The organism is Haladaptatus sp. CMAA 1909, assembly GCF_043952005.1.
Lineage (GTDB): Archaea > Halobacteriota > Halobacteria > Halobacteriales > Haladaptataceae > Haladaptatus.
Genome location: NZ_JBIOAV010000001.1, coordinates 1 through 55552, shown reverse-complemented (window position 1 = coordinate 55552; position 55552 = coordinate 1). Strand labels below are relative to the sequence as shown.

55 protein-coding genes and 1 pseudogene are annotated in these 55552 nt (G+C 61.8%); 24 read left to right on the top strand and 32 right to left on the bottom strand.

Annotated elements, in window-relative coordinates:
• Positions 1-1491: 1491 nt before the first annotated feature.
• The 3 genes from ACGYLY_RS00280 (at position 1492) to ACGYLY_RS00270 (ending at position 5503) form a co-directional block, all read left to right on the top strand.
• A complete protein-coding gene (locus tag ACGYLY_RS00280; RefSeq protein ID WP_395283552.1) occupies positions 1492-1887 on the top strand; it encodes an SWIM zinc finger family protein in 396 nt (131 codons plus the stop codon).
• Between the two features lie 1605 nt (positions 1888-3492).
• Positions 3493-4272, top strand: coding sequence for a DUF2971 domain-containing protein (locus ACGYLY_RS00275; protein ID WP_395283551.1), 780 nt, complete (start codon positions 3493-3495; stop codon positions 4270-4272).
• 295 nt (positions 4273-4567) lie between these two features.
• Positions 4568-5503 carry a DMT family transporter gene (locus tag ACGYLY_RS00270; RefSeq protein WP_395283550.1) on the top strand — a complete coding sequence of 312 codons (936 nt, stop codon included), beginning with the start codon at positions 4568-4570 and terminating at the stop codon, positions 5501-5503.
• Between the two features lie 28 nt (positions 5504-5531).
• Here the strand turns inward: ACGYLY_RS00270 and purQ are convergent, their stop codons facing one another.
• Complete coding sequence (gene purQ / locus ACGYLY_RS00265) at positions 5532-6206, bottom strand: phosphoribosylformylglycinamidine synthase I (protein WP_395283549.1); 675 nt, start codon at positions 6204-6206, stop codon at positions 5532-5534.
• A complete protein-coding gene (gene purS, locus ACGYLY_RS00260) occupies positions 6203-6454 on the bottom strand; it encodes a phosphoribosylformylglycinamidine synthase subunit PurS (RefSeq protein ID WP_231185450.1) in 252 nt (83 codons plus the stop codon). The genes purQ and purS overlap by 4 nt, the downstream gene beginning before the upstream one ends.
• A 292-nt stretch (positions 6455-6746) precedes the next feature.
• Here purS and ACGYLY_RS00255 point away from each other — a divergent pair, with 292 nt between their 5' ends.
• Positions 6747-7700 (top strand): formyltetrahydrofolate deformylase, encoded by a 954-nt coding sequence (locus tag ACGYLY_RS00255; protein WP_395283548.1) that lies wholly within the window; start codon positions 6747-6749, stop codon positions 7698-7700.
• A 2-nt stretch (positions 7701-7702) separates the two neighbouring features.
• Here the strand turns inward: ACGYLY_RS00255 and ACGYLY_RS00250 are convergent, their stop codons facing one another.
• Together ACGYLY_RS00250 and ACGYLY_RS00245 are read right to left on the bottom strand one after the other, a co-directional pair.
• On the bottom strand, positions 7703-8344 hold the full coding sequence (locus tag ACGYLY_RS00250; protein ID WP_395283547.1) for a class I SAM-dependent methyltransferase: 642 nt from the start codon (positions 8342-8344) through the stop codon (positions 7703-7705).
• A gap of 106 nt (positions 8345-8450) precedes the next feature.
• On the bottom strand, positions 8451-9470 hold the full coding sequence (locus ACGYLY_RS00245) for a phosphoribosylaminoimidazolesuccinocarboxamide synthase (RefSeq protein WP_395283546.1): 1020 nt from the start codon (positions 9468-9470) through the stop codon (positions 8451-8453).
• Positions 9471-9615: 145 nt separating this feature from the next.
• Here ACGYLY_RS00245 and cofH point away from each other — a divergent pair, with 145 nt between their 5' ends.
• Complete coding sequence (gene cofH / locus ACGYLY_RS00240) at positions 9616-10968, top strand: 7,8-didemethyl-8-hydroxy-5-deazariboflavin synthase subunit CofH (RefSeq protein ID WP_395283545.1); 1353 nt, start codon at positions 9616-9618, stop codon at positions 10966-10968.
• Positions 10969-10989: 21 nt separating this feature from the next.
• Here cofH and ACGYLY_RS00235 read toward each other — a convergent pair whose 3' ends face one another.
• The 3 genes and pseudogenes from ACGYLY_RS00235 to cofG form a co-directional block, all read right to left on the bottom strand.
• Positions 10990-12555 (bottom strand): GAF domain-containing sensor histidine kinase, encoded by a 1566-nt coding sequence (locus tag ACGYLY_RS00235; RefSeq protein ID WP_395283544.1) that lies wholly within the window; start codon positions 12553-12555, stop codon positions 10990-10992.
• A pseudogene (locus tag ACGYLY_RS00230) lies at positions 12480-13220 on the bottom strand (PAS domain-containing protein); the annotation flags it as partial. The gene ACGYLY_RS00235 and the pseudogene ACGYLY_RS00230, both read right to left, overlap by 76 nt.
• 67 nt (positions 13221-13287) lie before the next feature.
• Positions 13288-14376 (bottom strand): 7,8-didemethyl-8-hydroxy-5-deazariboflavin synthase subunit CofG, encoded by a 1089-nt coding sequence (gene cofG / locus ACGYLY_RS00225; protein WP_395283543.1) that lies wholly within the window; start codon positions 14374-14376, stop codon positions 13288-13290.
• Between the two features lie 113 nt (positions 14377-14489).
• Here cofG and ACGYLY_RS00220 point away from each other — a divergent pair, with 113 nt between their 5' ends.
• Positions 14490-15134 (top strand): S26 family signal peptidase, encoded by a 645-nt coding sequence (locus tag ACGYLY_RS00220; RefSeq protein ID WP_395283542.1) that lies wholly within the window; start codon positions 14490-14492, stop codon positions 15132-15134.
• Positions 15135-15156: 22 nt separating this feature from the next.
• Here the strand turns inward: ACGYLY_RS00220 and cofC are convergent, their stop codons facing one another.
• From cofC to ACGYLY_RS00200, 4 genes are all read right to left on the bottom strand, one after another.
• On the bottom strand, positions 15157-15762 hold the full coding sequence (gene cofC, locus ACGYLY_RS00215) for a 2-phospho-L-lactate guanylyltransferase (RefSeq protein WP_395283541.1): 606 nt from the start codon (positions 15760-15762) through the stop codon (positions 15157-15159).
• Positions 15763-15840: 78 nt separating this feature from the next.
• Complete coding sequence (locus tag ACGYLY_RS00210; RefSeq protein WP_395283540.1) at positions 15841-16638, bottom strand: hypothetical protein; 798 nt, start codon at positions 16636-16638, stop codon at positions 15841-15843.
• Positions 16616-17791, bottom strand: a complete 1176-nt coding sequence (locus tag ACGYLY_RS00205) for a tubulin/FtsZ family protein (RefSeq protein ID WP_395284179.1) — start codon at positions 17789-17791, stop codon at positions 16616-16618. Before ACGYLY_RS00205 ends, ACGYLY_RS00210 begins: the two co-directional genes overlap by 23 nt.
• 202 nt (positions 17792-17993) lie before the next feature.
• Complete coding sequence (locus ACGYLY_RS00200) at positions 17994-18890, bottom strand: complex I NDUFA9 subunit family protein (RefSeq protein WP_395283539.1); 897 nt, start codon at positions 18888-18890, stop codon at positions 17994-17996.
• A 113-nt stretch (positions 18891-19003) separates the two neighbouring features.
• On the opposite strand from ACGYLY_RS00200, the gene tmk reads away from it, so the two are divergent.
• Both tmk and ACGYLY_RS00190 read left to right on the top strand, forming a co-directional pair.
• Complete coding sequence (gene tmk, locus ACGYLY_RS00195) at positions 19004-19597, top strand: dTMP kinase (RefSeq protein WP_231185462.1); 594 nt, start codon at positions 19004-19006, stop codon at positions 19595-19597.
• 28 nt (positions 19598-19625) lie between these two features.
• Positions 19626-20078, top strand: a complete 453-nt coding sequence (locus tag ACGYLY_RS00190; protein WP_395283538.1) for a hypothetical protein — start codon at positions 19626-19628, stop codon at positions 20076-20078.
• On the opposite strand, the gene ACGYLY_RS00185 is transcribed toward ACGYLY_RS00190, so the two are convergent.
• Together ACGYLY_RS00185 and ACGYLY_RS00180 are read right to left on the bottom strand one after the other, a co-directional pair.
• Positions 19977-20318: a hypothetical protein gene (locus ACGYLY_RS00185; RefSeq protein WP_395283537.1), complete on the bottom strand. Its 342-nt coding sequence runs from the start codon at positions 20316-20318 to the stop codon at positions 19977-19979. The genes ACGYLY_RS00190 and ACGYLY_RS00185 overlap by 102 nt on opposite strands.
• Positions 20319-20388: 70 nt before the next feature.
• Complete coding sequence (locus tag ACGYLY_RS00180) at positions 20389-20757, bottom strand: DUF5802 family protein (protein WP_395283536.1); 369 nt, start codon at positions 20755-20757, stop codon at positions 20389-20391.
• Between the two features lie 151 nt (positions 20758-20908).
• On the opposite strand from ACGYLY_RS00180, the gene ACGYLY_RS00175 reads away from it, so the two are divergent.
• The 3 genes from ACGYLY_RS00175 (at position 20909) to ACGYLY_RS00165 (ending at position 23314) form a co-directional block, all read left to right on the top strand.
• Positions 20909-21541, top strand: coding sequence for a DUF1405 domain-containing protein (locus ACGYLY_RS00175; protein ID WP_395283535.1), 633 nt, complete (start codon positions 20909-20911; stop codon positions 21539-21541).
• A 108-nt stretch (positions 21542-21649) separates the two neighbouring features.
• Complete coding sequence (locus ACGYLY_RS00170; protein WP_395283534.1) at positions 21650-22480, top strand: hypothetical protein; 831 nt, start codon at positions 21650-21652, stop codon at positions 22478-22480.
• 114 nt (positions 22481-22594) lie between these two features.
• Positions 22595-23314, top strand: coding sequence for a metalloregulator ArsR/SmtB family transcription factor (locus ACGYLY_RS00165; protein WP_395283533.1), 720 nt, complete (start codon positions 22595-22597; stop codon positions 23312-23314).
• Here ACGYLY_RS00165 and ACGYLY_RS00160 read toward each other — a convergent pair.
• Positions 23311-23784 (bottom strand): hypothetical protein, encoded by a 474-nt coding sequence (locus ACGYLY_RS00160; protein WP_395283532.1) that lies wholly within the window; start codon positions 23782-23784, stop codon positions 23311-23313. The two genes, ACGYLY_RS00165 and ACGYLY_RS00160, sit on opposite strands and share 4 nt — an antisense overlap.
• A gap of 81 nt (positions 23785-23865) precedes the next feature.
• On the opposite strand from ACGYLY_RS00160, the gene gatD reads away from it, so the two are divergent.
• Both gatD and ACGYLY_RS00150 read left to right on the top strand, forming a co-directional pair.
• On the top strand, positions 23866-25107 hold the full coding sequence (gene gatD, locus ACGYLY_RS00155; protein ID WP_395283531.1) for a Glu-tRNA(Gln) amidotransferase subunit GatD: 1242 nt from the start codon (positions 23866-23868) through the stop codon (positions 25105-25107).
• Positions 25098-26012: a GNAT family N-acetyltransferase gene (locus ACGYLY_RS00150; protein WP_395283530.1), complete on the top strand. Its 915-nt coding sequence runs from the start codon at positions 25098-25100 to the stop codon at positions 26010-26012. Before gatD ends, ACGYLY_RS00150 begins: the two co-directional genes overlap by 10 nt.
• Positions 26013-26045: 33 nt before the next feature.
• On the opposite strand, the gene surE is transcribed toward ACGYLY_RS00150, so the two are convergent.
• The 4 genes from surE to ACGYLY_RS00130 all read right to left on the bottom strand — a co-directional run bounded on the left by surE (position 26046) and on the right by ACGYLY_RS00130 (position 29656).
• A complete protein-coding gene (gene surE / locus ACGYLY_RS00145) occupies positions 26046-26825 on the bottom strand; it encodes a 5'/3'-nucleotidase SurE (protein ID WP_395283529.1) in 780 nt (259 codons plus the stop codon).
• Positions 26826-26828: 3 nt separating this feature from the next.
• Positions 26829-27104 carry a ubiquitin-like small modifier protein 1 gene (locus tag ACGYLY_RS00140; RefSeq protein ID WP_395283528.1) on the bottom strand — a complete coding sequence of 92 codons (276 nt, stop codon included), beginning with the start codon at positions 27102-27104 and terminating at the stop codon, positions 26829-26831.
• Between the two features lie 186 nt (positions 27105-27290).
• Positions 27291-28472: a TrkA C-terminal domain-containing protein gene (locus ACGYLY_RS00135; RefSeq protein ID WP_395283527.1), complete on the bottom strand. Its 1182-nt coding sequence runs from the start codon at positions 28470-28472 to the stop codon at positions 27291-27293.
• Entirely contained in the window at positions 28472-29656 is a 1185-nt protein-coding gene (locus ACGYLY_RS00130; RefSeq protein WP_395283526.1) for a potassium channel family protein, read from the bottom strand. Before ACGYLY_RS00130 ends, ACGYLY_RS00135 begins: the two co-directional genes overlap by 1 nt.
• Before the next feature lie 163 nt (positions 29657-29819).
• Here ACGYLY_RS00130 and ACGYLY_RS00125 point away from each other — a divergent pair, with 163 nt between their 5' ends.
• Positions 29820-31001 carry an NAD-binding protein gene (locus tag ACGYLY_RS00125; RefSeq protein ID WP_395283525.1) on the top strand — a complete coding sequence of 394 codons (1182 nt, stop codon included), beginning with the start codon at positions 29820-29822 and terminating at the stop codon, positions 30999-31001.
• 39 nt (positions 31002-31040) lie between these two features.
• Here ACGYLY_RS00125 and ACGYLY_RS00120 read toward each other — a convergent pair whose 3' ends face one another.
• The 7 genes from ACGYLY_RS00120 to ACGYLY_RS00090 all read right to left on the bottom strand — a co-directional run bounded on the left by ACGYLY_RS00120 (position 31041) and on the right by ACGYLY_RS00090 (position 38833).
• The gene (locus tag ACGYLY_RS00120) at positions 31041-32525 is read right to left on the bottom strand and encodes an HPP family protein (RefSeq protein ID WP_395283524.1); all 1485 of its coding nucleotides are present in this window, start codon (positions 32523-32525) and stop codon (positions 31041-31043) included.
• Between the two features lie 56 nt (positions 32526-32581).
• On the bottom strand, positions 32582-34450 hold the full coding sequence (locus tag ACGYLY_RS00115) for a chloride channel protein (RefSeq protein WP_395283523.1): 1869 nt from the start codon (positions 34448-34450) through the stop codon (positions 32582-32584).
• Between the two features lie 165 nt (positions 34451-34615).
• Positions 34616-36508, bottom strand: a complete 1893-nt coding sequence (locus tag ACGYLY_RS00110; RefSeq protein WP_395283522.1) for a chloride channel protein — start codon at positions 36506-36508, stop codon at positions 34616-34618.
• A gap of 72 nt (positions 36509-36580) precedes the next feature.
• Complete coding sequence (locus ACGYLY_RS00105; protein WP_231185479.1) at positions 36581-37312, bottom strand: nucleoside phosphorylase; 732 nt, start codon at positions 37310-37312, stop codon at positions 36581-36583.
• Between the two features lie 141 nt (positions 37313-37453).
• A complete protein-coding gene (locus ACGYLY_RS00100; RefSeq protein WP_395283521.1) occupies positions 37454-37762 on the bottom strand; it encodes a helix-turn-helix domain-containing protein in 309 nt (102 codons plus the stop codon).
• Positions 37763-37803: 41 nt separating this feature from the next.
• Positions 37804-38268 carry a DUF5812 family protein gene (locus ACGYLY_RS00095; RefSeq protein WP_395283520.1) on the bottom strand — a complete coding sequence of 155 codons (465 nt, stop codon included), beginning with the start codon at positions 38266-38268 and terminating at the stop codon, positions 37804-37806.
• A gap of 46 nt (positions 38269-38314) precedes the next feature.
• Entirely contained in the window at positions 38315-38833 is a 519-nt protein-coding gene (locus ACGYLY_RS00090; RefSeq protein WP_395283519.1) for a hypothetical protein, read from the bottom strand.
• Positions 38834-38972: 139 nt separating this feature from the next.
• On the opposite strand from ACGYLY_RS00090, the gene ACGYLY_RS00085 reads away from it, so the two are divergent.
• Both ACGYLY_RS00085 and ACGYLY_RS00080 read left to right on the top strand, forming a co-directional pair.
• The gene (locus ACGYLY_RS00085) at positions 38973-39572 is read left to right on the top strand and encodes an NUDIX domain-containing protein (protein ID WP_395283518.1); all 600 of its coding nucleotides are present in this window, start codon (positions 38973-38975) and stop codon (positions 39570-39572) included.
• 144 nt (positions 39573-39716) lie between these two features.
• Complete coding sequence (locus ACGYLY_RS00080) at positions 39717-40172, top strand: GNAT family N-acetyltransferase (protein WP_395283517.1); 456 nt, start codon at positions 39717-39719, stop codon at positions 40170-40172.
• A gap of 140 nt (positions 40173-40312) precedes the next feature.
• On the opposite strand, the gene pdxS is transcribed toward ACGYLY_RS00080, so the two are convergent.
• Positions 40313-41221 (bottom strand): pyridoxal 5'-phosphate synthase lyase subunit PdxS, encoded by a 909-nt coding sequence (pdxS, locus tag ACGYLY_RS00075; protein WP_395283516.1) that lies wholly within the window; start codon positions 41219-41221, stop codon positions 40313-40315.
• Between the two features lie 107 nt (positions 41222-41328).
• Between pdxS and ACGYLY_RS00070 the strand changes: the two genes are divergently transcribed.
• The gene (locus ACGYLY_RS00070; protein WP_395283515.1) at positions 41329-42042 is read left to right on the top strand and encodes a DUF1405 domain-containing protein; all 714 of its coding nucleotides are present in this window, start codon (positions 41329-41331) and stop codon (positions 42040-42042) included.
• Between the two features lie 26 nt (positions 42043-42068).
• Here ACGYLY_RS00070 and ACGYLY_RS00065 read toward each other — a convergent pair whose 3' ends face one another.
• The 3 genes from ACGYLY_RS00065 to ACGYLY_RS00055 all read right to left on the bottom strand — a co-directional run bounded on the left by ACGYLY_RS00065 (position 42069) and on the right by ACGYLY_RS00055 (position 45597).
• Positions 42069-42962, bottom strand: coding sequence for a DUF6293 family protein (locus tag ACGYLY_RS00065; RefSeq protein ID WP_395283514.1), 894 nt, complete (start codon positions 42960-42962; stop codon positions 42069-42071).
• A 956-nt stretch (positions 42963-43918) separates the two neighbouring features.
• On the bottom strand, positions 43919-45388 hold the full coding sequence (locus ACGYLY_RS00060) for a sodium:solute symporter (RefSeq protein WP_395283513.1): 1470 nt from the start codon (positions 45386-45388) through the stop codon (positions 43919-43921).
• Positions 45385-45597 carry a DUF3311 domain-containing protein gene (locus ACGYLY_RS00055; protein WP_395283512.1) on the bottom strand — a complete coding sequence of 71 codons (213 nt, stop codon included), beginning with the start codon at positions 45595-45597 and terminating at the stop codon, positions 45385-45387. The genes ACGYLY_RS00060 and ACGYLY_RS00055 overlap by 4 nt, the downstream gene beginning before the upstream one ends.
• 268 nt (positions 45598-45865) lie before the next feature.
• Here ACGYLY_RS00055 and ACGYLY_RS00050 point away from each other — a divergent pair, with 268 nt between their 5' ends.
• Together ACGYLY_RS00050 and dnaG are read left to right on the top strand one after the other, a co-directional pair.
• Complete coding sequence (locus ACGYLY_RS00050) at positions 45866-46591, top strand: sugar phosphate isomerase/epimerase family protein (protein WP_395283511.1); 726 nt, start codon at positions 45866-45868, stop codon at positions 46589-46591.
• A gap of 181 nt (positions 46592-46772) precedes the next feature.
• Entirely contained in the window at positions 46773-48218 is a 1446-nt protein-coding gene (gene dnaG / locus ACGYLY_RS00045; RefSeq protein ID WP_395283510.1) for a DNA primase DnaG, read from the top strand.
• Here the strand turns inward: dnaG and ACGYLY_RS00040 are convergent, their stop codons facing one another.
• On the bottom strand, positions 48219-48632 hold the full coding sequence (locus ACGYLY_RS00040) for a GNAT family N-acetyltransferase (RefSeq protein WP_395283509.1): 414 nt from the start codon (positions 48630-48632) through the stop codon (positions 48219-48221).
• Positions 48629-49945, bottom strand: a complete 1317-nt coding sequence (locus tag ACGYLY_RS00035; protein WP_395283508.1) for a DUF92 domain-containing protein — start codon at positions 49943-49945, stop codon at positions 48629-48631. The genes ACGYLY_RS00040 and ACGYLY_RS00035 overlap by 4 nt, the downstream gene beginning before the upstream one ends.
• A gap of 87 nt (positions 49946-50032) precedes the next feature.
• On the opposite strand from ACGYLY_RS00035, the gene ACGYLY_RS00030 reads away from it, so the two are divergent.
• The gene (locus ACGYLY_RS00030; RefSeq protein WP_395283507.1) at positions 50033-50641 is read left to right on the top strand and encodes an undecaprenyl diphosphate synthase family protein; all 609 of its coding nucleotides are present in this window, start codon (positions 50033-50035) and stop codon (positions 50639-50641) included.
• A 126-nt stretch (positions 50642-50767) separates the two neighbouring features.
• A complete protein-coding gene (locus ACGYLY_RS00025) occupies positions 50768-52141 on the top strand; it encodes a hypothetical protein (RefSeq protein WP_395284178.1) in 1374 nt (457 codons plus the stop codon).
• Between the two features lie 6 nt (positions 52142-52147).
• On the opposite strand, the gene uppS is transcribed toward ACGYLY_RS00025, so the two are convergent.
• Positions 52148-53071: a polyprenyl diphosphate synthase gene (gene uppS / locus ACGYLY_RS00020; protein WP_395283506.1), complete on the bottom strand. Its 924-nt coding sequence runs from the start codon at positions 53069-53071 to the stop codon at positions 52148-52150.
• A gap of 126 nt (positions 53072-53197) precedes the next feature.
• On the opposite strand from uppS, the gene ACGYLY_RS00015 reads away from it, so the two are divergent.
• The 3 genes from ACGYLY_RS00015 (at position 53198) to hemA (ending at position 55323) form a co-directional block, all read left to right on the top strand.
• Complete coding sequence (locus tag ACGYLY_RS00015; RefSeq protein WP_231185499.1) at positions 53198-53392, top strand: cold-shock protein; 195 nt, start codon at positions 53198-53200, stop codon at positions 53390-53392.
• A 116-nt stretch (positions 53393-53508) separates the two neighbouring features.
• Positions 53509-53910 (top strand): DUF5778 family protein, encoded by a 402-nt coding sequence (locus tag ACGYLY_RS00010; RefSeq protein ID WP_395283505.1) that lies wholly within the window; start codon positions 53509-53511, stop codon positions 53908-53910.
• Between the two features lie 114 nt (positions 53911-54024).
• Positions 54025-55323, top strand: coding sequence for a glutamyl-tRNA reductase (gene hemA, locus ACGYLY_RS00005; RefSeq protein WP_395283504.1), 1299 nt, complete (start codon positions 54025-54027; stop codon positions 55321-55323).
• Positions 55324-55552: the final 229 nt, after the last annotated feature.

The window sequence follows — 55552 nt, the reverse complement described above, 5'->3', positions numbered from 1 at the left end:
TACTTATAAAGAGCGTATAAGTTGTGATTTTCCTCAATAAGGGATTCAAGCATTGCAGGCCCATTAGTTCGTAATTTCTGGGTTTTAGGTACTTGATCTATATCAAAAAAGACTTGTGCATGGACAACAGTTATATATGGAATCTACGCTACTAAAAACTGAGGCTGACGGGCAGAAATCTACGCTGGATACAACAACCGTGCGTTGCTCTTTCTGCTTCAAACGCCTTCACGAGCGAATATGAGTACAAAGAGTGACAACAACGGCCAGAAAGATGAATCGCCGCGAGACACAACACAATCGATCACAGTAATAGCTGAAAAGCTTAGTACACTACTCAATGCAGTTCAAAAAATCGTCCTTGCTGTAGCAAGCCTAATAGGCGTCTCACTTATCGTTCTATCACAATATTCATTGCTTCTCATGATTAGCGCTACAACCCTCATCCTCGTAATTACGCTGTTACTCTACCAGATTTCTCCTTAGTAGAACAACGAGGGTTCTGGCTGCATTCCAGAAACCTACGCTGGATACAACATAGGGAAATCTGGTGTAATAGGACTTCAACTTTGCTACTGGATATTGACATTTGGGAATGGGACTTATCGAGATCACCATCAAGCCCGAGATCACTCTAGAATGAAGGTGATAAAAGGATTGATTCACCTCGTGACAGCAAGGCGAGAGACACAGAAGGGGTGAGGCGTCTCGTTTCGCGTGACGTTACGTTGCGGTGAGGAACGCGAAACGAGAAACGAATCCCCTCAAGGAACTCGCCGCGCAGTGCTGTGCGGGAGCGGGAAATAGCCATGAATGCTTGATGTACAGTCAAGGTACATCGTAGACGATGGCTCTCTACCAGCTTCCTCGATACAAGTTCTATTGAAATTGGAGTAACGTCCCGTGTAATGACCCTATGGGATTGTAGGGGCGACCATCACCATCTATCCCCCGTATCCAGCTTAAGGAAGCGTACCGATGTACCTTCCACCGTAAAGGGGTTCAATGGAAATCTGCTACTAGTCGCGGCGAACACTCTATACACGGTATATTACTTAAAAAGGATTGTCCTTTTCAGTGTGAGCAAGATCGGCAAAAAGCTCCGTTCTCAAATGAAAATTTTCAAAATTCAGAAAACGCCACTACTATCAGTTAGCCATATATAGCAAATTTATGTTGTATGATGTGATCTCCACAACCACATCTCTCGCGGGCTATTGAAGTCCTCCGCCATAAACAGCGCGTAGAAAGCTTCTTATTCTAATTTTCGTATGGGGAACAGACCCTTTCACTAACTGTGGTCTGTGAAGATTTGTGTAGTGTTGTAGGAAAATCACGCGAAAGGTAACTTAACTGTCTATGGGTATTAAGTTATAGTGGTACATAGGGAAATACAGCGAGGTCGGGACGCGAGGCTCATTGAGGAAATGACTCTCGTGAAAAGGAACGTGTCTTCAGCACGTTCCCGATTTCGCTGTTCGGTGAAACAGCATGAGCACTTCAACCCCATCGCACGAAAGTGTGTCGTTCAACGGAGAATCGTTCGAGATAGCTACGGCGGATGAGAGTCATACCAACGTAGCTAATCAGAGCTACGGATCTGACGAGGCGAAGGACCACACGTACACTGTTACGCTCGATGAAGATGGAGCGGCTGAATGTACGTGCCCGCATTACACCTATCGTAGTGCCTTCTGCAAGCACATGGCTGCTGTAGAGAGCGCCATCGTAGTAAGCACCCTTGATGCCACTGATGACAATGAGAAGGAGATCAGTGGTCCACACGTCGGTCGAGACAAGTACGGTAACGTCGATCACCACTACTGGGAATGTGAGTCGTGTGGTGCAGAGGCAACTCGGGAGGAAGCCTTAGAGGACTGTTGCTGATGACAGACGTTCAATGTCCCGTATGCCGCTCCGAATCGGTATACGAGCGGCCTGATGGACGCTATGTCTGTCTGCATGCAGACTGTAAGGCAGTGTTCTATCGCGATGAGAGAGGGGTAGCAATCTACGGACCAGAACCGACTGACGACCAATAATCATCAACGGACATTACAACGAGAACAATGAAGCATACTCTAATCGCAGAAGAGGACGGGACGAGACTTGCATCGATAGAGAACATTGGCGACAATCCAGAAGTCGTGACAGAGCTTCAGTTTGCTCTTGAGCGACATCACCCTGAATATGATCATGTGGATCAAGGTGTGAGCGAAGACGAATAGAGCGGCAGACAGCCATTCACATCGGCTTATAGGGGCATATGGCCAAAGCTGGATAGGGCGTCGGCTTTCTAAGCTGAAGATTTGTGGGTTCGAATCCTGCTATGCCCGTTCCTTTTTCCAGCCCATGTCAGAAAATTTCACTGTCCGAATGAGCGCCACGGTTGTTTTATCACTATGACGTGATATCAAGATTGTCCGTAAGTGCATAAAACCAGCTACGGACGTAAAATGTCTGAGAAGACCCAAGTACGCCAAGGCGGATTACTCGTAGCCGCCACGACCCTCATCGTTAATGGTCATGTGGTCGGCTACGGTCTTCTCGCCTTGGCGTTACTAGAGTGGTATAGAACGTAGGTGGGGCAACACCTACGAACCACCTCACTATTGTATGAATCGCCATCGAGCATTGGCGCTCGACAATAACGTATAGATCGTTCCATTAGAAAAATCTTCGTCCTATAGCACTACTGTAGTAGAACATCACGGCCTATAGGTCGGTTTGGGCTTGCTGCAGTAAGCTTATACAGCCAATGAGTCTGTTGTAGCAGGATCAACGACACGAGATTGATCTCATTGACCTCTTTGACCTCATAGATCTCATTGTTGTCAAAGATTAGTGAATTTATTAATAGTAAGAGGACGTTTGTACAGATCTCCGTGAAAGCAAAAGGCGAGTAGCGGATAAGTGCATGAAAGAAGGACCAAAGACATTTGGCCCCTCTGTAGCACTCATCACAGCAGGTGGGAGTGTCCTTGCCAGCGGTCACACATCTGGTTGGATACTCATCACTGCTGGCTGTGTATGGGCATTACAGAAGCATGGGTGAGTAAACGCCTCCCAAAGCAACCTACTCACCCAAATCTTCCTCCTTTTATCGTATTGACGAACATCGAGCAACGACGCTCGACATCCAAAGAATAGGTTTGCCCATAAATCAATCTTTCCACGGAACGGCAGTGTAAGATACGAATAGGTCTATCCAAATCGCACTTAGACGCTCCTAAACCGAACTTAGAGCTTAATTGCGCTAATTAAGGCCATGAAACAGTATTCTTCCGCGGAAAGAATGTTCCTACCGCGGCAATTCATATTTACATGGTAGTTCATAAAGAAAGATGAGTCAGATAGAGAGATTACTCGTTAGTATCGGCTACTAACCAGTGACGAATTATATCTATATTATATACAATCTATGGTTCATATATGCTGAAATAATATTAAAAAATGAGTGAATTCTATATTTCCAACTACTAATTGGCTTGTATGGCTTGGTTTGAAGAAAAGGTTCCTGAAAGCGGAGAATGGAAACTCCTTCTAGAGACTGATTATGAGACACAAGAACCAAAGAATGTAGATAATGTATGGCGATATCGTAGCTTAGGAGAGTACATTACAATCCTTGATCGAGAAGCTCTTTGGTTCAGTCGAGCAGACAAACTTGGTGATCCATTCGAAGGCTCATTACCAGAGCAAAATATAGAAAAGAGGGAAGAAAATCATAGTAAACTCAGATCAGATCAGATGAAGTCATCTCATTTTCTGAACGTATATTTTACATATATAAATTGCTGGCATATGAACAGCGACGAGTCAAATACTATGTGGGAAACATATACTAATGATGCTGGTATTGCGATAGTCACAACTCTGCCAAGATTGAAAAACGCAATTAAAAGGCCTGAGGATAAAATGTCGTTTGGAAAAGTACAATATGTTGATTACAAAAATGACACAATAACACAAAATAATGCACCAGCACCGTTCTTTAATAAGCGGGAAGAGTTCAAAGATGAATCAGAATATAGATTTCTGTTTCAAAAATCATTTGTGAATTCTGAGGGGAAAAAGAAACCTCATGAAATTATTCCTCATCAGGGGAAAGGAGTACCAGTGAGCGTTGATGTTAATACTCTTGTAGAAAAGGTATTGCTTTCGCCAAATGCACCTGGTTGGCTTGAAAAGACAGTCAATTCTGTAACTGAAAAGTATGGATATGATTTCGAGATTAAACCATCTAACATGGTTGGCAATCCCGATTTCTGATTGATTAGTATTGACTACTAACTAAGAACCATTCGAGCGGTAGTGGGATAGTACGGAGACACATTACCCGATAGTTATATCCCACTGTACCAACAGATTAATCACAACCTCAGTAAGGAGAGTACCGACACTCATCTGATGCAGGATTACAATTCACGTCTTGCGGGAAGATGAGTGTCTAACTGCGGAATCAAGTGGTCTCGAAGCCCCTACTGTCGCTTTGACCGATTAAATGATGCGGCATTCGAGGGGGGTTTTCGAAACCTACTCCCCGCCTCGCACGAGACCTCGTATAGTGAGCCGGTATCGAAACCTTCTGTTGTTCATCGTCCTCGCCGCGTTCTGGGGGTCCGCGTTCATGGCCATTCGGGCCGGATTGGAGTTCATCCCCCCGGTTCTGTTCGCGGCGATTCGCTACGACGTGGCGGGCGTCCTGATGCTCGCCTACGCGGTGTACGCGACGGACCGCTGGCGTCCGCAAACGGGCGACGAGTGGAAACTCGTCCTCGTCGGCGGCGCGCTCATGATCGCGGCCTATCACGTGTTCCTGTTCATCGGCGAGCAGGAGACGCCGAGCGCCGCCGCCGCGGTCATCGTCAGCCTCAGTCCCATCCTCACGACCGGGTTCGCGCGGGTGTTCCTCCCCAGCGAGCGACTCACGCCCGCCGGAATCGCCGGTCTGCTCCTCGGGTTCGTCGGCGTCGCCGTCCTGAGTTTCGCCAACAACGGGTCGAGCGAATCGCTGGCGACGACCATCGTCCCGCAGTTCCTCGTGTTCCTCGCCGCGTTGTCGTTCGCGCTCGGGAGCGTTCTGACGCAACGAATCGAAGCCGACCTCCCCATCGAGACGATGGAAGCGTGGTCGATGCTCCTCGGCGCGGTCATGATGCACGTCATCAGCGTCGCCCGCCCGAGCGAGTCCATCTCGGCAATCGAGTGGACGCCGGAGGCCATCGCCGCCGTCGTCTACCTCTCCATCTTCGCCAGCGCCGTCGGGTTCCTCATCTACTTCGACCTGCTCGACCGCCTCGGTCCCGTCGAAATCAACCTCGTCTCCTACGTCGCGCCGGTGTTCGCCGCGATTACGGGGTGGTTTTTCCTACAGGAACCGGTGACGCCGCTGACCGTCGCCGGATTCTGTATCGTCTTCGCGGGTTTTTGCCTGCTGAAGCGGCAGGCGATTTCCCGCGAGCTACCGCGAATAACCGGCGTCTTCACGTCCGGGCGGTAGACGTCGAAAAGGAATCTCGAATCGAACTTCAGGCGAAGCCGTAGAGGACGCCCTCGCCGTCGGTGCCACCAATGTCGGGAAGCGTCGCGCGCTCGGGGTGAGGCATCATGACCGCGACCGAGTCCGAGTCGCCGACGATTCCGGCCACGTTCCCCTTCGACCCGTTCGGGTTCGTCCCGTCGGCCACGACGCCGTTCTCGTCGCAGTAGCGGAAGAGGATACGGTCGTCGACGTCGAGTTCGTCGTACTCCTCGTCCGTGATTTCGAACCGTCCTTCGCCGTGTGCGATGGGAACCTCGATGACCTGTCCCTCCTCGTAGGCGGCGGTCCACGGGGTGTCCGCGTTCTCGACCCGCAGGTAGACGCGTTCGCACTGGAAGCGTGCGCTCCGGTTGGTGGTGAACGCGCCGGGCGTCAGGCCCGACTCGCAGCCGATCTGTGCGCCGTTACAGACGCCGAGGACGGGAACGCCCGACTCCGCGGCGTCGCGCACCTGTGCCATGATCGGAGAGTTGGCGGCGATGGCTCCGGCACGAAGGTAATCGCCGTAGGAGAACCCGCCGGGAAGCATCACGCCGGTCGTCTCCTCGGGCAAGTCCTCCTCGTGCCAGACGAGTTCCGCGTCGATTCCGAGGTGGGACAGCGCGCGCACCGCGTCGCGGTCGCAATTGCTCCCGCCGAATTGGACGATGGCGACCGTCATCGCTCCTCGACCGCGACCGTGTAGTCGTGAATCGTCGGATTGGCGAGGAGACGTTCGGCCATCTCTCCCGCCCGCTCCTCCGCGTCCGAGGAGGTGTCGGCATCGAGGTCGATCTCGAAGACGTCCGCGGAGCGAAGCGAATCCAGTTCGAAGCCCAGTCGAGAGAGCGCACCTCGGGTCGTTTCGGCCTCGGGGTCGAGGACGCCCCGTTTCAACCGAACCGTCACCGTCGCGGTGTATGCAGTCATCGGTTGTCCGTGCGCGTTCGTGTTCAAAAGCTCTTTTGGAACGAATTCGTTGTACACATTCGTGTTGTTCGCGTCGGTGGGCGCTCTCTCGCGTTCGGCGGTCGAATCACCCGCCCTCGATCACGCTTCGTCTCCCGGTTCACGCGACGGTTGTCGTCGACACGTGTTCGGGTAGGCACACCCTGCTACGTGTCAACGTGAACGGGAAATTTTGCACCGTCACAAACGTTTTTGCCACCGAGACCCGATACTTTTCTTCCATGGCAGTACCCCGTAACCGGCAGGTGAAGCGATGAACCACCGAGAGCTGACCGAAATCACCGTCGTCGGGGACGACGACACCGGGCTCGTCGCCCGCGTCACGACCCTCCTCTTCGAACGCGGAATCAACATCGAGGACGTCGATCAGGCCGTCCGCGAGGGCGTCTTCCGCATGACGATTCACGTCGAGACGAGCGAGATGTCCGTGAGCAAACACCGACTCCGCCGCGACCTCTCCGAACTCGGCGACGATCTCGGGGTGGACGTCCGCGTTCGCTTCCCGTCGGAACGCGACTCCCGACAGGTCGCCCTCCTCGTGACGAAGGAATCGCACTGTCTCCGCCGCCTCCTCGACGAACGGAGCGAGTTCGACGCCGAAATCGGCGTCGTCATCGGGAACCACGACGACCTCGAACCGGTCGCGAAGGAACACGGCGTCCCATTCCACGACGTCGGGGACGAACGCGGCGTTCACGACGAGGAACGACTGCTCTCGCTGTTGGACGACTACGACATCGACCTCGTCGTCCTCGCGCGGTTCATGCGCATCTTGAGCCCCAACGTCGTCTTTCGCTACGAGGGGCGCATCATCAACATCCATCCGAGCCTGCTTCCCGCCTTCCCCGGCGCAAAGGCGTATCGGCAGGCGAAGGAAGCGGGCGCTCGTATCGCCGGTGTCACCGCCCACTACGTGACGACCGACTTGGACCAAGGGCCCATCATCACCCAACGGGCGTTCAACGTGCCGGACAGCGGGAGCGTGGACGAGTTGCGCGAACGGGGACAACCCCTCGAAGCCGACGCCCTCCACGAAGCCGTTCGCCTCCATCTGAACGACGACGTGGAGATTCGCCGCGGCCGGACCGAACTGCGTGACGGGGACGATAGCGAACACTACCGCCTCGGACTGCCGGCGGAACTCGACAACGTGACGCCCGACGGCCCCGTCGACGGACCGGTCGCCGTGGGCGAATCGGACGACTGACGCTATTCTTCGGATTTCGACGTCGGCTTTCGGGCGAGCACGAAACAGGTGTCGCTCCCCAGAACGTCGTTTACCGTCTGCCGCCAGAGAACGTCGAACCCCGCGTTTTCGAGCGTCGAGATGCTCTCGTCCGGCGACGGGACGCTCCAGTGCATCTCGACGCCGGTATCCAGCCAATCGTCGTCGCTTCCCTCCCACGCCGTTGACCCGACCGTCATGAGGAGATAGCCGCCCGGGGACAACAGACGATGGAACTCCCGCGCCACGTCGGGATGCTCGTTCGAGGGGACGTGAATCACCGAATGGTACGCACAGATGCCGTCGAACGTCCCACTCGTCAGACCGAGCGCGGTCATGTCCGCCTGAAAGAACCGTCCCTCGGGGACGTTGCCGCGGGCGCGGGAAATCTGCTCGCGGGAGAAGTCGACGCCGACAAGGTCCGTGTCAGCGGCCAGCAGTTCCGCGATGGGTCGCCCCGCGCCACACCCGGCGTCGAGCACGCGTGCGTCGTCCGGGAGATGACCGTGGAACTCCGCCAGCAGGGCGATGTCCTCGTTCTCCTCGTCGCCGCCGCTTCGCTCGGCGAGGTAATCATCCGCGATTCGGTCGTAGGCGCGACGAACGTCGTTTCTCTCGTGGGACATGGTCGGAAGGTGACGCGTACTGTCGTTCCATGGTTCGCTTTCGCATAAAAAGGTTCGCCGACGGCGTTCGTTCCGCCGTTCGGGTTCTCGTTTGGAGCGTCGCGCGTTACAAATCCTTGATGGCCATCACCGCGTCCTCTAGCGACGGCGCGTCGAACAGGTCCCTGTCGATGTACGCGTTCGCTCCGGCGGTGTAGAGGTCGCGGGCGGCGGTGATGACCTCGTCCGGCAACGGTTGCGGTTCGACCGAACACAGCGATTTCCAGTCGGCCATATCGCGCTCTTTCGCCTCGACCTTGGCGTCCTGAACCGCGTCGGCCCACTCGGTCTGTTCGCGCTTGTGGTATTGGCGGATGAACTCCTTGCTGACCTGCTGGCCGTGGAAGGTGAACCGGTTTTCGTCGAACGTTCCCACCACGTCGGCGACGCGAATCTCGCCGTCGTAGTAGAGACACTCTATCTTCCCGTCCTCGTGGGTCAGGTCGGCGTTCGCGGCCTGCCGCGTGACGAAATCGTTCACCTCGCGGGCGACTCGCTCCAGGTCGTCAACGTCCGCCTTGCCGGCGATTTCGTCCGCCTCGCCCCGCGACAGATATCGGTCGCTCTCCTCGAACTTGGTCGAGAATTCGACGGCGGGTTCTTCGAGTTGGACCGCTCCGTCGGGCCACTCGGGGAAGTCGAGTCCGTGGTCGCTGGGGTCGGTACGGCGGCGAAGGCTGGACCCCACCGGAACGCTGTTGCGGAAGACGACTTCCAGGGGGATGAGGTAGTTCTCGTCCGCACCGCTGTGAAAGAGGTCGTAGTCATAATCCCGTCCCTCGCGGGGCAGGTTCGGAACCTGCGTGAGGTCGATGGCCATCTCGGTCGGGGGTTCCGTGACCTCCGAAAGGGGGACGACGTCGCCGTCGGAGACGACGCCACGGTAGTGGGTGGGGACGCCCTCCGCTTCCAGTCCTTCGAAGTTGAATGCGCCCATCGCACAGAGGCCTGCACCCTTGTCGGGAATCGTATCGGGCATCTTGCCCCAATCGAACACCGAGTAGTCGTCCGTGAACACGAACGACCCGCGCCCGAGCGAGTCCGGCGTCGGTTCGCGTTCGACCCGGAACTCCTTCACACTCGTCATGGTGTTGGTTCTGCCGTGCCCCGACTAAGTAGTTTCCATCTTCGTGCTGAACTACGCCGACGTACGGCCGAAAGATGTACATATGTATGCGATATCGACTGCCGTGACCCGGCGATTTTTGGGGGTCCGCCCGGATTACAGAGCAATGGCTAACGTGCGTGCGAAGAGCAACATTCCCCGGGAACGATTCGGCTTCGAACACGTTCCCGAAACCGACCAATCGTTCGAGAACGCGCTGGAGCGATCGCGGAACGGCGAGCGGCTGACCGTCGCCGACGGCGTCGAACTGCTAACGACCGGCACCGACCACACCGGCATCGACCTCACCCGAAAGGAGCGCGTGCTGGAAGCCGCGGACCGGCGGCGCGAGGCGGTCGTCGGCGACACGGTCACGTTCGTCGCCAACCTGAACAACAACGTCACGACGGCGTGCAACACGGGGTGTCTGTTCTGCAACTTCAAGAACACTGCACAGAATTTCGAAGTCGATTCGGACGAGGAACACGGCGGATTCACGAAGACGCCCGAGGAGTCCCGCGAAATCGTCGCCGATGCGCGCGAGCGGGGAATCTACGAGGTGACGTCGGTCAGCGGCCTGCACCCCGGAATGGCGCTGAACGACGATCACCTCGAACTCCTCGAAGCGAGCGAGCGCGGCGATTTGAACTACAAGTCACCCGAGGAGTACGAAATCGACCCCGCGACGTACACGGAACAGATACGGGCGATGAGCCTTCCCGGCGTTCACGTCCACTCGATGACGCCCGAGGAGGCCTACCACGCCCGTCGCGGGACGGATTGGGACTACGAAGAGGTCTTCCGCGAACTGAAAGCCGCCGGACTCGACAGCGTGCCGGGCACCGCCGCGGAGATTTTGGTGGACGAGGTGCGCGGCGTCATCTGTCCCGGCAAAATCGGGACGGAGGAGTGGATGGAGGCGATGGAAGCCGCCGCGAACGTCGGCCTCGACACCACGGCGACCATCATGTATGGCCACGTGGAAAACGAGATGCACCGCGTCCTCCATTTGGAACGGATTCGGGAGTTACAGGACCGAACCGGCGCGATAACGGAGTTCGTTCCGCTCTCGTTCATCCACCAGAACACGCCGCTGTACGAACGCGGCATGGTGGAAAACGGCGCGAGTACCCACGAGGACGAACTCCTCATCGCCGTTTCTAGGCTGTTTCTGGACAACGTCGACAACATCCAATCGTCGTGGGTGAAGTACGGCGACGAACAGGGGTTGAAGATGCTCTCGTGTGGCGCGAACGACTTCATGGGAACCATCCTCTCCGAGGAAATCACGAAGCGCGCGGGCGGCCAGTTCGGCGAGTTCCGCTCGTTCGAGGAGTACGTCGAGATGATAACCGCCATCGGGCGCGTCCCGGCGGAGCGCTCGACCGACTATCGACAGGTTCGGGAGATTGACCCCGAGGACCCGCCGTTCGGTCCGAGGCTCGGGCCGTGTGCCGACGGGACGCCGTTGCTCGACTGACGAGCGAAGCCGTCCGCGGCGTCAGGTGAAGATTTCGAACCGCGCACCGCCCGTTTTCGACTCGCTCGCTCGAACCTCCCAGCCGTGTGCCTCGGCGATGCTGTTGACGATCGCCAGCCCGAATCCGGTCCCCGCGTCCGTCGTCGAATAGCCGTGTTCGAACACCGTCCGATAGTCGTCCGCCGAAATCCCGTTGCCGTCGTCGGCCACGAAGAACCCATCCGTATCCGGGAGCGGTGCGACCGTCACCGTTACGTCGGAACCCGCGTGTTCGATCGCGTTTCGAAAGAGGTTCTCGAACAGTTCACGGAGCCTGCCCTCGTCGGCATCCACGACGGCGAGCGAGTCGTCGAGTCGGAGTTCGGCCTCATCCGTCGAAACCATCATCCACGCGTTTCGGACGACCCGTGTCAGGGATACCGGTTCCGTCTCGCTCACCACTTTCCCCTGGCGGGCCATCGCCAGCACGTCGCCGATGAGCGACTCCATCCGGGCGAGCGCCCGTCGAATCGGGGGGACGTGGTCGTTGTCCACTTCCTCGGCGAGCAGTTCGAGGCGACCGGTGGCGATGTTGAGCGGGTTGCGCAGGTCGTGGGAGACGACGTTTGCGAACTCGTCGAGGCGTTCGTTTTGGCGTTCGAGTTTGCGCTGGCGCTGTTTTTGCACCGTGATATCCGTGTAGATGGTAAAGCCCTCGTTCGTCTCGCCGACGCGAACCGGCGCGGTGTGGAGCAGGAAGTCCCGGGAACCCTCTTCCGTCCGTCGACCGATCTCCTCGCCTTCGATTCGGATACCTCCCCTCACCCGCTCGTTTATCGCCCGCGCCTCGTCCTCCTTTCCCGACGGCACGAGGAAATCGTCGAGCGGGTGATCGACCATCGTCTCCCTGTCCCATCCGAACACGTCCTCGAACGCGGGATTTACGTCGCGAACGACCGGGTCCCCACCGTCGAAAACGTAGCTCGCGGTCGCGTTCGGTACGTTCTCGAAGAGCGCCGCGAACCGGTCGATTTCCGCGCGGAGTTCGGTCTCGGACCGGACCCGATTCAACGCCTGTGTGATGTGCGTGATGAGGAGCTCCGCGAGTTCGAGGTCGTCCTCGTCGAATCCCGAAACGTCCTTCGAAACGGCTTGAAACACGCCGAGATCCCCGATCGGAATGCTCAGGGCGGACGTGTAGGCCGCTTCGGCGGGTGCGTAACCCGCCTCGTGAAGGTCGGTGACGAGTTTCGACCGACCGGTACGTGCCGTTTCCGCCGCGAGGCTCCCGTCCTCCTCGACGGGCGTTCCCTCGTAGTAGCCGTTCGTCGAGGCTTCGTAGAGACGGCTTGGGGGACGAGTACGCCCTCCACGATTGCATCCACGGAGCAGATGTCGAATTCGAGAATGTCCTCCGCCGCCTCGATCGCGAGGTCGTATATCTCCTCGCCCGTCGTACAGGTGACGACGCGGGCGGCGACGGCGTGGAGGTCCTCTATCTTCTCCTTCGTCTCGCGGATTTCGGACTCCATGGCCTTGCGCTCGGTGATGTCCTGAAAGTACACCGAGAGTCCGTCCTCCGCCGGATAGATTCGCTCCTCGACCCACCTTCCGGGACGAACCGCGGATCGCGCTTCGAGGGAGATCGGCTCTTGCCCTTCGAACGCACGTCGGTACGCTTCGTGAAGCGCTCGACTCTCCTCCCCCCGAAAGAACTCCCGAACGTTCGAACCGACGAGTTCGTCCCGTGGTCGACCGATGAACTCCGCCGCACGCTGGTTGACGTAGGTTATCCTCCAGTCGTTATCGATGGCGAAGAAGGCGTCCGTGATGCGATAGAACATCCGCAATATCTGCTGGGTCGCTTCGCTCGCCTCCACTTCCGACCGGTGTTGTGCGACCGCTGTTTCGATTCGGTTCGCCAGCACCCCGTACTGTTCCGACCCACCGACGTTCCGCAGATAGTCGGAAACGCCGATGGAAATCGCCTCGCTCGCGATCTCCTCGCTTCCGCTTCCGGTAAAGAGGATGAACGGCAACTCCGGTTCGACCTCTCGAACCGTTTCGAGGAACTCCATACCGTCCGTTTCCGGTATGTCGTACTCGCTGACGATACAGTCGATACGTTTCTCCGCAAGTACGTCCAATCCGTCGGATGAATTTCGTTCCCGTACTACCGTGATTCGGCCGCTCTCCCGTTCGAGGTGCGCCGCAGTCGAATCGGCAGCGTCAACGTCGTCATCGACGAGCAGTACCCGTATCCTGTCACCCATGCGTCGACGAATGCGAATAGCCACACCAAGGATAAAATAACTGGTATTTGGAATCGGGATGAACGTGTCACGTTCGCTCCACGAGCGAACGATACCGTTTACCCGCCGAATCGTCCGCGTCGAACGCCGCTCGAATCGGGTCAGAAATCCGACCATCGGCGACGAATCGGTCGTACACTGGAAGACGTTCGTGAAGAGGAACGCCGGCGGATTCCGCGATGTCCTCCAGTTCGCGCAACGCCGGCCACGCGTAATCGGGATTGATGTAATCGTCCGTCACGGGGGAGACGCCGCCCAAGTCGTCCACGCCGCAGTCCAACAACTCCCGCGTCGGCGAGAGGTTCGGCGGTACCTGCACCGAAATTTCGTCCGGGAGCGCCACCCGCGCCATTGCCACGACCCGGCGCATTGTTTCGACCGACGGTCGTTCGAAGCGGGAGCGCTCGTTCGGGACCACGTTCTGGACGATGACCTCCTGCACGTGGTCGTACCGTTCGTGCAGTTCGCGGATGGCGAGAAGGCTTTCAGCCCTGTCGCGCCAGTCCTCGCCGATACCGACCAACAGACCGGTGGTGAAGGGAATGTCGAGTTCCCCGGCGTTCCGAATCGTCGCGAGGCGCTGGCCCGGATTCTTCCGACGTGGCCCCGCGTGGGCGTCCACGTCCGCCGTCGTCTCCAGCATCACGCCCATGCTCGCGTTCACGTCCGCGACGAGTTCCATCTGCTCGCGCGTCTGGTCGCCCGGATTCGAGTGGGGAAACAGGCCCTCCTCCAGCGCGATTTTACACACCTCGCGGAGATACGAGTGTATCGAGTTGTGGCCCCAGTCGGCCAACTGCTCGTGAACCCGCGTGTACCGGTCGTCCGGGTCGTCGCCGAACGTGAACAGCGCCTCCGTACAGCCGGCGTCCGCACCCGTCCGAAGTATCTCTCGGACCTCCTCGCGCGACAGCAGCGACGCCTCCCTCGGCGCGTCGAAGTACGTGCAGTAGGTGCAGGTGTACCGACACGCCGTCGTCAGCGGGACGAAGACGTTCTTCGCGTAGGTCAACGCGTCGGCGGATGAGGCGTCCGCCGGGGTGACGGCGAGGAGTCGGTCCACGTCCGCTTCGTCGAAGGTGATGTCGATGTCGTACTCGTCAGCCCCCGGAATCATGGTGTGGGCTACGGGGTTGGGGGTAAAAGGGTTTGGAGCTTCGGGACGAACGCGTCGAGCCCGGTCCCTCCAATCAGAAGTTTCAAGCAACGATACAGACGAGTAAAACGCGAATGTCCCCTCCAACCGATGCCGGGCCGAAGGAGCTGTTCCAGTGGCTCAGAACGACCGAGGAGGAGCCCGTCGCCATCGTTCGAGACGTGGTGAAAACGGCGATGTGGGTCGTCGGAATCGGCGTCCTCCTCTTCGCGATAACCGGCGTGTGGCCGCCGATGGTGGCCGTCGAAAGCGGAAGCATGCAACCGCACATGAAGAAAGGCGACCTCGTCGTCGTGATGGACGAAGGACGACTCGCGGGCGACGGGTCGTACGGCGACACGGGCGTCGTGCCGTACCGCGCCGGGAGGGGGTCCGGCTATCGGGAATTCCACAGTTACGGCGACGTCATCGTCTACCGCCCGAACGGCGACAGCGGGAGAACGCCGATAATCCATCGGGCGCGGTTCTGGGTGCGGGAGGACGAGAACTGGTACGACCGGGCGAACGAGGCGTACGTCGGTACCGCGGACAACTGCGAGGAACTGCGAAACTGTCCCGCACCCCACGCCGGATTCATCACCAAAGGCGACCACAACGGCGTGTACGACCAAGTCTACGAACTCGACGGGCCGATAAGCGGCCCCGTCAAGTCGTCGTGGGTAGTCGGCAAGGCGAAACTCAGGATTCCGTGGCTCGGCTGGATTCGGCTGGCCATCTGACGACCGTTTTTCCGTTCGAGAGTTACCGCGTGACGGACACCCGACCGCCCGTCACGGAGAGCGAAAAGCCCGCGTCCAGAAGCCAATCGCGGGCGGTACCCGTCCCGTGCATCAACACCTCGGCGAGGTCGGATACCTCGTCCACATCCGTGGCGATGCGGTGTGAATCCAGTTCGGTGACGGACGCGCCGATTTCCGCCGCGATTTCGAGGTGGTCGAGGTACGACGTGCCATGATAGTCGACCCGAAACTCGGAATGTCGGGAGACGAGCGCGTTCGTGCCGCCGCCGCGCCCCGGCGCGATGACGACATCGCCTTCCGCCGAAAAGAGCCGTTCCAGCGCCGTCGGCGTCGCCAGCGCGAGGTCCGCCATCACGATTGCGGTTGAATCGGCGGCGGCGAATACGTCGTTCACGGCGGGCGTCAGCGGTCGGGAATCGACTTCGAGCGGCGCATCGATGTCGATGGGCCGGGTCGAGAGGACACGTGGCTCCCTGCCGGTCGAACGAATCGCCGCGAGAACGTCGTCGAGCATCGCCAGCGCGAACGCCCGACGCTCCTCCGCCGTGAGCGTCCCGGCGAGTCTCGTCTTCGGTTCACCCGCGGCGAACGGCACCACCACCTGCATACCTGTTGGTATTCGGGTGGTAGGTTAAGTGATTACGAAAACGGCTACCGAAGGGGTACGAAAACGCGTGAAACCGGGTCAGCGCAGGCGGTAGTTGTCCTGCTGCTGGGAACGGTACCAGTACCCAGCGCCGCCGATGACGAGGAGGACGACGACCGCAGCGCCGCCGTACATGAGCAGTTTGCTTCGTTGGTCGGACTGTTTTGCCTTGTCGGCCGCCGAGTTGGCGCTCTTTTCCGCTTTACCGGCGAGGTCGATGGCGTTGTCGAAGTTCTGCGCCTCGTAGGCCGAGACGGCGTTGTCGAGGGTGCTTTCGGCGTCCGCCGTGTTCGCACCCGACGGCGCGTCCTCGATGGCTCCCTGTGCGCCGACGATGGCGTCACGGGCGCTCTTGCTGTCCTCGGTGTGGTAGTCGGCCGTCCACGTCTCGATCTCCTCGCTGTTGCCGCCCTCCCGGGACTGGCTCAGCGTGGCGAACGTGAACGACTGCTGTGGGTCGAACGTGAAGTTCGCGACTTCAGGCACGGTGCCGGACACCTTCACGACCGCTTTGCTCGCGTCAGTGTCGAGGGCGAGTGAGTGGTCGAACGACTGGCCGTCGTAGGACTCCTTCGCCTTCTGGTTACCCGCTTGATCGTACGTTGTAACGGTCCACGTCACGTCGGTCAGTTCGGTTTGCCCCTCCAACGTCCACTGTTCGTAGTCGCTGTAAAGGTCGGTCAACGTCATCGTCGCCGTCACCGAGTCGCCGACGGCGGCATCGTTCGGGATGCCGCTCTGCTCCGTCGAAATCGCCGTGGCGGGTGCAACCGCCGAAAGGGCGAGCGTGACGACGAGGAGCAGGGCGAACAGCTTAGAACAACGGATCGAGTTCATCCTCATCATCCTCGACGAGATTTTCAAGGTTCGTTTGGCTCTCCTGTTGGATGTCGTCGATGTTGTCCTGTGCCTCGATGGCGACCTGCTGGAGTTCCTTGATGCGCGGCACGTTCGTCACGCCCGAAAGCAGGACGACGCTCGCGACGCTGGGTTCGTTGACGGGGTAGTCGCCGCCGCGAACTTCCATGCTGCCGGTCTGCTCTTCGAGCCATTTCCGGCCGCGCTCGATACCTTTCCGGTTCAGGTGGGGTGACGGACCGCTCATGACGAGGAGTGCACGTTCCGTCCCCTGAATCTCACAGGGGAGGGTCAACCGACCGAGCGCCGCTTTGCGGACGAGGCTCGTTATACGATTGGTCGTGTGTGCGGTGTCCTCGGACTGTCCGCCACCTCCGCCGGTGAACCGCGAGAGGAGACCGCCGGAACTCTGCATCTCGACTCCCTCCGCGGCGTAGCCAATGGTGGACACGCCGCCGCCGGCGAGCGTGTTGATGATTTCGCTGGAGTCCACGACGCTTTCGGCGACGTCGTCGCCGCCGCCGATTTCGCCGGCACCGAAGAGGATGCCGAACCGCGTGACTATCTCCTCGTTGATTTCGGCATAGCCGCTCTCCATGCTTTCGCCGGACTGACGCCACGCGTCGTTGTCGAACACCATCAGGTTGTCCACTTCACGGACGAACGTCTGAAACGAGCGTGCCGCATTCAAGGTGTAGATGCCGCCCTCGTCGCCGCCGGGAAGGATACCCAATCCGTAGACAGGTTCGGTGTAGATCCGTTTCAGGTGTTTCGCTATGACGGGCGCGCCGCCGCTCCCCGAACCGCCGCCCATTCCGGCGATGATGAGGAAGGCGTCCACCTCGTGAACGGGGATGTTGTCGATAGCGCCCTGTACTTCGTCGATGTCCTCTTCGGCGATTTCCGCGCCGAGTTCGTTGTCCGCACCCACGCCGTGCCCTTTGACGCGGGACTGTCCGATGAGTACCCGATTTTCCTCCGGGACGTTCTGTAGACCCATGAGGTCAGCACGGGCGGTGTTGACTGCGACTGCCGCACGGACGATGCCGCTCTGGGTTCGCTGGTCGTATTCCAGGAACTTGTCGACTATCTTCCCGCCTGCCTGACCAAATCCGATCATCGCGAGTTTTATTTTTCGGTACCGTTCTCCGTTGAGAGAAGAACAGACGGAAAGAGGACATAAACTTTGTGGTATGTTCCGTTTCAAACACCCGACATTCGAGACACAAAATCGCAAGACGTGAGTAGTTTAGTGTGTAGTATCGTATCCGACGATAAAACTATCATATTCCCCCTCTTTAAGTCTAGATATATCCAGACGGGTGTTCGTTCTGTTATGTCCGAGATCTGTGGTCAATATGTAGATATTGCTCCAAGGTTGTCAATTCTTCGGGTTCGATACCGAACGACGCGACGTCATTATCCATAACCGTGTTGTCAAATTTGAGCGAGCGGTACTGGTCGCCGCCCATCGGGAACCCCGGAATCGCGCCGCCGACCTTCAATCCGACCGCGGCGAGTTCCATCGGAATGGGGAGAACGGTAACGGACTGCCCCTCGGCCCGTCGGGCGAGTTTGGCGACCTCCGCGAGCGTCAGGACCTCCGGGCCGCCGATTTCGTAGGTGTCGCCGTCGCGGGACTTCTCGATTCCGTCCGCCAGCATCGGCGCGAGGTCACCCACCCAAATCGGCTGGAATCGAGTATCGCCACCACCGGGAAGTGGAGCGAGATACGGCGGCGTGAGTTTCCTCGTGAACGAGAGGAATTTGCTTCCCTCCCCGAACACGACGGACGGGCGGAATATCGTCCATCGGCGGTCGGACTCCCTCACGAGGTTCTCGGCTCGTCCCTTGGCCCGAATGTACTCCGTCGGCCCGGTCGGGTCGGCACCGAGGGCGCTCATCTGGACGATCTTTCCGACGTCGTGTTCCTCCGCCGCCCGCACGACGTTCCGAGTTCCACCGAGGTGGACGCTCATGTGGCTAAGCCCCCGGGGCGGTTTGAACAGGGGCGAGAGGGCGACGAGGTTGACCACGGCGTCCTGCCCGGAAAACGATCCCTCGACTGACGCGTAGGCAGTCACGTCGCCCATCGCTTTCTCGACGTCGCTCGGGAAATCCGCCTCGTCGGGATTTCGCGCGAGCGCCGTCACCTCGTGTCCTCGGTCGAGGAGTTCGCGGACGAGACGCTGGCCGATAAACCCGGTGCCGCCGGTCACGAGAACCTTCATGGCGCGGAATTGTGGGCGAAAGGACCTAAAACTACCTGCCAACGAGGCAGGTCCGTCCGACGGGTCCCGACCGAAACCCCGAACGTTTTACCGAGCGACTCGAACGTCCGGGCATGCTGCTAACGCTGGAAGGGTTGGACGGGAGCGGGAAATCGACCGTCTGGGAGGTACTCCGCGAGGAGTTCCCCGACGCGGTGTTCACCCGCGAACCGACCGATTCGTGGTACGGTGAGGCCGTGAACCGTTCCATCGAGGACGACGACGCGGATTCGGTCGCCGAGTTGTTCCTCTACACGGCCGACCACGCGGCCCACCTCGCACGTACGGTTCGCCCCGCGCTCGAAGACGGCAAACTCGTCATCTCCGACCGGTATTCGGACTCGCGGTACGCCTATCAGGCCGTCGCGTTGGACGGGGTCGTCCCCCGCCCGATGGAGTACATCATCGGCGTTCACAAGCCGTGGACGCGCCCGCCGGACTGCACCATCTATCTCGACGTCGACCCCGAAACCGGCGCGGCACGGAGCGGTGCGACGAACAAGTTCGAACAGGCGGGGTTCCTCGCGCAGGTGCAGTCGAACTACGAGCGTCTGATGGACGCGGAACCCGGTCGGTTCGTCCGGGTCGATGCGACCCGATCGCCGGAGGCGGTCATCGAGAGCGTCGTTTCCACCATCGAGCGCGTCACCGAGGACGCGGACGAGTAGTTTTGACGGTGGAGGGCGTACGTCCCCTATGAGCGAGGGGGACGACGATTCGGGGCTCGGGTTCACGCTGCCGCCGATGCGCCTGCCGCCGCTGACGCTTCCCAAGCGGATTCGACTCGTCTTTCCGGTGTTCGAACTCCCGGAGCGACCGGAGCGCTCCTCGGGAGTTCGTGTACGGACGAAACACATCGTCGCCGCGCTGTTGCTGTTCGACCTGTTAGACGCGATTCTCGCGGTCTGGTTCGGGTCGCCCGCGCCGTGGGTCCGCGCGCTCGTCGGCGTCGGCCTCACGGCACTACTGGTCGGACCGGTAAGCCTGTTCTACATCTGGGAACCGCTCGCGGCCGTCGTCGGCGTGGGATGGTTGGCCGTGGTGCCGTCAGCGACCTTGTTGTTGTTCGCGCGCGTTTTCCGGCAGTTCGACCTCCTCGGGCGGCGGCATCCAGAACAAGTCGATGGAGACGCCGAGCGAGAACGGTAGCACCCAGATGAGGATGAGGGCGGTTCCGATGTCGCGGATGCCGCTGCCGCCGAATCCGATCACGCCGCTCAGCACGATCGTCGTGACGACGTAGACGAGCGGGACGAGCAGGAGCGTGTACACTACTGCCCCCCATCGCGTCGAAAGGCGGAGGCGGAAAAAGCGAATCACAACCGCCGTGATGACGGTGTTGACGAGGATGATGACGGAAAGTCCGAGCACCGTGGCGGCCGAAACCATACCCGGAAGTAGGGAGTCCGTACTCTTTTGCGTACCGGATGACGGACGGTGAGATATCGGTCGGTACCGTTCAGACCGCACCGTCGGTCCGGAACCCGGGATGATCACGCTGATACCGGATGAGTTGCGCCGCGCGGTCCGCTTTCGCCAGCAGCACTTCCTTCAACTCGGGCGGGTTTCGAATTCGGGTGTTTTCGAGGACGGAGTCGGGAAGCGCGAGCGTGTTGTCGGGGACGCCGTCCTCGGCGTGGACGGGGAAGTGCTGTTGCTCTATCTTCATGACGAGCGGCCAGTCCAAGCGCTCTATCCCCTCCCCGGCGGCGTAGAGGGCTTGATTCACGGACTCGTGATCGTCGGAGGCCATGACAGCGCGGTCGCCGTCGTGTGGTTCGACGTACAACCGACCGAGGTAGTAACCGCTCGAAAACGATTCGAACATGATAGCCAATACCACACAAGGTCGGATAGTTATATAGTAGTTATCCGGAACAGTTATGTCGAAGAACAAATATACCCGAGAACCGGTCCGTGCATTCCGGGTTCGGGACGGTGATAGCAGTTCTTTTAGTAATCCCCGACACGGATACAACATGGCAATTCCCGAGCGGTACGCCCGCTACTATCTCGAAAACACGCCGAGTCTGGTCTGGCTGATAGTCGTCAACGCCGCGGCCATCCTCGTCGGTCTCGACTTCTACATTCGGACGATGCCGAACTTTCCGACGTTCCTTTGGCCGTTGTATGCTGACTCCCCGGCCGCGCTCGCGCTCATGACCGCCTCGCTCTTCACGTTGCTACCGAACCTCGGCAACCGGCTTTCGGATTCGCCCCAGAACCTCCCGCTCGCGTACCTCAACACGTTCGCCTTCGTCTGGCTGTTCAAGTTCGGTATCTGGACGTTCATCGCGCTCAACCTCGGGTTTTCACTCTACTTCGGCCTGCCGTGGGACCCACGGGCACTCTGGGACTACTGGGGAATCATCATCACCCACCTCGGGTTCGTCGCGGAGGCGTATCTCATCCCAAACTACGGCACGACGACGAGGGGAGCACTGATCGCCGCGCTCGTCGTGTCGCTCGCCAGTGACGTTCTCGACTACGGATTCGGCTACCACCCACCGCTTCGGTACGAAGTCGGCTTTGCCCTCCCATTAATAACTGTTGCACTCTCCTTCGTTTCGGTCTTCGCGGCGTCCCATTCGATGGGTCGATTTGCCGACTGAGCGTTGCTTTTAAACGTTCTCCTCGTCTCTCGCTTCTTCGTTTCGATTCGTGAACAGAACGAACGAATTACCCCCTTTTTAAGGGAAGGATTAGTAATGGAGTAGTAGATGAACTCCGCTCGCGCCGTCCTCTTAATCGCGCTACTGCTCTCCGGGTTCGCTCTCGCCGTCCCTACCGCTGCGGCACCGACGCCGGACGCGACGCCGGATGCCCAGACGGACGTCGGAGCGACGTCGTTCCAGGCCAACCAGCAGACGAACAACACCACCAACAACAGCACGCTCGGTGCCGAAATCTCCTCGTTCATGCAGGTCAGCACCTCGCAGGCGAAGGGAACCGTCGACACCGGGATGTGGGTCGCTCGGTTCAACCAGACGAAGAACAAATCCGCACGACAGGCCCTCGTCAGCAACAACGTCGGCGACATGAAAAACCAGCTGGCGGACCTCCAAGAGAGGAAACAAAAGCTCGTGCAGGCCCGAAACAGCGGACGGATCAGCCGACTCAAATACCAGTCGGAGATGAGCCAGTTGATCGGCGAGATTCGGGCGATTCAGTACTCTATCAGCGCGACCAGACCGCGCGCCGTCACCGTGGGGACGCGAGTGGACGACGTCGATAACCTCAGCGAGCGGGCCGACACCGCCGGCGGTCCGGAGATGATAGAAGTCGCCCGATCGATACACAGCGTCCACCTCAACGGGGAGGAGAACAATTCCACGATGAGGCCGGGAGGAAACGAGACGGGAAATGAGAGCGGTGAAAATCCGGGAACGAACATCGGTAGCGGGACCGTGGGCGTCGGAAACGACAGCGGCGACGGAACCTCGAGTGGTGGTTCGGGAAACGGAAATGGGTCGGTTGATGCGGGCGTTGGAAACGGAACGGTTGGCGTCGGTGTTGACAACGAAACCGTCAGCGTCGGCATCGGGAACTGAAACCGACGCCGGAAGCGAGAAGAACGGCCGGTAGACCCCACATTTTAGGGCGGTTTGACCCTTTGACGCCGAGAGACACCCTTTTCCGTTCGGGTTGCCAAGATGTGAGCGCGAATGGACTCTGCCGCGTTGCTCGATATACTCGGAAACGAAAACCGAAGACGTATCCTGCGACTCCTCTCACGGAAGCCCTGTTACGTCACCGAAATAAGCGACTATCTCGGTGTCAGTCCGAAGGCGGTCATCGACCATCTTCGGAAACTGGAGGAGGCGGGATTAGTCGAAAGTCGGACCGACGACCAGCGCCGCAAGTATTTCAACATCTCTCGGAACCTCCGACTCGAAGTCGACGTCTCGCCGTACGAGTTCGGAATGAAGAGCGCCTATCCCGCGAGTCCGAGCCTCGACGTGAGTTCGTGTCAGTACCTCTCCTTGAACGTCCAGTATCTCAACGAACGCGTCGAATCCACGGACGAAGGGGAAGAGGACGTAGAGCAGATAAGCGACTCGGAGGCGAGCGAGGTCGCCGACCTCGCGGCCGAACTCAACTGCCTGGAGGATTTAAAGGGCGAGTTGTCACTCGCACAGCGGTGGGTTCACGGACGAATGACGAACGTCCTCGACTCGCTCAGCGAGGCGGTGGACGGGAACGGCGAGAACAGGATTCGAGCCGAGATTCTGGCCGCGCTCGCGGCCGGTGCGGAGACGACGGCGGAGATAAGTCAGGAGGCAAAGGCCCCGGCACGAATCGTCGAAAGCCACCTCGGAAGTATGGCGGAACGGGGAATCGTAGAACTGGACCGCGAAAACGACACGTGGACGCTGGCCGGTTAGATTTCACGGGTCAGGCCGTCGCGCAGGTCGCCGCCGAAGTACGCGCCGAGGCCGGCGACGAGGAGCCCCGAGACGATGCCGATTGCGGCGATGGGGAACCCGCCGACGGTGAGGGCGACGATGTGTTTGAGGGCGAACGTCAGACCGCCAGCGACCGCACCGGCGAGCGCGGTTTCGGCTATTTTCGAGTCGCTCGTCAGCGCGCCGAGAACGAACGACACGGCGAACATGGCGACCAGACCGGCCAGACTGCCGATGAACGGGATGACGCCGCCGAAGAACATCGCCACCGTCAGCACGATCGCCGCGATGCCGAAGTAGCGGACCGAGAACAGGTTCCCGACGCGCTTTTTCGCGCGACTGCGACGGCTCTCGCTGCCCCCGGTTCGCTGCTCACCGTCACCGTCGATGTCGCTGAGGAGGTCCGAGATGTCGTCGTCGGTTTCGCGCGTCCGAGTGCGCTGAGTCATGTTCCTGAATTGATTCCCGTGGGTAATGTGCCTTTCCCCGAAACGAGTGGATTCAAGTCGAACGCCACGCTACCTCGTGGTATGAATCCAGGGGACCGCGTTCGCGTCGAGCGAGCGAATGAAACCTACGAGGGCGTACTGCTTCCCTCCACGACGCCGGACGACCTCGTCGTCAAACTCGACGGCGGGTACAACGTCGGCATCGACCGCAGGGCGGCGAACGTAGACGTACTCGAATCGGAAGTGTACGATATCGAAGAGGAGACGTCGGACGACTCCTCGGTCGTCGAATTCGACCCCGAGTTGCCGACGATTTCGCTCATCAGCACCGGCGGGACCATCGCCTCGACGGTCGATTACCGAACCGGCGCGGTGACCGCACAGTTCGACGCGAAGGACGTGCTTCGAGCGGTGCCGGACCTCGCGGGACGGGCGAACTACCGCGGTCGCGTCGTCGCGAACATCCTGTCGGAGAACATGACGCCCGACGTCTGGCGGGAGTTGGCACGGGCCGTGTACGACGAAATCGAAAACGGGGCCGACGGCGTCGTCGTCATGCACGGAACGGACACGATGCAGTTCACCGCCTCCGCCCTCTCATTCATGCTCGACACGCCGGTCCCCATCGTGTTCACGGGAAGCCAGCGCTCCGCCGACCGACCGTCCTCCGACAACGTGATGAACGCGGTCTGTTCGGTCGAGGCCGCGAAGACCGACTGCGCGGAAGTCCTCGTCTGCATGCACGCGACCGAGAGCGACGACGTCTGTGCGCTCCACCGCGGAACGCGCGTTCGGAAGAACCACACCTCCCGCCGCGACGCCTTCGAGACCATCGGCGCGGAACCGCTCGGAGAAGTGGACTACGACACCGAGGAAGTCACGTTCCGACGCGACTACGACGAGCGAGGGTCACGGGACCTCACCCTCCACGATGACCTCGAAAGCGAGGTCGAACTCCTGAAGTTCACGCCCGGAATGGGCGTCGAGGCGCTCGACTACGCCGACGGAAAGGCCGGACTCGTTCTCGAAGGAACTGGACTGGGCCACGTCCACTCCGACTGGGTGGACCGCATCAGGGAACTGGTGGACGACGGAACCACGGTCGTCATGACAAGCCAGTGTCTCGGCGGGCGCGTCTGCGACCGCGTGTACGACACGGGCCGCGACCTGCTCGATGCTGGTGTCGTCGAGGGCGAGGACATGCTCCCCGGAACGGCGAAGGTGAAGTTGATGTGGGCGCTGGCGAACAGCGACGACCCCGAAACGACGATGCAGAAGCCACTCGCGGGCGAGATTACCGAGCGCTCGGTGCCATGGGAGTAACCGAAATCGAACTCAGGGAAGCGACCCACGACGACTACGAGGCCGTCGCCGCGTTCACGGAGAACACGTGGGCCGACCGCGACGGAGGCGATTACATCCCGCGCGTCTACCACGACTGGATAGACGGCGAGGACCGCTACACCGTCGTCGCCGACGCCGGGGACGACATCGCAGGAATCGTCCAGTGCGTGTTGCTCTCGGATTGGGAGGCGTGGGGTCAGGGAATGCGCGTCAATCCCGACTTTCGCGGACACGGCGTCGCGACCCGCATGACACACGAGTTGTTCGACTGGGCGCGCGAACGCGGAGCCACGACGCTCCGCAACATGGTCTTCTCGTGGAACGTCGCGGGACTCGGCCAATCGCGGGCGACCGGGTACGATCCGATCACGGAGTTTCGATGGGCGCATCCCGAACCCGATGCCGACGCCGACCCCGCCATGGAGGTCAGCGACGACGTGAACGCCGCGTGGAGCTACTGGAGCAGGAGCGACGCGGGCACGTACCTCCGCGGCCTCGCACTCGACTTCGAGGAGACATGGGCACTGTCGGAACTGACCCGCGAGGACCTCCAGCGCAGTGCCGAAGACGGCGAACTCTTCGTCGTGCAGGAGGACGGAACACGCGGATTCGCCTGCATCGCACGCGAGCAAGAACTGCCGGACGAGGACGGAGAGCGGACGGTGTTCGTCGAATACGCCATCGGCGCGTGGACGGACCCGGACGCGGCCCGCTCGCTGTTCGCCGCGATTTCCCGCGACGCCGCGAACCGCGACGCGGACGAAACGAGGGTTCTCATCCCCGAAACCCCGCGGATCGTCTCCGACGCGGCCTACTGCCGAGTGGAAATCGCCGACGATCCGGATTTCGTCATGGGGATGGACCTGACCAAGGACTACCGCTGACGAATCAACGGCGATTTTCCGCGGCGCTAACGACTACCGTCCGCGGAGCGCACCGAAGACGCCCGAAACCGTTTCTTCGTCCCGAAGTTCGTGGTCGACGCCGAGCGGCGAGATGCTGATCTCCCCCTCGGCGAGCGCCCTGCGGTCGGTTCCGACGGGATCGTCCATGGACTCCGGTCGGTCCGTCCGAAGCGGGTCGTAAAACCGGTCGATGAGGGCGAGGGTCTCCCCGTCTTCTCCCGTCTCCTCGATTCGAACGTCGAAGTCGCGCGCCGGTCGAGTGAGGCGGACACGCGGCGTTCCGTCTCCGATGGGAGCGTTGACGTTCAGATACGTCCCCGAGTCGATGGCGTCCGCGCGCTCGACGAGAGAGCGAGTGACTCGTGCCGCCTGAGCGAAATCCTCGCGCTCGAAGCGAGGGGGAACGCCGTCATCGGGGTCGTAGGCCGAAACCGCGATTCCCGGAACGCCGAGGAAGACGGCTTCCTTCGCGGCACCGACGGTCCCCGAGCGGTCGAGTTTGTGCGCGCCGAAGTTCGGCCCGTCGTTGCATCCCGCGACGACGATGAGGGGTTCCACGTCGAGCGTTCCGAGACCGACCGCGACGCAATCGGAGGGCGTTCCGTGAACGACGAGACCGCGCTCGTACTCGTCAACTTCGACGGTATGGGAGTTCGAACGGCCGACGCCGCTCTGGTCCTCCGCCGGAGCGACGACGGTCACGTCGACCACGGACGTGAGTTCGTCGTACAGAGCGTCGATGCCGGGCGCATCGACGCCGTCGTCGTTCGTCAGGAGAACGCGAAGGTTCACGCGCTATCCACCACTCACGGGGGGAAAGAGCGCCAACTCGTCGCCCGGTTCGAGAGCGGTTTTCAACCCGTCTTCGGCGAAGACGTTAGTCCCGTTCCGGAGCACGTTGATGTGATCGTGGAGGCGGCCATCGTCGTCCAGTACGCGGGATTCGAGTTCCGGCCGAGGAGCGAGGAGGTCGTCCAAAGCATCGCCGACGCTGTCTCCCGGTTCGGCGTCCACGGACACCTCCTTCCCCCCGGCGAGTTCGGCCAAGTCCGCGAAGAGTTTCCACTGCATAGGCAACGAAACGGTCGGCGACGGGAAGTGACTTTCTTTCCACGAGGTGTTCCGACGGTCGGTGCGCCGGAGAGCGAAGCGGCCACGTGAAGGGAGCGAGCGACGGGATGACCAGCGTCGCTACCGTCTCCGTCACCATCGCAACCACTGCTTCGCCCACCATCGGACCGGAATGGCCTCGGTATCCTATATAAGATCAGGGGTTATCCCCTCGACCGTGGCGTCCGCTGCGTGTTCGATTTCACGCAACCGAGTGGGTTGGACCACGACGTACAGCGCGTCCCCGGGTTCGAGAACGCGACTCCGTGGAGGAAGCACCTCGACGGGGTCGCCGTCAGGGCGAACCGCGACGACGGTCATGTCTAGGCTGCCGACGGGGACGCCGACGAGGCCGCTCCGCGGGGAGACGGTGACGACGGCCATCGTCTCGTCCGCCGACCGAAGTCGCGTTGCAAACACCTGCTCGGGGCGCGATTCGACGGGAAACGTCACCAATCGGTAACGGTGTGTCGCGTCGAGTTTCGTCGCTTCGGCTTCGTCCACCGCGAGCGTCACGATGTCGCCGACGACGCCGCGGATTTCGCCGGTCGTCACCCGGGTCGGAGCACTGTCGTCCGTGTCGTCATCGTCAGCGTCGTGCCGCCATACGGCGACCGAATCGCCGATTCCGGCGCTGAACGCGGGGTCGGCACGAACTGCAACGGCGACGGTCCCCGGTGCGAGCAGCGGGCCGAGCCCCACGACACGCCCGCCGAGCGCGAGGTAATCGATACGGCCGTCGTCGGTGAGGTCGATATCCACGTAACCGACGTCGTAGTCGTCTTTCAGTCGGGAGACGATCCGGTCCCGGAGTTCCGTGACGGTGAGGCCGCGAGGAAACACGAACGACGACCCGGCGATTTCGGCTTTCCGCTCGCTCGAAACGGTATCGTGACCGTCCATGTCGTCGACGTGTTCGGGGAGCGTGACCGTGACGACGCGACCGACCGTTTGGACGAGTCGGCTCACGTCGTCGGTTCCAGTTCCACCCGTGAGGGCTACCACGTCCGTCGCCGCCCAGTCGCCGACGCGGACGCTTCCGAGGGCGGTCAGCCCAGCGACGAGAAACGAGACGACCGTAATCAGCGCGTTCGTGAACGTAAGCATGTCCTGACTCCCGTCGAGGATGAACGGCTGGAGCGTCCGCCACGTTCCGAGCCAGATACCCACGGCCCCGACGCCCGCGAGTACCGCGAGGCCGCTCGGTACCCGCTCGCGGGTGTACCAGCGATGGAGGAACGACACCGTGCAGGCAACCGCCGCCGAGAGGAGCCCGAGACCCGCGATACGAACGAACGCGACCACGAGGGTCGTCGCCAGCGGCGGCATCAGGCGACCGCCTCCGAAAACCGCCGAATCGACTCGTCGTTTCCGACCACGTACAGGTCGTCACGCGCTTCGAGAGCGGTCGTTCCAGGGGGTGCGACCGTCCAGTCGCCGTCCCGTTCGAGCGCGAGCACCGCCACGCCGTACGTCGCCCGAACCGAGGCGGCACCGAGCGTCAGGCCGTCGAACTCGCTTCCCGCGCGAATCGAAACCCGCTCCCAGCGCTTACCCGCGCGTCGGAGGAGGCGGATGAGTTCGAACTCGTAGCGCGTGCCCCGCGACTCGACGCGGAGTTTGGTCGGCGTGTCGTCGAGAAGCTGGCGTGCCTCCCCGTTCGAGACGGCGACCGTGACGCGGCCGTCCCCACCGGTGGTGGTCGGCGTGGGAGCGGATGGAGCATCCGTATCTTCGTTCGCGCCACCGCCACCGTTCGTTTTGGCGCTCAGTACGGTGCCGCCTATCTCCTCGTCTCCGAGCGAGAAGACGACGGTATCGCTGCGCGACAGCCCCGTCGGTACGAGGGTGTCCACGGAAACCGCACGTTTTCCGGGCGGGACGCGACGGGAAAGCGATCCTTCCGGCGGTGCCGCGTTCACCGTCGCCGTCGCCCGCGCGTCGATTTCGACGGCCACGTCCGTGAGGTCGTAGTCGGTTCGAAGGCGGTCCGCCAGTCGGGATTCCAGTTCCGGGATGGGCAAATCGCCGGGGAACGTCCATTCGTCCTCGGCGATGGTCGCTCGGAGGTCGTCGGGAAGCGGCGGATACCCCTCGATGTCGCCGACGTCGCCCGTCGCTCGCACGCGGACCTGACCGAATCGCCCGACGCGTTCGATGACGTCGCTCGACAGGCGGTTTTCGCGCAACTGTCGAAAGCCGATGCGGCGGGGAAACGTCGCCCCCATCGAATCCCCCTTGGCGTGGGCGTACTGGCTCGACAGCATCACGACGACGAGCGCGACGACGATGATGGGGGACTGGCCGATGGCCGGGTCGAGGAGGCCGAGTAGCCCGCCCTGCACGCCCGCGATGGCGACGCAAAGGACGACGACGCCGAATCCGGGAACGGAGACGCCCGTCACGTACCGAAAGACGAACCCGAGCGTCCACGCGACGAGTGCGGGAACGACGCCGGTCAGCGCCCCGAGATAGAGCCCGAAGAGGACCTGCACCGGCAGTGAGTAGCTCATACCGTGGCACAAACGGTCGAATACCAAAGACGTACCGACGGGTTTCGTCATCGAAGGAGCAGGTTTCGGTTGCACCGTCGCCGCGTACCGACGATACGTGCCTCTGGAAGAATGACCGTTCGGCCACCCCATTTATCGCGGCGGCCGTCGCACGAACTGTCGTATGGAGGGGGGGTTCCGGCGGCGGTTCACGTCGGCGCGCGTAGCGGTATGGTTAGTCATCGGGGTCGCGCTGCTCTCGATAGCGACCGGACTCGTCACGACGGCGGCGGGACCGACCGGCGACGGCCTCTTCGGCGGACTGGTTCCCGTAGCCATCCGTCAAACGACCACGTATACTGGCACCATCGTCGGGTTTCTGCTGCTCATCGCGGCGATGGGCTTGCGTCGTGGGTTCCGGACCGCGTGGTTCGCGTGTGCGCTGCTAGTTCCGGTTACGGTGGTTCACGGACTCCTCCAATCGACCCCGTACTCGCTCCCGCTCGTCGCCTTCGCGCTCGTGACGGTGCCCGTGCTGTTCGTCGTTCGAGGGCGGTTCCAGCGACCGATGGAACTCTCCACCGCGCAAATAGCCACGGCAGCCGCCGTCGTCGGCGCACAGTTGTACGGCACCATCGGAGCGTACGCGCTGCAGGACCAGTTCAGGAACCTCAAAACGTGGTTCGACGCGTTCTACTTCACCCTGCTCACCGCCAGCACGGTCGGCTACGGAAGCGTGCAACCGACCACGACCATCGCCCGTGCGTTCAGCATGACCGTCATCGTCTTCGGAACCGGCAGTTTCGCGGCGGCGTTGGGCGTCCTCTTCGCGCCCATCGTGCAGAACAGCTTCGCCAGCGCGCTCGGCAAATCACCGAACTCGAACATCGACCTCATGGAAGACCACTTGCTCGTCCTCGGCTACGGACACCTGCTCACGGAATCGATACTCGACGAACTCGACAGTTCGACCGAATACGTCGTGGTCGCGGAGGACACTGACCTCGTCGACGAACTGCGCGAACGGAAGAAAACGGTCGTCCACGGCGACCCGAGCGACGAGGACGTCCTCGAACGCGTCGGCATCGACCGGGCGAAATCGGTACTCGTCGCCACCGAGGACGACGCCGCCGATTCGCTCGCCGTCCTGACCGCTCGGCAGTTGAACGCGGACGTTCGAATCGTGGCCGCCGCCACCGACCGCGAGAACGTCAAAAAGCTCCGGCGGGCGGGTGCGGATATCGTCGTCAGTCCGGCGCTCATCGGTCGCATCCTCGTTCAGGCGGCGCTCGACGGGGACCATGTCGAGGAGCTGGCCGACCAGTTGGCGGGGGAACCGTCGAACAAGACGCTGGACGACTTCTGATAGCGCTCGAAGAGTTCCTTCGGACGACGGATGGGCGAATCAGCCCCGATGGACGACGGCCACGTCGCAGTCGACGTCGTGTAGGCGCTCGAACGTCGGCGGGGAGATGAACCGTGACGCGGCGCTTCGGTCGCTACTCGCCCCGATGATGACGAGGTCGTAATGGTCGTCGTTGGCGGTGAGGAAGTCGTCGATGCCCCGGCGCGAAATCCGCGTCTCGAACGACCCCGAGAACGCCTCCACGAGGTCCGCCAGGGTGGATTCGGCCCGTCGTCGCTTCGACTCGCTGTCGATGCAGGTACAGACGCTCACCGTCCCGGTCGCTCCGGCGAGCCGTCGGGCGAAATCGATCATCGCGTGGGCGGTATCACCCGCCCGTCTGATGGGAACGAGAACCCGCTTCCACTGGTAGTCCCGAACGTCCACCGAGTCCGCGCCCGGGGCGGGACGATAGACGATGGCGTCGATACGCCCGCGAAACAGTTTGCGAACGAACGGCGACAGGCCGCCGTGTTTCTCCTCGTAGGGCGCGACCACGAGGTCACAGTTCGTCTCGCGGGCGGTCCGCAGTATCGTCCGGGACTCGTTCGTCCCGTCCCCGGCGACGACGACTTCGCAAGGGACCCCCATCCGGGTTCGAATCCGCTGGGCCCGTCGTTCGAGGTCGGTGGCCACGTCGTCCGCCGCGTGCGTTTCGGCCACCTCATCGGTTTCGAGGTCGGTGGCCTGTCCCCTGACGAGCGTCGGGTCTTCGTCCTGCGCTTCGGCGGTTTCCCGCACCTCCTCGATGGCGTCCTCGTCCACGATATCCACCAGCACGACCTTCCCGGCGTCGTGTGCGGACGCCAGTTTCGCGCCGAACATCGCCGCGTCCTCGGCGTACTCCCCCCGCATCGGAACCAGGACGTGGTCGTCGCCCTTCGTGGACTGATACAGGTAGCGCGAGCGTTTCTGGTAGAACTCGGTGTGCCAGACGCTGAAGACGGAGACGACGATGAGACTCGAAAGGATGACGCTCGCCACGTAGCTCGGCTCGTGGACGCCGACGACGACGGCGAGGAGCGACGTCGAGAACGCCGCCGGGAGTTCGAGCGAGAGCGCCCACGTCGCCGCGATGGTTAGAAAGACGGCCAGTCCCGCGGTGATGGGATGTGCCTCCAGCGGCTGGATTTCCGGCACGTGAAGGAACGTCTCGGAGAAGTAGACCGAAAACCAGCCACAGACCGCGCCCGTCCCGAGGCCGCCGACGAAGTTCCGGGGCGAGGCGTAGCGGCCGTCGGGGTCGCTGAACAGGGTGTAAGTTCCCGAGGCGAGGGGGGGATAGAGGAGAAACGATAACTCCTCGACGCGGTCGGAAAGCGCCGTAATTCCCGCGATCAGGACGGGGAGTGCGATCATGGCAGTCAGGTGGCGGAGGTTCGTGCTCGTCTCCAACCAGCGGCGAAACTCCTTGCTTTCGCGGCGTCTAACGCGGCGAACACGCGACACCGACCGTTCGAATACCGACCACAACCAGTTGCGCATCAACGAATGGTTTCCCAGCGTGAACTATATTCGTTCCTGCCGTCTCGCATCGAGTATCAGTCCTGTTTGCCGGCGCTGACGTTGGCGAGTTTCGATTCGGCGACGACCGGAATGTCGACATCGGTCCCGCGAGTCAATTCGGGGATGTTGTCGTAGGCGTCGAGGATGTCGCTCCGGGTGACGATACCGACGAGGTGGTCGTCCTCGCCGACGATGGGGATGCGGCCGACGTCCAACTTCTCCATGATGTCGACTACGGACAGCAGGTTCGCGGACGGCGGAACCGTCAACACGTCGGTCGTCCCGATCTTCTCCACCGGGACGCGCTCCTCGTCGGGAAGGTCGATTTCCTCGTTACCCTCGATGGTGTGGATGATGGAGTTGGTGAGTTCGGATTCGAGGTCGGTCAGCGTCATGATGCCGGCCAGACCGCCGTCCTCGCTCACGATAGGGAGTCCGTGGTGTTTCGTCCGCTGGAACATGAGGAGGGCGTCCTCGCAACTGTCACCGGCGTTCAGCGTATCCACGTCGGTCGTCATCACGTCCTTCGCCGTCAGATCTTCCAGACTACCGATACGGCGCTCCTGAACGGTGATTCCCTTGTCGCGGAGTTTCTCCGTGTAAATCGTCCCGCGGTTGAGCAGTCGTTGGGTGACGACGCTCCCGATGACCGTGACGACGAGGAGCGGGAGGATGATGGTGTACTGGCCGGTCAACTCGAAGATGATGAGCGTCGCCGTCAGCGGCGCGCGGGCCGTCGCCGCGAACACGCCACCCATGCCGACGAGCGCGTAGGCACCCGGTCCCGCGGTGCCGGGGAAGAGCATGCTTGCGATGATACCGAAACCGCCGCCGATCATCGCACCGATGTAGAGGCCGGGCGAGAAGACCCCGCCGGAACTACCGCTTCCGACGGAGAACGAAAAGGCGAGCAACTTCAGAATCGCCAACGCGAGGATGATTTTCAGCGTCAGGTCGCCCGCGATGGCCGAGTGGATGGTCGCGTATCCGACGCCGAACAGCCAATCCGCGGTCGTCAGCGCCGACTCGTGGAGCATGACGGTGCTGATGAGAACGGTGGCACCGAGGAGCAGACCGCCGATGGCGGGTTTCACGTACTCGGGCAGGTCGAGACGCTCGAAGACGTGTTCGGTACCGTACAGCATCTTGACGACGGCGGCACCGGACAGGCCGATGAGGAAGCCCAATCCGATGTAGAGGGGGAACTCCACGACTGGCGTGACCATGTGGTAATCGACGGGAACGAGGAACGCTCGGACGCCGGGGTTCGGCGTGAACTGCAGGATGGTCCGCGCGACGGCCGTGGACATCACGGACGCGAGGACGACGACGATGACGTTTTGGAGATAGTACTCGGCAAGCAGGATTTCCAACGAGAACATGACCCCCGCCAACGGCGCGTTGAACGTTCCCGCGATGCCCGCCGCCGCCCCCGCAGCCACCAACGTCCGGGTGTACTTCTGATCCATGAAGCGTCCGAAGAAGGACCCCGCCGCGCTCCCGATTTGGATGATCGGTCCCTCCCGGCCCAGCGACCCGCCGCTGCCGATGGCGAGCGAGGAGGCGACCGTCTTGTACACCGAAATCTTCGGGTCGATTTTCCCCCCGCGAACGAGCATGGATTCCATGACTTTCGGGACGCCGTGGCCCTTCACTTCGGGCGTCGTCAGGATGACGATGACCCCGACGAGAAGCCCGCCGATTGCGGGGAGCAAGAGAAACCGTCCGGGACCGAGAAACGACAGAATGCCGAACACGTTGGGAACGTCGATCAGTTCGAATTCGACGTTTCCCGGGTTGAGTGTTTTTCCGAAAAAGACCTCCTGTGCCGCCCAAATCGTGAAACGAAAAACGACCGCGCCGAGTCCGGCGATGATTCCGATGACGATCGCGATACAGTTCATCTGGATTTCTTCATCACGGAGCGATAACCCACGGGAGCTATCACCCGCGCTTGATTTCGACCGGGAGAGGATAGGTAACGAACTCAATAACCCCATTTGTGTGTCTATAGCGAGCGAGGGGGGATTTCCCTTTCGATATGCAGACGACCGAAAAAGTGGACATTCTTAAACGAAAGACGGCATTCGGTCGTACGCATCTAACACATCACTCCGTGTGACAATACCCACTACCTTCCCGCGCTCGACTACGGGCAATCGTCCAATATCGAACGATTCCATCTTGTCGACGACGGAAAGGAGGTTCTCGCTCGGCGTCACGATACGCACGTCCGTCGTACACACATCGGCCACGGTCTGTTCTATCTCCGGGCGGTCGGGTTCCTCCTCGACCTGACTCGCCATGAACGGTTCGAGATCGGTGAGTGTGACGATGCCGACGAGGATTCCCGCAGAATCCACGACGGGAAAGCCGCCGTGGTCGCTGGTTCGAATCGTCGGAATCGCGTCCTCGACGGACAAGTCAGCGGGGAGCGTATCCACGTTCGTCGTCATCACGTCGCCAGCCGTCAGGTCCTCCAAACTGCCGATACGTCGCTCCTGTACCGTGATGCCCCGTTCTCGAAGTTTTTCGACGTAGATGGTACTCCCGTGGAGGAGACGGTTCGAGAGTTCGTTGCCGAGGACGCAGACGAGGAGCAGTGGCAGGATGATGGCGTACTGGCCGGTCAACTCGAAGATGATGAGCGTCGCCGTCAGCGGCGCGCGGGCGGACGTCGCGAAGATGCCACCCATGCCGACGAGCGCGTAGGCACCCGGTCCCGCGGTGCCGGACACGAGGACATTGACGACGGTACCGTAGGCGCCGCCCAGCATCGCGCCGATGTATAGCGACGGCGAGAACACCCCGCCGGAACCGCCGCTCCCCACCGAGAGCGAGAAGCCCATCGCTTTCATCACCGCGAGTACCAACAGCAGTGCGAACCCGAAGTTACCGAGGATGCTGTGGCGAATCGTTCCGTACCCCACGCCGAACAGCCACGTCGCGCCGCGAAGCGGGGAAACGTCGAACACGGCCGCCGTGACGAGGGCTGACAAGCCGAGGAGTGCCCCGCCGAGCGCCGGTTTCGTCGCCGAAGGCAGGTCGAGGAGCTCGAAGACGTGTTCGGTGCGGTAGAGCAGTTTCACGACGCCCGCACCCACGACGGCGACGAGCAGGCCGAGCACGACGTACAACGGATATTCGACCAACGGCGAGACGAGGTGGTACTGGATGGGGACGAGGAACTCTCGGACGCCGGGATTCGGCGTAAAATCGAGCAACGACCGCGCGACCGCGGTGGCCGTCACGGCGCTCAAAACGACGGCGATGACGTTTTGGAGGTAGTACTCGGCGAGCAGGATTTCCAACGAGAACATGACCCCCGCCAACGGCGCGTTGAACGTCCCAGCGATGCCCGCCGCCGCCCCCGCAGCCACCAACGTTCGAGTGTACGCGTTTCGGTCCACGTACCGACCGAAGAAGGACCCCGCCGCGCTCCCGATTTGGACGATGGGACCCTCCCGACCCAGCGACCCGCCGCTGCCGATGGCGATGGAGGAAGCGACCGTCTTGTACACCGAAATCTTCGGATCGATTTCCCCGCTCCGGACCAGAATCGATTCGAGAACTTTCGGGACGCCGTGGCCCTTCACTTCGGGCGTCGTCAGTTTGATGATGACGCCGACGAGAAGCCCGCCGATCGCGGGGAGCAAGAGGAATCGAACGGGACCGAGCACCGAGAGCGCCGAAAAGGCGTTCGGAATCGGGACGAGCGCGAACTCGACGCTGCCGGGATTGAGCGCCGTGCCGTAAAATAGCTCTTGGACGACCCAGATGGCGAACCGGAATAGTACCGCGCCGAGTCCGGCGATGACGCCGATAGCCAGCGCCAGCACTACCATCCGAAGGTCGCTGTCGGCCGGGAGCGACCGGAGGGACGGCGGGGAGATGGGAGAGCGAACCTCCCCCGATACGGACTCGCCGCTGACCGCCTCGTCGCCCCCTTCCCCTCCGCCCATGAACCCCATCACGACGGGGAGTCGCTACACTCTTGTGGTCGGTTTCGCGAAAGTCCCCGCGTCGGTTCGCGCTTAGGCTAACGAGACGACGGCGTCGAGCGTGATACGAATCGCGCGTTCGACGTTGTTCTTCGCCTTCTCGGGGAGTTCGTCGTCCTCGGTATCGGTTCCCTTCTGCGTCCCCTTCACGAGGTTGCCGTCCACGGTGCAGATGGCTCCCGAACGCATGCCCTTGCGCCGCGCGACGGAGAAGACGGCGGCCGCCTCCATCTCGACGGAGAGGATGTTCGCTTCCTCCCACGACCGAACGTACTCGTCGGTTTCCGCGTAGAAGGCGTCGTCGGATGCGATGGGGCCGACGTGAACGTCCTCATCGTTGCTTTCAGCGGAATCGACCAGCGCCGAGAGGACGTGATAGTCCGGGACGGCGGGGTAGGTGTCCTTCTCGTAGCGGCGGGTCGTCCCCTCGTCCTTCGCCGCGCCCGTGGCGACGACCATGTCGCCGATTTCGATGTCCTCCTGGAGCGCGCCGGTCGTCCCGACGCGGATGACGGTGTCGACGCCGACGGCGTGCATCTCCTCGATGGCGATGGTCGCGGACGGACAGCCGATTCCGGTCGAGCAGATGGTCAGCGGGGTGCCCTCGTACTCCGCGTTGACGACCTTGTACTCGCGGTTCTCGGAGACGACTTCCGAGGAGTCACACTGTGCCGCGATTCGGTCCACGCGCCCCGGGTCGCCCGGAATCAGCGCGATGTCGTTCAGGTCGCCCTCGTCAACGAGCAGATGTGGTTGGGTTGCCATGGGCGAGGGGTTTTGGGGTGAGGTAGAAAAGAGTAGCTTTCGAGAGCGAGGAAGCAGTGTTACTGGCTGATCCGCTCCATCAGGAATAGCGTTCCAAGGCGCTCCATTCGCGACGAATGAGTTCGCCGATACCCTGTTCCATCACGGCTTCACCGAGGGACGTAGCGACGTAATACGAATAGAGACCATCGGAACCGCTTCCTTCTGTTTCCGATTGGCGATGACGCCCACATCGACGAGCGTATCGAGATGATAGTGAAGTTTGTTCGAGGGAATATCGAGCGACTCCGCGAGTTCGGTCGCACTCGTTTCACCTTCCCGAAGGAGTTCCGCAACGATTCGATATCGCGTTCTCTCACTTACCGCCCGCTGCATAGCGAGATAGTCCTCCAGTTCGAGAATACTCTCCTCGGGGAGTCGTGGCGGGTCGTAGTGTTTCGAGTTACGCATACCGAAATAGTCACATTCGACTACGATAGATCAACTGATTGTCAGGGCAAATACCGAACGCTCACCGTTCCGTCCTCGGACCTGACTTCGACGCGGTTCACGCCGAGTCGGGCCGCCCGCGAAAGGGTCCCCTCGTCTTCGAGAACGTCGGCCACGGCGTCTCCGGTTTCCTCCGCCGGAACCGACAGGACGTGAATCTCGCCGATTCCGGCGCGTTCGGTGCGCTCCAAGTCGCCGATCTCCTGTTCGGCGGCGATGTCCCGCTCGTGGCTCGTCGGCGGTTCGTCGCTCTCGTGAACCGTGAGGGGTCGCCGTTCGTCGATTTCGACGACGGACCACGTCACCTCCATCGGGGGTTCGGGTTCGACCGTCGCCTCGACGGCGTCGTCCGCTTCGACGTCGGGGTTGCTCGACAGGGTGTGTACCTGTCCGTCGTGAACGTCCTTCAACACCGCCGAGTCGTCTTCGGCGTGGGTGACGAGGAACGTGCTCGTCTTTTCGGTCATGGCCGGGAGTATGTCGCGGTGCCTTTTCCGGGTTGCGCTCCGTCCGCTACCGCAAAAACCGATGGAGGGCGAAGATGAGCAACGCCGCGGCGAGGGGTGGAAGGAGACCCGACAACTGCGGGAGCGAGTAGAGGAAACGTCCGAGCGCACCGGCGTTCGCCGACTGGTACTGTGCTGGAACGGAGATGACGACGCCGACGTACAGCGAAATCAGAAAGAGGACGCCCGAAAGCGCGAGGATGGAATCGTACTTCGCATCGTCCCCTTCGTCGCGTCGGTGCCGGCGAGCCACGAACAGGACGGGCGCGAAGAGCGGGCCGAGGACGAAGAGCGCGATGACGCCGAGAAAGGCGTTCGACGTCGTCTCCAGCGCGGAGTGGCCGAGCGTGAGATAGAACCAGCGCACCAGCGCGAGGACGAACGTGAACGCGAGAATTACCCCGAGAACGAAGCTCAGGAGGACGTACAGCCGGAAGACGAGTGAGTCCGAGACGCGAAAGCTGTAACGGAACGCGCCAAACAACCCGGAGTAGTCCTCCTCTCCGGCGGTAGCGGCGTCGGTCATTGGGCGATACTCGAACTCGCGCGAAGGTAAATGGCGCGACTTCGGGTCGACGGGGGAACGTCACGACTTCAGTCGTAACACGAGTTCGTCCCGAACGATTTCCGAAGAACGTTTGAAACGGATGGTTCTCTATAGCGGTATGAGCACTGACAACGCCGCCAACTCGACGGGTGGAACCGCGGAGAGCGCCGAGACGGAAGAGCGCCACAAGAACGCCCGCCAGAACGTCGTGGCCGTGGACGGCGACGACAACGAAGTGGACATCGTGAACCGACTCGACGCCCACATGGGCGACGGCGTTCGCCACCGAGCGTTCACCGCGCTCATCTTCGACGAGGACGGGAATATCCTCCTCGCACAGCGCTCGCCGACGAAGCGTCTCTGGGACACCTACTGGGACGGCACCGTCGCGTCCCACCCCGAACCCGGCCAGTCACAGGAGGCGGCCACGCGGCAGCGTCTCGAAGAGGAACTCGGCGTCTCGCCCGACCAGTACGACGACCTGCGCGTGACGGACAAGTTCGAGTACAAGCGCTACTATCCGCAGGAGGGCGTCGAACACGAGGTCTGCTCCGTCCTCAAACTCACCCTGACGGACAAATCGCTCGACCCCGTCGAGGAGGAAGTCGGCGGCCTGATGTGGGTTCCCTACGAGCGCCTGCACGAGAACCCGCGCTGGTACCGCCAATTGCGTCTCTGCCCGTGGTTCGAAATCGCCATGCGCCGCGACTTCGAGTAAGCATCCGATTCGTTCCGGCTATCGATTTTTCCGTGCCTCTTCTCGCCGTCAGCGGTGCCGACGAGGAGGCCGTCGGGCCGCCGTGTTAACGGATCCCAACGTATCAAAAGAGCATTATTTCGGGTCGAAAAACCGGTGTGACGAATGAGTCGCGTCCGAAATCTCACGCCCGACGACGCCCGCGAACTGACCGAACTGTACGAGGAGTACGAGTGGTGGAATGACCGGAGCGTGGAGGGAGTTCGAACTGCCCTCACCGAAACCGAAGTCGCCGTCGGCGTCGAGTGCGAGACCCCCGAGTCCCGTGACGGCGACCTCGTGGCCGCCGCGCGGGTGTTGACCGACTACACGTACTACGCGAACGTGTTCGACGTCATCGTCGCCGCCGACCGCCGCGGCGAGGGATTCGGCAATGAGCTAATGGAAGCGGTCATCGACCATCCCGACCTCCAGAGCGTCGTCGGTCTCTCACTGCTCTGTCGCCGTGGACTGGTGCCCTACTACGAGTCGGTCGGCTTCGACCTCTTCGACCCCGAGATGGAGATTCCGGAGGGCGGCGTCGAAACGCTGGTTCGAATGACGTACGCGCAAACCGACTGATACTCGGACGAATCGAGTGACGCGGTCATCACTCCGTCTCCGATCGAAAACGGGTGAAAACGCGGGGGAGAATGCAGGGAAAACGCGAGAAAGCGAGGAGAACACAGGAAAAACGCGGCGAGAACGTGTCAGTGCGTCGCTCAGTTTCCGCGGCCCTGCATCTTCTCCTCTTCGGGCAGGTCCACGTTCGCCTCGCCCTTCATGCCCGCGCCGATGTCCTTGCTGATGTCGGCGAGACGCTCGGGGTCGTCCCAGTTGTTCGTCGCCTCGACGATGGCGTTCGCCATGACGGGCGGGCTTTCCGCGCCGAAGATGCCCGACCCGACGAAGATGCCGTCACAGCCGTGGTGCATCATCAGCGCCGCGTCGGCGGGCGTCGCGATGCCGCCCGCCGCGAAGTTGACGACGGGCAGTCGGCCCGCTTCCGCGGTTTCGTGGACGAGTTCCGCGGGCGCTTCGAGTTCGCGGGCGAGCATCTCGCGCTCCTCGTGGGTCTTTCCCTGAAGCTCACGAATCGCGCCCTTGATGGTTCGCTGGTGGTGGACGGCCTGGTTCACGTCGCCCGTCCCGGCCTCGCCTTTCGTTCGAATCATCGCCGCGCCCTCGTTGATGCGGCGGAGCGCCTCGCCGAGGTTGCGCGCGCCGCAGACGAACGGCGAGGTGAACTCGCGCTTGTCGATGTGGTACGTCTCGTCCGCCGGGGTGAGCACCTCGGATTCGTCGATCATGTCCACGCCGATGGATTCGAGGATTTGGGCCTCCGTCGTGTGACCGATTCGCGCCTTGCCCATCACCGGAATCGACACTTCGTCGATGATCTCCTCGACGTCGGCGGGGTCGGCCATTCGCGCCACGCCGCCGCGTTTTCGGATGTCCGCCGGGACGGCTTCGAGCGCCATGACGGCGACCGCGCCCGCATCCTCCGCGATGCGGGCCTGTTCGGGGTTGACGACGTCCATGATAACGCCGCCCTTCTGCATGCGGGCGAAGCCGCGCTTGACCAGTTCCGTGCCGCGCTTCAGTTCCTCGATGTCGGTTGGCTCTGCCATGCATGGCCGTAGCGAAGGGGAGGGTTAAGACGTATCGATTGCGGAACGGCAAATCCGGTGAAACACCAACCGAAGCCTCTTTGCCTCGACAATTCCTCGCCGTGGATATGACGACCCTCCCGCCGCGAGAACGCCTTCCGTGGTACGTCGCACCACTCCCGCAATGGCTGGAGGATTTCGGGTTGCGGATGGCGTGGCCCATCGTGATAATCAACCTCGTCGGCACCGCGTTCGGGTTCTGGTACTACGGCTTCCATCCGTACCCGTTCTCGGACCCCCTGATTACGTGGCAGTTCGCCGCCGAACCGGCCTCGATGTGGCTCTTCGTTCCCGACAGTCCGATGGCGACGCTGTTCATCGCGCTCTCGCTCGCCCTGTGGAAACTCGGGCGGAACAACGAGTGGGTGAACATGCTCGCCTTCTTCGGCTGTATCCAACTCGGCCTGTGGACGCCGTTCGTGCTGGCGACGTTCTTCTCGGGCTTCATCGGCGTCGGCTGGCCGATGTACGCCTTCCTGTTCTGTAGCCACCTCGCCATGGTCGTGGAGGCGTTCCTCATTCACCGCTACAGCGACTTTCCCGTGGGTGCCGTCTTCGTCGCCGTCGTCTGGTACGGCTTCAACGACCTCGTGGACTACTTCGTTCCCATCGTCGGCACGCCACACCACACGACGCTTCCGGCACAGCAGGAGTTGGTGAACGGTTTCACCCATCCCTCGCCCGCCCACGAAATCGCGGCCGCCGGTGCGGTGACGATCACCCTGCTGGCGACGTTCCTAGCGCTCACGACGCGAATAGAGAAGCTGGAAACAGATCGGTAGGCGAACGCGAAGCGCTGGAAGAGTGCCTACGCGTTCCCGTTCGTGTGCGACCGCACCCACAGTTCCCCGATTCGTGAGAGTCGGGTACGGTAGGATTTGCCCTCCTCTTCCTGTTCGATGTAGCCCTTTCCGCCCGGTCCGAGTCGGTCCACGTTGTAGATGACTTTCGACCGAAAGCTGTCGGTGTACTCCTCGTTCAGGTCGCGGGCCAGCGTCTGGGCGAGTTCGCTCACGCTCTCGAACTGGCCGTGTTCGCCGAGCGTGAACAGGATGAGTTCCTCGAACGGCTTGACGTTCGAGAACGAGGCGACGGGGAGTTCCACGATGTGCCCCGTCCCGACGCGCTTCGCGCCGATGGTCGTCCCGCGCTCGTCGAACTCCGAGAGCAGGTCCCGGGCGCGTTCGAGGTGCGTCTCGATTCTCCCCTCGTCCACCTCGCCGTTCAGCACGGATTCGAGGAGGTCCGTCTCCTCGCGCAGTTCCTCGGCGAGTTCCGTCTCCAGATACTTCTCGGGGGCGGTGTAGTAGGTGTGAATCTTCTCGCGGTCCTCCTGCCGTTCAACCATGATGGAGTGGGCGGCGGTGGCGAAGGCGAAACTGACCGTTCGGGGCATGGCGCTGACGTTGACCCACACCTCTCCCCCGGCGTCGAGTTCGGCGTTGATGCGGTCGTAGGCCTGCTCGAACGCGGTGTCATAGTCGTACACGTCCTCGATGACGACGCGCTCGGTTTCCGCGCCGAGGAGGTTCTCGAAGTCCTTGCCCAGCTTTCGTGAGAGGTTGCGGGAGTACTCGACGTTGGCCTCGCTGCCGACCGCACCCTCCAACAGGATGACGCGGTCCACGTCGAGTTGGTCGCGCACGAGGGGCGCGATGAGCCGGTCGTAGTCGAAGCCGACCGGGACGATGTGCGTTTGCATGGGCGGAGATTCTCACGAAACGGGTTTAAAGCCGTCGTCAACGGATTTGGAGGGTGCGAGGGAACGACGACGCGATTGCTTCACAAACCGTCGATCAGTCGCTACGAGGGAGATTCGTGGTCTACTTCCACAACATAGATGAGAAGTCTCGGAAAGCCCCGTCCACTCGCTGCGAAGTAGGTTTGGTATTCTTGTGATTGTACTTACCGAGAAGTGGACTTCGAAAGCCCCCGCCCGCTCGCTACGATCGGACGTCTTATTTTTTACCGCCGAAGCAACTACCGAGAAGAAGACCCAGAAAGCCCCCGTCCGGTCGCGGTTGCTCAGTGACATCTCGATTCGTCGCTATGCTCCTCATCGAGAGGGGTCACTGAGACAACCACGTAAACGCGACCGGTCGGCCCCTTTCAGTCCCTTCCAACCGCAACCGCATCAGCCACACCCTCCCCAACCGATTCCTTCGCATTCGCTCAGTCATCCCTCGCATGATAATCAGCAAACCTTCGACCACAGTGGCCGAAGGTTTGCTGACGCACGCGCCAACGTGGTTTGTTCGGGTTTGCGCACACCAGATTTATCTGCCGTGGCGCGTGCTGACGGAGAGGCGCGGCCAGCTGTCGGCCGTGTCTCTTTGCTGAAGCGTGCGAGGGATGAGCACTGAGCGGAGCGAAGCGCGCAATCGGCTGGGGAGGACGTGGTTTGGGTAGCTGTCGCGGTGCGAGGTGGGACTGAAAGGGGCCGCCTGCTCGCGCTTGCGTGGTTGGTGTGCGGGCAACTATTCTGGCCGTGCGTTGCGGAGAGGCCAGAATATCCCACACAGCAACCGCGAGCGGGCGGGGGCTTTCGAGGACGTGATCACCTCACAACTGGTGTTTGAACTAGAATCAAAACGAGAGCGACGTGCAAAAACCAGTGAGACTGAATTCGACAAATCACACCGAAAAACCAATCTCTCCCTAGTCGGCGTGGAGGTCGAAGTATAGGTCCCGCTCTTCGGTCGGTGCGGGCGAGGTCACGACGGAACCCGAAACCGTCAGTACCAGCCCGAGAGCCATCCCGACGACGGAGGCCAACCACCCGCCGTAGGAGTCCGGCACGAACGGCAGGAACACGCTGGCGAGGTAGAACGCCTGACTCCCGATGATGCCGACGAACATGCCCGTTCGCGTCACGCGCTTCCAGTAGAGCGCGACGATGACGGGGAGCGCGAGTTGGGCGAACCCACCGAAGGCCGTCGAACCGATTGTCGTGATGGTGCCGGGGGTGTACAGGCTTGCGACGAACGCGGCGATTGCGAAGACGGCGACGCCGACGCGTCCGAGGGTGTCCTCCCAACCGTCGCTCGCGTCCGGATCGACGAACGGGCGGTAGAGGTCGCGGGTGAAGTACGACGACCCCGAGAGGAGCATCGAATCGGACGAGGACATCATGGCGGCCATGGCACCGGCGATGACCAGCGCGGCGAACCACGCAGGGGCGTACTCGGAGAGGACGATGGGAAGGACGTTGCCGTTCTCCGGCACGTCGATGGGGAGGCCGCGCGCCCACGCGCCGAGCATGAACGCGGGGACGAACAGCAGGACGACGAGCAGGGGCCACAGCGAGAACGTGCGCTTCAGGACCGTCTTCGACCGCGCGACGAAGAATCGCTGGTTGACCTGCGGGAACATCGCCACGCCGAAGGCGATGCCGATGGCCTGCGAGAGCATCCATTGGGGCGAGTACGGGACGCCGCCGAGCGAGAGGAATCCGGAGTTCGACTCGGCCATCCCCGCGGTTGCGGCGCTCATGCCGCCGAACTCGGTGAGTGCCCAGAACGTGGCGGCCCAGACCATGACGAGCATGAACGCGCCCTGTAGCGTGTCGGTCCACGCGATGCCGCGCATCCCCGAGAGGACGACGTAGGCGATGATGAACACGGTGACGAGGCCCGCGCCCACGGCGTAGGAGACGTCGCCGCCGGTCAGCGCTTCCAGCGCGGTTCCGGCCCCGACCTGTTGGAGCATCACGTAGGGGAACAACCAGAAGAGGCTGATTCCGGCGACGAGGCCGCGGAGGACGGGCGACCCGAACCGGTCGCCCAGCATCTCGCCGAGCGTGACGTAGCCGTGTTCGCGCCCGAGGAGCCACTGCTTGTAGCCGACGACGTACCAGAGGACGGCGAACAGCACGCCGTCCATCAGCCCCATGACGAGAATCCACTCCGGACCGGACCCGTAGGCGACGTTCGGCCCGCCGAAGAACGTGAACGCCGAGAGCAGGGTCGCAAACGTCGTGAACAGCAGGACGACGGTTCCGAAGGTTCGGCTGGCGAGGTAGTAGTCCTCCGCGCTCCGGTCGGTCAGCCGATACGCGAGAAGGCCGACGAGCAGCGAGAGGACGAGATAGCCGCCGATGACGCCCAACTGGAGCGCCGTATCGCTCATACGCCCTCCTCGATGCCGATGCCCCACGCGCGGTTCGCGAACGCCCTGAACACGAGCGACACGACGACCATCCAACCGATGTGCCACCAGAGCCAGACCGGCAGGCCGTAGACGACCCGCCCGTCGCCCCAGAGGAACCACGGGATGGTGAACGCGATGAGTACCGCGAAAACGACGGTCCAGCCGATTCGTCCGATATCGGGAATCATTATCCGAACGTATGAACGAACGGTGATAAGAGTTACCAAAGTTTTTCGTACCACCATTTCGAAGAGAAATACTCTTCGAAAGGGACTATCGCACCGTTCCCGTCGATGGGAGAACGACGAGTGAACGATGGATGAGTGACGAGTGAGATGGGTGAACTGACGGTCGAGGTCGGGTCGGAAAGGGGAAAGGGTCGAAACGGGATGGCGAACGCGGCGCGGAGATACGGGAGAACAATCACTAAATCAGTTGCCGTTCCACGTAGGAACCATGACGCGAACCGCGATTCAACTGTACACGCTCCGCGAACTGAACGAACCGCTCCCCGACCTGCTCGCACGGGTCGGCGAGGCGGGATTCGACGGCGTGGAGTTCGCGGGACTGGGCGATGCCGACCCCGCGGACGTCAGCGACGCGCTCGACGATGCGGGATTGGAGGTCGCCGCCGCCCACGTCCCCATCGGTGAATTGGAGGACGAACCCGGACTGGTCGCACGCGAGTACCACCGACTCGGATGCGACTGGGTCGTCGTCCCCTACCTCGATGCCTCCCACTTCGAGAGCACGGAAGCGGCGACCCGGACGGCCCATCGATTGGACGAACTCGCGGCACGAGTGGAGGGCCACAGCACCTCGCTCGGCTATCACAACCACGACCACGAGTTCGCGTCCGTAAACGGAGAAACCGGCTTCGACGTCTTCTGCTCGGAGTCCGAGGTCGAAATCGAACTCGACGTCGGGTGGGCCGTCGCCGCGGGGCAGGACCCGACCGCTCTCCTGCGGTCGCTCGGGTCCCGCGTTCCGCTCGTCCACATGAAGGACACGCGCCACGGGAAACCGGTCGAACTCGGCGACGGAGACGTCGACCTGACGGCGTGTGCGAACACGGCGAAGGAAGTCGGGGCGGATTGGTTGATTTACGAACACGACGACCCCGAGGATCCGTTGGCGTCGCTCGCACACGGTGGCGAACATCTCCGAGAATTGAATCGGTAGGACGGACAATTCACCGCGTATCGGCGGGGATAGATTTATCGCAAAAATTGTCGTAAAATCGCCGGACTGAACCGCCGTGACGACAGGTATTTGGGCGTTGGAGCGCCAAATTGAGACGTATCCATGGCGACGTTCATGGACGCATCACAATCACGCCCTCCACGAGGGCAGTTCATCACTCATGGACGATACAGCGAAATACCTCATTCACGCAGACATTACCGCCGACGGGGTGGTAGAACGCAGTGACGTCGTCGGGGCGATCTTCGGCCAAACCGAAGGTCTCCTGGGCGACGACCTCGATTTACGCGACCTTCAACAGTCATCCAAAGTCGGCCGTATCGACGTTCACATCGAAAGCCAACACGGCCAGTCGTTCGGCACCATCACCATCGCCAGCAGTCTCGACAAGGTTGAGACGGCGATTCTGGCGGCCTCGCTCGAAACCATCGAGCGCGTCGGTCCTTGTCGCGCCAGCGTCAGCATCGCCAGCATCGAAGACGTTCGCGCCGCGAAACGCCGCGAAGTCGTGGACCGAGCAAAGGACCTGCTCGCATCCTCGTTCGACGACAGCGTGATGACCAGCCAGGAGATTCTGGACGAAGTTCGCCAGAGCATCCGCGTCGAGGACATCACCGAATACGAAGGCTTCCCGGCCGGGCCGAACGTCACCGACAGCGACGCCATCATCGTCGTGGAGGGCCGCGCCGACGTGCTAACACTGCTCCGATACGGCGTCAAAAACGCCATCGCGGTGGAAGGGACGAACGTCCCCGACACCGTCGCGGACCTCACGCAGGCACGAACCACAACCGCGTTTCTCGACGCCGACCGAGGCGGCGACCTGATTCTGAAGGAACTCGACCAGGTGGGCGACATCGACTACGTCGCCGTCGCCCCGCACGGGAAATCCGTCGAGGACCTCTCCCGGGACGAAGTGATGGCCTCGCTGCGGGGGAAACGGCGGTTCGACCGATTCGAAGCGGACGAGACGGTCATGGCCGCGACCGACGGCAGCACGTTCCCCGCACCCGAAACCGACGAGGCCGCGGTACGACCGATGGAACCCTCCGTCGAGACGGAGAGCGACGAGGACGGCGGAAGCGAAGCCGCAGTCGAACGGGAAAACGAAACCGAAGACGGACACGAGGCCGGAACAATCGGCGAGACCGAAACCGCCAGCGAAACCGAAACCGCCAGCGAGACCGAAACCGATAGCGAGGCAGACGGCGACGAACCTGACGCGTCGGGCGACAAAAACGGCGACATCGACGCCGACCCGAAATCGGCCTCGGAAGCCGAAGTGAAATCCGAGACGAACCACGAACCGATGACGCTCCGCGGCCACACGAAGGCGGTCATCGATGACGAATCGGACATCGTGCGACTGCTGGACGACGACTTCGGAATACTCGCCGACGCACCGGCCGCCGAGACGTTCGCGACCATCGCGGAAGCGGAACCCGTGCCGCACGCCGTCGTCATCGACGGCGTCCTGAATCAGCGAATCCTCGACGTGTCCGCCCAGCGCGGCGTCGAGCAAATCATCGCCCGCGAGGAGGGCGAGTTCGTCAAAAAGCCGACGACGGTTCGCATCATCACCGCGGACCAACTCCTGCGCCGATAGTCACAGCCGTTTTTCGAACAGCAGTCCGTCCCCGCCGTCCGCGTAGTACTCCGGTTCTCGACCGCGACGTTCGAACCCCATCGACTCGTACAGCGACCGTGCGGCCTCGTTTTCCTCGTGAACCGTCAACGACGCGTTGGAACACCCCTCGTCACGGGCCGTATCGAGCGCCTCGCCGATGAGCCGTGTCGCCCGGCCCTCCTCCCGGTGGGTCGGTTCCACGACGAGTTCGGCGATGTAGACGTCGTTCGCGACCATCGTGAGAACGTAGCCGACGGGAACGCCGTCCGCCGTCGAAACGAGGACCGATCCCTCCGAAATCGTCGTTTCGAGAAGTCCCGGCGTGGGTTCGGGGAGCCACGTTCGAATCCGTTGTAGGCGGCCGAGGTCGTCCGCCGTCGCGGGTCGAATCACGACGCCAGACCCACCAGCAACGCGAGTCCGGCACCGAGGAGCGCCCCCGAGAGGGTGGCGAGGAAGTTGACGCTCTGGTTGCCGAGTCCCTCGCCCTCAACCGTCGCGCCGAGGAGGCTATCGACCGTCATGCCGCCGATGCCCGCCAGTGCGATGACGGCACCGCCGAGCGCCCCGATGGAACCGAACAGCGTGACGGCGATGAGCGCGACGATGGTCGACCCGAGCGCACCGGCCACCTCGCCCTGCCACGTCACGCCGCCGTCGGTTCCGGGGGCGACCGGTTGCCACGTCGTGATGAGTCGCGGATTGTCGAAGACGCCGCCGATTTCGCTCGATAATGTATCGCTCATGGCGGCGGCGATGCTCCCCGCGAAGGCGAAGAGGAAGACGCTCTCGGCGACGGGGAGTCGGTCGCTGGCGGCGAACGCGAGGACCGCGACCAGCGCCACCGCGGCGTTTCCGAGGACGTTCCCGCCGCCGCGTGCACCTTCGTTCGCTTCCGCGACGCCGTTCTTGCGTTTCTGTTCGTATCTGAACTTCGTGGAAAGTCCGCCCAGCGCGAAAAAGGAGATGAGGACGGCGAACCAGGGATAGCCGCCGAGAACGATGGTGAGGAGCGCGAGAAGGATGCCGGTGAGCATCCCGGTCACGGACGCCGTGTCGAGCGCCCACGAGACGTAACCGAACCCGACGGTGATGGCGATGGCGAGGACGATGTCGAGTTCCGTCACGGTCATCGTGAGGTCGGTGAAGAGCCACAACAGGAGGGCGACCGAAAACATGACGAGCGGGTCGTCGCGCTCGAAGAGGACGGAACGGAGGAGTCCCGCCAACAGCGCGCCGCTCGCGGCGAGGAAGACGATTTCGGGAATCACAGGTTCGACGGGACTCCCTTGGACGCTTCGAACGATGATTTGGGCGAGGACGGCGGCGAAGAACCCGCCGACCGCGAACCCGGCCGTCGCGGTGATGGTCGCGTCGCTTCGGGTTCGGACGACCTGTTCTATCAGGTTTCCGTAGGCGAGGAGGCAGACGGCGGCGGCGAAGACGCTCGTCGGTAAATCGACGAGCATGACGAGCATGGCGAGGCCGGCAGTCCCGAAGGAGAAGGCGGCGAGGCCGCGGAGTCGTCCTTCACTCCGGTCGCTCGGTCGCGCGAAGAGGTCGAACAGCGGGCCGTCGTCGATGACGAGCGCGACCGCACCCACCGCGGCGAACAGCGCCGCCACACCCGCCACCAGCACCGAGGCGGCGAGGGACAGCGTCGCGACCGCCGCGAACGCCGCCGCCCGCCGAATGCTCGTAGTCACGAGTTTCGTTTTCGCGGACGGGCACTTAATCTTCCCGAACGTCGCGGGGCGTGACGTTTAAGCGTCGATAGCGGCAACCCCATCGCAGTGGGACTCTACGACCAGTACCTCACGGCCCGCGTCCGACGACACGACGCCGACCCGCCGAGTTACATCGCGGTCGTCATCACGGAACGCGATCTGTTGGAACAGGGAGCGTACGAAACGCTCGAATCGTTCTTCCAGTGGGCGTTCGACTACGGTGCCGAGCGCATCACCGTCTACGTGAGCGTACTGGATTCCGGCGCGGTTCCGACACTTCAGCGCGAACTGGAGAACGTCCGCGCACCCCGAGCCATCGCCGTTCGCGGCCCCGACGACCTCACTCCCGCCGACGCACCGATTCAGGTGAGCATCGGTCTCGGCGGCAAACACGAGTTCGCCGAGGCGGTGCGCGCGGTCGCGGAGGACGTCGAGGCGGGGTCCGTCGCCGCGGACGACATCGACGAGGCGGAAATAGAATCCCGACTCGTCTTCCCGACGGATCCGGACCTCGTCATCAAGACCGGCGCGGAACGCCTCTCGGACTTCATGATCTGGCAGTCCGTGTACTCAGAACTATACTTTACCGACGTGAACTGGCGCGATTTCCGCAAGCGAGACTACCTCCGCGGGATTCTGGATTACAAGAACCGACAGCGCCGGTTCGGTCGGTAGGGTCGACCATCCGCCCAAACCCCTCCGGTTTCGGCGTGGAAGGGCTCGCTTATATTTTCGGCGCTCACTGTTGCATCCGTTATATCCCCCATTCTCAAATAGAAGACGACGCTCACTGTGAGTGGAATGGGGACGCCGAGCGACGGGACCACGAGACGTGCGTATCTCCGAGCGGCCGGTGTCGCGCTGACGACGGCGATTGCCGGATGCGGCGGGAAATCCACACCGAGTAAGGAATCGGTCGTCGGTCCGTATCGCGACCGGTTCGAGAGAGTCGTCGACGTCGGTGAGTCGGACGTGGACGACACGGGAGCCGAAACGGTCGATTCGGCGGTGAACCGATCGGTACGCGACGGGACGCTTTGCTACTTCCCGCCGGGGACGTATCGACTCTCGAACCTCGACCTTTCGGGGCGTTCGAACTGCGGGTTCGTCGGCAACGACGCCACGCTGCTCGTTCCACCGGAAGAACAGGGGAACTGGATTTACGGGGAACCGGTGCGGAACCTCCTGTTTGACGGGTTCACGTTCGACTACACGCACCCCACGGCGACCCCCGTCGTGGCTTTCTCCGTCGCGGGGAAGAAAAACGTCCTCCGGGACATCGAGTTCGAAGGGCACCACGGAACGACCCCGCGGAGCGGACTCGAACTCGAAGTTCCCGAGCGGTCCGCGTCGCTCCTCGTCGAGCGCGTTCGCATGCGAGGGGGGTCGACAAAGGGGAACGGAATTTTCACCCACAGCGGCGAAGGCTCGCTGCAGTTCGTCGATTGTCGGGTCGAACACTGGGCCGAGGGCCTCTATGCGTCCCCGCACTCCGGACCGCTGCTGGTCCGCGGCGGCACGTACGCGAACAACGGCATCGACCAGATACGAATCGGTGGAGGGACGAGCGGCGCGCGAGTGGAAAACGCGACCGCACGGGTCGATAACCCGCGAAACCCCGCGGCGAAGCCGAACATGCGGGGAATCTGGTTGGAGGAGGGAACGAACGCAGTGGTCGATAACTGTACCGTCGAGATAACCGATCTGACCGGGACGTACAGTTCCGGGGGTATCGTCGTCGAAAAGCAGTTCGGAACCGCTCGAATCGCGAACACGACGGTCCAGACCAACTGTAGCGTTCCGGCCGTCAGCATTCGCGTACCGACCACCGAATACGACCCGTCCACGATGCCGAGCATGGACCACCTCCCGTCGAACCACGACGTCACCTGCGAGAACGTCTCGATTTACGGCACCGCCCCGGACGGAACCGCCGTCCTGCTTACGGGGCGGGACGGATGCCGATTTTCGAACATCAGCGTCCAACAGTACTTCGGCAACCGCGACGGAATCACCATCGAGGACGGTCCGCGGACGACGATACACGACGCTACCCTCCGAGTGAGCGGAACCCCGATCGTCACGTCCGGTCCGACGCCGGTGACGAGGAACGTCGAGACCGGCGGGATCGGATCGCTGTCACGACTGAGCGACTCGCTGTTGGATTCGATTTAGAAAACGTCACTTCGTCGTCTGTCGTTCGTCGCCGCCCTCTACCTCTTCCACCGGTGCGCCGTCGGGGACGTACTCCGCGAACTTTCTCAGGATGGAGCGCGCTTCGTCCAACTCCACGCCGCCGACGGCACGGACGAGCGCGAGCGCGCGCTGCACTTTCGCCTGCCGAAACGACTGTTCGCGGGATTCGTAGGTTCGAACGGCGCGCAGGAAGTCGATTTTGGAGAATTCGGGCCAGTACGGCGTACAGAAGAACACGGCGGCCTCGTTGCCGTTCGCGTGCCACGGGAGGAAGTTGCTCGTTCGTTCGTCGCCCCCGGTCCTGATGATGAGATCCACGTCGCGGAGCGGGCGGGCGTACAACCGCGACTCGATGGTTTCGACGGAGACGTCCTTCGGGTCCAACTCGTCCGATTCGACTTCGCGGGCGACGTCGCGGGCCGCGCGGAGGAGTTCGTTCCGGCCGCCGTAGGCGAGTGCGATGTTGAGGACGAAGTTGTCGTAGTCGTTCGTCTGGTTTTCGGCGTACTCGATGGCCTCCCTGATGCGGGAGGGAAGCCGTTGGACGTCGCCGATAGCACGGATGCAGACGCCGCTGTCGTGGACGCGCTCGGCGTCGGCGAACTCGTACAGTTTGTCTTCGAGCAGGTCGAACAGGGATTCGTTCTCGTGTTCGGGTCGCTCGAAGTTCTCCGTGGAGAAGGTGTACAGCGTCAGTTCCTCGACGCCGATTTCGTCGCACCAGTCGAGAACGCGCTCGGTCGTTTTCGCGCCTTCACGGTGGCCGTCGGAGGCCTTTTCGCCCTGTTTGCTGGCGTAGCGGCGGTTCCCGTCCTGAATCACCGCGACGTGGGTGGGCGCACCCGAAACGCTTCGCCGTAACTGCCGTTCGTAGGCCGTTTCCAGTTGCCGCCGAACCCACCTCAACATCGTCTTGTTCGTTTCCACTCACCCGACGGGTATCAGCCTTGTCCTCCGAGTATCGTGGTATTTGGTCACATCCTACATTGGCAGTTGCATAGCTTTTTAAGTATGGGATTACTTTGGTAGAACGCAATGGCGAAAGGTACGGTTGACTTCTTCAACGACACCGGCGGCTACGGATTTATAGAGACTGACGATGCAGACGAAGACGTGTTCTTCCACATGGAAGACGTCGGTGGCCCGGACCTCGAGGAAGGGCAGGAAGTCGAATTCGACATCGAACAGGCTGACAAAGGACCGCGCGCGACGAACGTCCAGCGCCTGTAAACGCATCAGTAGTAACTGATTCTCGCGGGAGTTCACGCTGCCGCGCGAAACTATCAATTTTCGAGCCGCGGCGATAACCGTAGGTCGTATAACGGCAGCCACGCCTATCCATAGGTATGGATAGCGTCATCGACGACGATCTCTACGAGCGCGCGAAGCGACTGCTCGAACCGGGAGACATCGAACTCAACGGAGCCATCGTCCACACCGACCTCGGGAGCGACGAGGACATCGAGATGCACCAAGCGTCGGTGGACGTCGGCGACATCATCGCGGAACACGCGGGCCACGACCCGCGCGATACCTACGTCTACTCCGGAAGCGACGACACGAACTTCTCGTCGAACCAACATCAGGGGCTGACGCTCGCGGACGAGGAGTTCGTCTGGGAATGCCAACAGTTGCTTCGCGACGGGACGTTCGACGTCGTGTTCTACTACGAAGCCAGCGCCGATCACGGCGCGATACTGGACGACATCCGCGACCTCGGCTTCGACGTGACGGGCGTCGAGGGGTGACACGCACGAGGGAAGTTAGAAGACTTTACGTACGCGCCTTCCCAAACACGGCATAAGAACGTTCGGAGTGTTTCGTATGAACTGTGTATCTTCTATTCACCGGAGGCAGGACCTGTGACGCCGAGTACCGGTGTCATCTCGGGGATTCGAATCTCCCACGAGCGAGCCAGTCTCGACGACGTGGCGGCCGCCTGCCACACCGACGAACGAGAGACGGTCGCACGACTCGCCGGGGAGCCGGAAGTCTCGGAGTCGTTCGTGTTACAGACGTGTAACCGATTCGAGGCCTACGTCGTCACGGACGCGCCGGCGACGGGACGGACGGTACTCGCCGATTTCGTCCCGGACGCGAACGACCCGGCGGTCGTCGAGATGAGCCACGAGGAGAGCCTTCGGCACCTCCTCCGCGTCGCCGCGGGGTTGGAGTCGCTCGTCCTCGGCGAAGACCAGATAATCGGGCAGGTACGCGACGCCTACACGTCGGCTCAAACCGTCGGTGCGGTCGGCCCGATGCTGGAGGAAGCGCTGACGAAGGCGATTCACGTCGGCGAGCGCGCGCGCACCGAGACGGCCATCAACGAGGGCGTCGTCTCCGTCGGTAGCGCCGCCGTGACGCTCGCGGACGACCACTGGGAGTTGAACGGCGCGACGGCGCTCGTCATCGGTGCCGGGGAGATGGGGACCATCGCGGCCCACGCGTTCTCCGACGCCGGCGTCGAGACGCTCATCGTCGCCAACCGCTCCATCGAACGCGCGGAGACCGTCGCGGACGCCGTGAGCCTGCTCGACAGTCGCGCGGTCGGTTTGGACGCGCTCCCGGCCTGTCTGCCGCGCGCGGACGTCGTCATCACCGCGACCGGAAGCGACGGGCACGTCCTCGACGCGACCCTCCTCGACGACTGTGGCGAGACGCTGGTCGTGGACATCGCCCAACCGCGGGACGTCTCTCCCGCCGTGTCGGCACTTGACGAAATCGTCGTTCACGACATGGGCGCGCTGGAATCGGTGACGGACGAGACCCGCGCGCGACGGCGCGCCGCCGCCGAATCGGTCGAGGCGATGGTGGATCGCGAGTTCGAGAACCTGCTCGAACAGTACAAGCGAAAGCGGGCCGACGAGGTCATCGCCGGGATGTACGCCGGGGCGGAACAGGTCAAAGAGCGCGAACTCCAGACGGCACTGTCGCGTCTCGAATCGGAGGAATTCGACGAGGAACAGCGCGCCATCGTGGAGTCGATGGCCGACGCGCTGGTGTCCCAACTGCTGGCTCCGCCGACCAAGAGCCTCCGCGACGCCGCCGCGAACGACGACTGGACGACCATCAACACCGCGCTGCAACTGTTCGACCCCGAGTTCCGCGACGAACCGCCCGCGTTCGTCGCCGAACACCTCGAATCGACGGCGGACGACTGAGGATTGGAACGCGAATTTTCACGATCACCGGAAGTCAACAGAGGATTCACTCCAATCGGCAGACGACGCAACCACCGGGACAGCAACCGACGCAACCGCTGGTCGCTAGCTATCTTACCGGAAAATCTTCGATTTTCCGGGCCAAGGAATCCCCTCTGGCGCGTCGAAGACGCGCCAGAGCGGGATGACGCCGTGCTTTTGGTCCAGCTTTTACAGGGAGACGGTTCGG

Excerpts from the sequence above, each read along its gene's own strand:
- ACGYLY_RS00280 (WP_395283552.1), top strand. The coding sequence starts at position 1,492 with ATGAGCACTTCAACCCCATCGCACGAAAGTGTGTCGTTCAACGGAGAA.
- ACGYLY_RS00275 (WP_395283551.1), top strand. The coding sequence starts at position 3,493 with ATGGCTTGGTTTGAAGAAAAGGTTCCTGAAAGCGGAGAATGGAAACTC.
- purQ (WP_395283549.1), bottom strand. The coding sequence starts at position 6,206 with ATGACGGTCGCCATCGTCCAATTCGGCGGGAGCAATTGCGACCGCGAC.
- purS (WP_231185450.1), bottom strand. The coding sequence starts at position 6,454 with ATGACTGCATACACCGCGACGGTGACGGTTCGGTTGAAACGGGGCGTC.
- ACGYLY_RS00255 (WP_395283548.1), top strand. The coding sequence starts at position 6,747 with ATGAACCACCGAGAGCTGACCGAAATCACCGTCGTCGGGGACGACGAC.
- ACGYLY_RS00250 (WP_395283547.1), bottom strand. The coding sequence starts at position 8,344 with ATGTCCCACGAGAGAAACGACGTTCGTCGCGCCTACGACCGAATCGCG.
- ACGYLY_RS00245 (WP_395283546.1), bottom strand. The coding sequence starts at position 9,470 with ATGACGAGTGTGAAGGAGTTCCGGGTCGAACGCGAACCGACGCCGGAC.
- cofH (WP_395283545.1), top strand. The coding sequence starts at position 9,616 with ATGGCTAACGTGCGTGCGAAGAGCAACATTCCCCGGGAACGATTCGGC.
- cofG (WP_395283543.1), bottom strand. The coding sequence starts at position 14,376 with ATGATTCCGGGGGCTGACGAGTACGACATCGACATCACCTTCGACGAA.
- ACGYLY_RS00220 (WP_395283542.1), top strand. The coding sequence starts at position 14,490 with ATGTCCCCTCCAACCGATGCCGGGCCGAAGGAGCTGTTCCAGTGGCTC.
- cofC (WP_395283541.1), bottom strand. The coding sequence starts at position 15,762 with ATGCAGGTGGTGGTGCCGTTCGCCGCGGGTGAACCGAAGACGAGACTC.
- ACGYLY_RS00210 (WP_395283540.1), bottom strand. The coding sequence starts at position 16,638 with ATGAACTCGATCCGTTGTTCTAAGCTGTTCGCCCTGCTCCTCGTCGTC.
- ACGYLY_RS00200 (WP_395283539.1), bottom strand. The coding sequence starts at position 18,890 with ATGAAGGTTCTCGTGACCGGCGGCACCGGGTTTATCGGCCAGCGTCTC.
- tmk (WP_231185462.1), top strand. The coding sequence starts at position 19,004 with ATGCTGCTAACGCTGGAAGGGTTGGACGGGAGCGGGAAATCGACCGTC.
- ACGYLY_RS00190 (WP_395283538.1), top strand. The coding sequence starts at position 19,626 with ATGAGCGAGGGGGACGACGATTCGGGGCTCGGGTTCACGCTGCCGCCG.
- ACGYLY_RS00185 (WP_395283537.1), bottom strand. The coding sequence starts at position 20,318 with ATGGTTTCGGCCGCCACGGTGCTCGGACTTTCCGTCATCATCCTCGTC.
- ACGYLY_RS00180 (WP_395283536.1), bottom strand. The coding sequence starts at position 20,757 with ATGTTCGAATCGTTTTCGAGCGGTTACTACCTCGGTCGGTTGTACGTC.
- ACGYLY_RS00175 (WP_395283535.1), top strand. The coding sequence starts at position 20,909 with ATGGCAATTCCCGAGCGGTACGCCCGCTACTATCTCGAAAACACGCCG.
- ACGYLY_RS00170 (WP_395283534.1), top strand. The coding sequence starts at position 21,650 with ATGAACTCCGCTCGCGCCGTCCTCTTAATCGCGCTACTGCTCTCCGGG.
- ACGYLY_RS00165 (WP_395283533.1), top strand. The coding sequence starts at position 22,595 with ATGGACTCTGCCGCGTTGCTCGATATACTCGGAAACGAAAACCGAAGA.
- ACGYLY_RS00160 (WP_395283532.1), bottom strand. The coding sequence starts at position 23,784 with ATGACTCAGCGCACTCGGACGCGCGAAACCGACGACGACATCTCGGAC.
- gatD (WP_395283531.1), top strand. The coding sequence starts at position 23,866 with ATGAATCCAGGGGACCGCGTTCGCGTCGAGCGAGCGAATGAAACCTAC.
- ACGYLY_RS00150 (WP_395283530.1), top strand. The coding sequence starts at position 25,098 with ATGGGAGTAACCGAAATCGAACTCAGGGAAGCGACCCACGACGACTAC.
- ACGYLY_RS00140 (WP_395283528.1), bottom strand. The coding sequence starts at position 27,104 with ATGCAGTGGAAACTCTTCGCGGACTTGGCCGAACTCGCCGGGGGGAAG.
- ACGYLY_RS00135 (WP_395283527.1), bottom strand. The coding sequence starts at position 28,472 with ATGCCGCCGCTGGCGACGACCCTCGTGGTCGCGTTCGTTCGTATCGCG.
- ACGYLY_RS00130 (WP_395283526.1), bottom strand. The coding sequence starts at position 29,656 with ATGAGCTACTCACTGCCGGTGCAGGTCCTCTTCGGGCTCTATCTCGGG.
- ACGYLY_RS00125 (WP_395283525.1), top strand. The coding sequence starts at position 29,820 with ATGGAGGGGGGGTTCCGGCGGCGGTTCACGTCGGCGCGCGTAGCGGTA.
- ACGYLY_RS00120 (WP_395283524.1), bottom strand. The coding sequence starts at position 32,525 with ATGCGCAACTGGTTGTGGTCGGTATTCGAACGGTCGGTGTCGCGTGTT.
- ACGYLY_RS00115 (WP_395283523.1), bottom strand. The coding sequence starts at position 34,450 with ATGAACTGTATCGCGATCGTCATCGGAATCATCGCCGGACTCGGCGCG.
- ACGYLY_RS00110 (WP_395283522.1), bottom strand. The coding sequence starts at position 36,508 with ATGGGCGGAGGGGAAGGGGGCGACGAGGCGGTCAGCGGCGAGTCCGTA.
- ACGYLY_RS00105 (WP_231185479.1), bottom strand. The coding sequence starts at position 37,312 with ATGGCAACCCAACCACATCTGCTCGTTGACGAGGGCGACCTGAACGAC.
- ACGYLY_RS00100 (WP_395283521.1), bottom strand. The coding sequence starts at position 37,762 with ATGCGTAACTCGAAACACTACGACCCGCCACGACTCCCCGAGGAGAGT.
- ACGYLY_RS00095 (WP_395283520.1), bottom strand. The coding sequence starts at position 38,268 with ATGACCGAAAAGACGAGCACGTTCCTCGTCACCCACGCCGAAGACGAC.
- ACGYLY_RS00090 (WP_395283519.1), bottom strand. The coding sequence starts at position 38,833 with ATGACCGACGCCGCTACCGCCGGAGAGGAGGACTACTCCGGGTTGTTT.
- ACGYLY_RS00085 (WP_395283518.1), top strand. The coding sequence starts at position 38,973 with ATGAGCACTGACAACGCCGCCAACTCGACGGGTGGAACCGCGGAGAGC.
- ACGYLY_RS00080 (WP_395283517.1), top strand. The coding sequence starts at position 39,717 with ATGAGTCGCGTCCGAAATCTCACGCCCGACGACGCCCGCGAACTGACC.
- pdxS (WP_395283516.1), bottom strand. The coding sequence starts at position 41,221 with ATGGCAGAGCCAACCGACATCGAGGAACTGAAGCGCGGCACGGAACTG.
- ACGYLY_RS00070 (WP_395283515.1), top strand. The coding sequence starts at position 41,329 with ATGACGACCCTCCCGCCGCGAGAACGCCTTCCGTGGTACGTCGCACCA.
- ACGYLY_RS00065 (WP_395283514.1), bottom strand. The coding sequence starts at position 42,962 with ATGCAAACGCACATCGTCCCGGTCGGCTTCGACTACGACCGGCTCATC.
- ACGYLY_RS00060 (WP_395283513.1), bottom strand. The coding sequence starts at position 45,388 with ATGAGCGATACGGCGCTCCAGTTGGGCGTCATCGGCGGCTATCTCGTC.
- ACGYLY_RS00055 (WP_395283512.1), bottom strand. The coding sequence starts at position 45,597 with ATGATTCCCGATATCGGACGAATCGGCTGGACCGTCGTTTTCGCGGTA.
- ACGYLY_RS00050 (WP_395283511.1), top strand. The coding sequence starts at position 45,866 with ATGACGCGAACCGCGATTCAACTGTACACGCTCCGCGAACTGAACGAA.
- dnaG (WP_395283510.1), top strand. The coding sequence starts at position 46,773 with ATGGACGATACAGCGAAATACCTCATTCACGCAGACATTACCGCCGAC.
- ACGYLY_RS00025 (WP_395284178.1), top strand. The coding sequence starts at position 50,768 with ATGGGGACGCCGAGCGACGGGACCACGAGACGTGCGTATCTCCGAGCG.
- uppS (WP_395283506.1), bottom strand. The coding sequence starts at position 53,071 with ATGTTGAGGTGGGTTCGGCGGCAACTGGAAACGGCCTACGAACGGCAG.
- ACGYLY_RS00015 (WP_231185499.1), top strand. The coding sequence starts at position 53,198 with ATGGCGAAAGGTACGGTTGACTTCTTCAACGACACCGGCGGCTACGGA.
- ACGYLY_RS00010 (WP_395283505.1), top strand. The coding sequence starts at position 53,509 with ATGGATAGCGTCATCGACGACGATCTCTACGAGCGCGCGAAGCGACTG.